The 57671-nt window shown below is 26.5% G+C and carries 55 protein-coding genes, 1 tRNA gene and 1 riboswitch (1 of these 57 running past the window's edge); of the genes, 23 read left to right on the top strand and 33 right to left on the bottom strand.

Annotated elements, in window-relative coordinates; genetic code table 11:
- Together X275_RS00265 and X275_RS00260 are read left to right on the top strand one after the other, a co-directional pair.
- Positions 1–235, top strand: partial view of a molybdopterin molybdotransferase MoeA gene (locus X275_RS00265; protein WP_047266990.1) — the final stretch only. 995 nt of this gene lie to the left of the window's left edge; only the last 235 of its 1230 coding nucleotides appear in the window; the start codon falls outside the window, past its left edge; the stop codon is at positions 233–235.
- 14 nt (positions 236–249) lie between these two features.
- Positions 250–1338, top strand: coding sequence for a tungsten cofactor oxidoreductase radical SAM maturase (locus X275_RS00260; RefSeq protein WP_047266989.1), 1089 nt, complete (start codon positions 250–252; stop codon positions 1336–1338).
- Between the two features lie 42 nt (positions 1339–1380).
- Here the strand turns inward: X275_RS00260 and X275_RS00255 are convergent, their stop codons facing one another.
- Complete coding sequence (locus X275_RS00255; RefSeq protein ID WP_047266988.1) at positions 1381–2145, bottom strand: transposase; 765 nt, start codon at positions 2143–2145, stop codon at positions 1381–1383.
- A 164-nt stretch (positions 2146–2309) separates the two neighbouring features.
- Here X275_RS00255 and X275_RS00250 point away from each other — a divergent pair, with 164 nt between their 5' ends.
- From X275_RS00250 to X275_RS00225, 7 genes are all read left to right on the top strand, one after another.
- Positions 2310–5024 carry an efflux RND transporter permease subunit gene (locus X275_RS00250; protein WP_084825043.1) on the top strand — a complete coding sequence of 905 codons (2715 nt, stop codon included), beginning with the start codon at positions 2310–2312 and terminating at the stop codon, positions 5022–5024.
- Between the two features lie 13 nt (positions 5025–5037).
- Positions 5038–5796 (top strand): outer membrane lipoprotein-sorting protein, encoded by a 759-nt coding sequence (locus X275_RS00245; RefSeq protein ID WP_047266986.1) that lies wholly within the window; start codon positions 5038–5040, stop codon positions 5794–5796.
- Positions 5797–5812: 16 nt separating this feature from the next.
- On the top strand, positions 5813–7387 hold the full coding sequence (locus X275_RS00240; RefSeq protein ID WP_047266985.1) for a hypothetical protein: 1575 nt from the start codon (positions 5813–5815) through the stop codon (positions 7385–7387).
- Between the two features lie 138 nt (positions 7388–7525).
- On the top strand, positions 7526–8920 hold the full coding sequence (locus tag X275_RS00235; protein ID WP_047266984.1) for an ATP-binding protein: 1395 nt from the start codon (positions 7526–7528) through the stop codon (positions 8918–8920).
- Positions 8921–9292: 372 nt separating this feature from the next.
- A complete protein-coding gene (locus X275_RS11445) occupies positions 9293–9454 on the top strand; it encodes a hypothetical protein (protein WP_156168611.1) in 162 nt (53 codons plus the stop codon).
- Positions 9441–9722 carry a hypothetical protein gene (locus X275_RS00230; protein ID WP_047266983.1) on the top strand — a complete coding sequence of 94 codons (282 nt, stop codon included), beginning with the start codon at positions 9441–9443 and terminating at the stop codon, positions 9720–9722. The genes X275_RS11445 and X275_RS00230 overlap by 14 nt, the downstream gene beginning before the upstream one ends.
- Before the next feature lie 94 nt (positions 9723–9816).
- The gene (locus tag X275_RS00225) at positions 9817–10122 is read left to right on the top strand and encodes a hypothetical protein (protein WP_156168609.1); all 306 of its coding nucleotides are present in this window, start codon (positions 9817–9819) and stop codon (positions 10120–10122) included.
- A 762-nt stretch (positions 10123–10884) separates the two neighbouring features.
- Here the strand turns inward: X275_RS00225 and X275_RS00220 are convergent.
- The 5 genes from X275_RS00220 to X275_RS00205 all read right to left on the bottom strand — a co-directional run bounded on the left by X275_RS00220 (position 10885) and on the right by X275_RS00205 (position 14713).
- The gene (locus X275_RS00220) at positions 10885–11436 is read right to left on the bottom strand and encodes a DUF998 domain-containing protein (protein ID WP_047266982.1); all 552 of its coding nucleotides are present in this window, start codon (positions 11434–11436) and stop codon (positions 10885–10887) included.
- Between the two features lie 57 nt (positions 11437–11493).
- Complete coding sequence (locus tag X275_RS00215) at positions 11494–12291, bottom strand: AAA-like domain-containing protein (RefSeq protein WP_052913444.1); 798 nt, start codon at positions 12289–12291, stop codon at positions 11494–11496.
- Positions 12263–12523 (bottom strand): hypothetical protein, encoded by a 261-nt coding sequence (locus X275_RS11770; RefSeq protein WP_052913442.1) that lies wholly within the window; start codon positions 12521–12523, stop codon positions 12263–12265. Before X275_RS11770 ends, X275_RS00215 begins: the two co-directional genes overlap by 29 nt.
- 196 nt (positions 12524–12719) lie before the next feature.
- A complete protein-coding gene (locus X275_RS00210) occupies positions 12720–13628 on the bottom strand; it encodes a pseudouridine-5'-phosphate glycosidase (RefSeq protein WP_047266981.1) in 909 nt (302 codons plus the stop codon).
- Complete coding sequence (locus X275_RS00205) at positions 13622–14713, bottom strand: PfkB family carbohydrate kinase (protein ID WP_047266980.1); 1092 nt, start codon at positions 14711–14713, stop codon at positions 13622–13624. The genes X275_RS00210 and X275_RS00205 overlap by 7 nt, the downstream gene beginning before the upstream one ends.
- A gap of 166 nt (positions 14714–14879) precedes the next feature.
- On the opposite strand from X275_RS00205, the gene X275_RS00200 reads away from it, so the two are divergent.
- Together X275_RS00200 and X275_RS00195 are read left to right on the top strand one after the other, a co-directional pair.
- Positions 14880–15161, top strand: coding sequence for an SHOCT domain-containing protein (locus tag X275_RS00200; RefSeq protein ID WP_047266979.1), 282 nt, complete (start codon positions 14880–14882; stop codon positions 15159–15161).
- A 100-nt stretch (positions 15162–15261) separates the two neighbouring features.
- Complete coding sequence (locus X275_RS00195; protein ID WP_047266978.1) at positions 15262–16077, top strand: DMT family transporter; 816 nt, start codon at positions 15262–15264, stop codon at positions 16075–16077.
- Between the two features lie 122 nt (positions 16078–16199).
- On the opposite strand, the gene X275_RS00190 is transcribed toward X275_RS00195, so the two are convergent.
- Positions 16200–17132 (bottom strand): radical SAM protein, encoded by a 933-nt coding sequence (locus tag X275_RS00190; RefSeq protein ID WP_047266977.1) that lies wholly within the window; start codon positions 17130–17132, stop codon positions 16200–16202.
- Positions 17133–17298: 166 nt separating this feature from the next.
- Between X275_RS00190 and X275_RS00185 the strand changes: the two genes are divergently transcribed.
- Positions 17299–18141: a DUF4382 domain-containing protein gene (locus X275_RS00185; RefSeq protein ID WP_047266976.1), complete on the top strand. Its 843-nt coding sequence runs from the start codon at positions 17299–17301 to the stop codon at positions 18139–18141.
- Positions 18142–18274: 133 nt separating this feature from the next.
- Here X275_RS00185 and X275_RS00180 read toward each other — a convergent pair whose 3' ends face one another.
- The 12 genes from X275_RS00180 to X275_RS00125 form a co-directional block, all read right to left on the bottom strand.
- Complete coding sequence (locus X275_RS00180) at positions 18275–19381, bottom strand: amidohydrolase (RefSeq protein WP_047266975.1); 1107 nt, start codon at positions 19379–19381, stop codon at positions 18275–18277.
- Entirely contained in the window at positions 19378–20514 is a 1137-nt protein-coding gene (locus X275_RS00175) for an aspartate aminotransferase family protein (protein WP_047266974.1), read from the bottom strand. The genes X275_RS00180 and X275_RS00175 overlap by 4 nt, the downstream gene beginning before the upstream one ends.
- Complete coding sequence (locus X275_RS00170; protein ID WP_047266973.1) at positions 20511–21701, bottom strand: aspartate kinase; 1191 nt, start codon at positions 21699–21701, stop codon at positions 20511–20513. The genes X275_RS00175 and X275_RS00170 overlap by 4 nt, the downstream gene beginning before the upstream one ends.
- A gap of 8 nt (positions 21702–21709) precedes the next feature.
- Positions 21710–22402, bottom strand: a complete 693-nt coding sequence (dapD, locus tag X275_RS00165) for a 2,3,4,5-tetrahydropyridine-2,6-dicarboxylate N-acetyltransferase (RefSeq protein WP_047265485.1) — start codon at positions 22400–22402, stop codon at positions 21710–21712.
- A 1-nt stretch (position 22403) separates the two neighbouring features.
- Positions 22404–23063 carry a 4-hydroxy-tetrahydrodipicolinate reductase gene (locus tag X275_RS00160; protein WP_047265484.1) on the bottom strand — a complete coding sequence of 220 codons (660 nt, stop codon included), beginning with the start codon at positions 23061–23063 and terminating at the stop codon, positions 22404–22406.
- On the bottom strand, positions 23060–23935 hold the full coding sequence (gene dapA, locus X275_RS00155; RefSeq protein WP_047266972.1) for a 4-hydroxy-tetrahydrodipicolinate synthase: 876 nt from the start codon (positions 23933–23935) through the stop codon (positions 23060–23062). Before dapA ends, X275_RS00160 begins: the two co-directional genes overlap by 4 nt.
- A gap of 34 nt (positions 23936–23969) precedes the next feature.
- Positions 23970–25172, bottom strand: a complete 1203-nt coding sequence (locus X275_RS00150; RefSeq protein ID WP_047266999.1) for a diaminopimelate decarboxylase family protein — start codon at positions 25170–25172, stop codon at positions 23970–23972.
- A gap of 4 nt (positions 25173–25176) precedes the next feature.
- Complete coding sequence (locus tag X275_RS00145) at positions 25177–26145, bottom strand: aspartate-semialdehyde dehydrogenase (protein ID WP_047265482.1); 969 nt, start codon at positions 26143–26145, stop codon at positions 25177–25179.
- Between the two features lie 71 nt (positions 26146–26216).
- A riboswitch (Lysine riboswitch) is annotated at positions 26217–26392 on the bottom strand.
- Positions 26393–26699: 307 nt separating this feature from the next.
- Positions 26700–26790 (bottom strand) — tRNA-Ser (locus X275_RS00140).
- A gap of 117 nt (positions 26791–26907) precedes the next feature.
- Entirely contained in the window at positions 26908–27462 is a 555-nt protein-coding gene (locus X275_RS00135; protein ID WP_047266971.1) for a thymidine kinase, read from the bottom strand.
- 178 nt (positions 27463–27640) lie between these two features.
- Positions 27641–28852 carry a ComEC/Rec2 family competence protein gene (locus tag X275_RS00130; RefSeq protein WP_231588267.1) on the bottom strand — a complete coding sequence of 404 codons (1212 nt, stop codon included), beginning with the start codon at positions 28850–28852 and terminating at the stop codon, positions 27641–27643.
- 62 nt (positions 28853–28914) lie between these two features.
- A complete protein-coding gene (locus tag X275_RS00125) occupies positions 28915–30123 on the bottom strand; it encodes a 2,3-bisphosphoglycerate-independent phosphoglycerate mutase (RefSeq protein ID WP_047265517.1) in 1209 nt (402 codons plus the stop codon).
- A gap of 167 nt (positions 30124–30290) precedes the next feature.
- Here X275_RS00125 and X275_RS00120 point away from each other — a divergent pair, with 167 nt between their 5' ends.
- Positions 30291–30950: an HAD family hydrolase gene (locus X275_RS00120; RefSeq protein WP_047266970.1), complete on the top strand. Its 660-nt coding sequence runs from the start codon at positions 30291–30293 to the stop codon at positions 30948–30950.
- On the opposite strand, the gene X275_RS00115 is transcribed toward X275_RS00120, so the two are convergent.
- Complete coding sequence (locus tag X275_RS00115; protein ID WP_047266969.1) at positions 30939–31706, bottom strand: Rossmann-like domain-containing protein; 768 nt, start codon at positions 31704–31706, stop codon at positions 30939–30941. The two genes, X275_RS00120 and X275_RS00115, sit on opposite strands and share 12 nt — an antisense overlap.
- Positions 31707–31839: 133 nt before the next feature.
- Between X275_RS00115 and X275_RS11440 the strand changes: the two genes are divergently transcribed.
- The 3 genes from X275_RS11440 (at position 31840) to X275_RS00100 (ending at position 35674) form a co-directional block, all read left to right on the top strand.
- Positions 31840–32778 (top strand): GAF domain-containing protein, encoded by a 939-nt coding sequence (locus tag X275_RS11440; RefSeq protein WP_047266968.1) that lies wholly within the window; start codon positions 31840–31842, stop codon positions 32776–32778.
- 308 nt (positions 32779–33086) lie between these two features.
- A complete protein-coding gene (dnaA, locus tag X275_RS00105; protein WP_052913439.1) occupies positions 33087–34454 on the top strand; it encodes a chromosomal replication initiator protein DnaA in 1368 nt (455 codons plus the stop codon).
- A gap of 317 nt (positions 34455–34771) precedes the next feature.
- Positions 34772–35674: an MBL fold metallo-hydrolase gene (locus X275_RS00100; protein ID WP_047266967.1), complete on the top strand. Its 903-nt coding sequence runs from the start codon at positions 34772–34774 to the stop codon at positions 35672–35674.
- A 27-nt stretch (positions 35675–35701) separates the two neighbouring features.
- Here X275_RS00100 and X275_RS00095 read toward each other — a convergent pair whose 3' ends face one another.
- The 3 genes from X275_RS00095 to X275_RS00085 all read right to left on the bottom strand — a co-directional run bounded on the left by X275_RS00095 (position 35702) and on the right by X275_RS00085 (position 37661).
- A complete protein-coding gene (locus X275_RS00095) occupies positions 35702–35914 on the bottom strand; it encodes a hypothetical protein (RefSeq protein ID WP_047266966.1) in 213 nt (70 codons plus the stop codon).
- Positions 35915–36031: 117 nt separating this feature from the next.
- Entirely contained in the window at positions 36032–36745 is a 714-nt protein-coding gene (locus X275_RS00090) for a class I SAM-dependent methyltransferase (protein ID WP_047266965.1), read from the bottom strand.
- Between the two features lie 256 nt (positions 36746–37001).
- Entirely contained in the window at positions 37002–37661 is a 660-nt protein-coding gene (locus X275_RS00085; protein ID WP_047266964.1) for a 4Fe-4S binding protein, read from the bottom strand.
- Between the two features lie 215 nt (positions 37662–37876).
- Here X275_RS00085 and X275_RS00080 point away from each other — a divergent pair, with 215 nt between their 5' ends.
- Positions 37877–39070, top strand: a complete 1194-nt coding sequence (locus X275_RS00080) for an FprA family A-type flavoprotein (RefSeq protein WP_047266963.1) — start codon at positions 37877–37879, stop codon at positions 39068–39070.
- Between the two features lie 69 nt (positions 39071–39139).
- Here X275_RS00080 and X275_RS00075 read toward each other — a convergent pair whose 3' ends face one another.
- The 9 genes from X275_RS00075 to X275_RS00035 all read right to left on the bottom strand — a co-directional run bounded on the left by X275_RS00075 (position 39140) and on the right by X275_RS00035 (position 50270).
- Positions 39140–40228 (bottom strand): ABC transporter ATP-binding protein, encoded by a 1089-nt coding sequence (locus tag X275_RS00075; RefSeq protein ID WP_047266962.1) that lies wholly within the window; start codon positions 40226–40228, stop codon positions 39140–39142.
- 11 nt (positions 40229–40239) lie between these two features.
- A complete protein-coding gene (locus X275_RS00070; protein WP_047266961.1) occupies positions 40240–42438 on the bottom strand; it encodes an ABC transporter permease in 2199 nt (732 codons plus the stop codon).
- Between the two features lie 60 nt (positions 42439–42498).
- The gene (locus X275_RS00065; RefSeq protein WP_047266960.1) at positions 42499–43491 is read right to left on the bottom strand and encodes an ABC transporter substrate-binding protein; all 993 of its coding nucleotides are present in this window, start codon (positions 43489–43491) and stop codon (positions 42499–42501) included.
- Positions 43492–43522: 31 nt separating this feature from the next.
- Positions 43523–44599 (bottom strand): ABC transporter ATP-binding protein, encoded by a 1077-nt coding sequence (locus X275_RS00060; protein ID WP_047266959.1) that lies wholly within the window; start codon positions 44597–44599, stop codon positions 43523–43525.
- A gap of 13 nt (positions 44600–44612) precedes the next feature.
- Positions 44613–46304 (bottom strand): ABC transporter permease, encoded by a 1692-nt coding sequence (locus tag X275_RS00055; protein WP_047266958.1) that lies wholly within the window; start codon positions 46302–46304, stop codon positions 44613–44615.
- Between the two features lie 39 nt (positions 46305–46343).
- Positions 46344–47327, bottom strand: coding sequence for an ABC transporter substrate-binding protein (locus X275_RS00050; protein WP_047266957.1), 984 nt, complete (start codon positions 47325–47327; stop codon positions 46344–46346).
- 91 nt (positions 47328–47418) lie between these two features.
- On the bottom strand, positions 47419–48198 hold the full coding sequence (locus X275_RS00045) for a DUF3919 family protein (protein WP_047266956.1): 780 nt from the start codon (positions 48196–48198) through the stop codon (positions 47419–47421).
- On the bottom strand, positions 48191–49600 hold the full coding sequence (locus tag X275_RS00040; RefSeq protein WP_047266955.1) for a sensor histidine kinase: 1410 nt from the start codon (positions 49598–49600) through the stop codon (positions 48191–48193). Before X275_RS00040 ends, X275_RS00045 begins: the two co-directional genes overlap by 8 nt.
- On the bottom strand, positions 49590–50270 hold the full coding sequence (locus X275_RS00035) for a response regulator transcription factor (protein WP_047266954.1): 681 nt from the start codon (positions 50268–50270) through the stop codon (positions 49590–49592). The genes X275_RS00040 and X275_RS00035 overlap by 11 nt, the downstream gene beginning before the upstream one ends.
- A 170-nt stretch (positions 50271–50440) precedes the next feature.
- On the opposite strand from X275_RS00035, the gene X275_RS00030 reads away from it, so the two are divergent.
- Complete coding sequence (locus X275_RS00030) at positions 50441–51097, top strand: hypothetical protein (RefSeq protein ID WP_047266953.1); 657 nt, start codon at positions 50441–50443, stop codon at positions 51095–51097.
- 245 nt (positions 51098–51342) lie between these two features.
- Positions 51343–52878 (top strand): ATP-binding protein, encoded by a 1536-nt coding sequence (locus X275_RS00025; protein WP_047266952.1) that lies wholly within the window; start codon positions 51343–51345, stop codon positions 52876–52878.
- 47 nt (positions 52879–52925) lie between these two features.
- Here X275_RS00025 and X275_RS11630 read toward each other — a convergent pair whose 3' ends face one another.
- A complete protein-coding gene (locus X275_RS11630; protein ID WP_047266951.1) occupies positions 52926–54356 on the bottom strand; it encodes a hypothetical protein in 1431 nt (476 codons plus the stop codon).
- Positions 54357–54874: 518 nt separating this feature from the next.
- Here X275_RS11630 and X275_RS11870 point away from each other — a divergent pair.
- From X275_RS11870 to X275_RS00005, 4 genes are all read left to right on the top strand, one after another.
- On the top strand, positions 54875–54994 hold the full coding sequence (locus X275_RS11870; RefSeq protein ID WP_442914807.1) for a subclass IId bacteriocin thuricin17: 120 nt from the start codon (positions 54875–54877) through the stop codon (positions 54992–54994).
- Between the two features lie 49 nt (positions 54995–55043).
- Entirely contained in the window at positions 55044–56183 is a 1140-nt protein-coding gene (locus X275_RS00015) for a radical SAM/SPASM domain-containing protein (RefSeq protein WP_052913437.1), read from the top strand.
- A 5-nt stretch (positions 56184–56188) separates the two neighbouring features.
- Complete coding sequence (locus tag X275_RS00010) at positions 56189–57043, top strand: ABC transporter ATP-binding protein (protein ID WP_047266950.1); 855 nt, start codon at positions 56189–56191, stop codon at positions 57041–57043.
- A gap of 4 nt (positions 57044–57047) precedes the next feature.
- A partial coding sequence (locus X275_RS00005) for an ABC-2 transporter permease (RefSeq protein WP_052913435.1) occupies positions 57048–57671 on the top strand: 624 nt, incomplete at its 3' end.

Here is a 57671-nt window from a genome sequence, read left to right as displayed (position 1 = left end):
ACCGCAAATTTCAAATTATGTTAGAGTTTCTACGAATGTTCCATCTGTTCAAGGTAGAGAAAGATTTATTTTTGCGAAACTAGAAAACAGAGAAAACGAATTTATAGCTCATCCTATTCTTGGTGAATCTGGCATAGCTTCTCCTTTTAGAATGTCAGATGGAATTATAAGGATTCCCCTTGGCAAAGAAGGACTTTATAAAGATGAGATTTGTGAATTCTATAGTTTAAAATAGTGGGAGATGGAAAAGTGAAAAAAGAGTATATTTTTGAAATGAATTCTGCTCAATTAATTTTAAAACCAAAATTAAACTTGAAAAAAATATATTTAGAACTTTCATCTAGATGCAATCTTAATTGTCCTATGTGTTTTAAAAATACATTTACTGACTCAGAAGGGATTATGACAAAGGATATTTTTGAAAAAGTTATGAACGATTTAAAAGATTTTTCTGATGTTGATCATGTTGTTTTTGGAGGTATTGGGGAATGTACAATGAACCCACATTTTTTTTATATGGTGAAAAAGGTAAAAGATGCTGGATATATGTTAACAATAACAACCAATGGATATTTTTTGAATGATTGGCAGTTAGTGAAATTAATAAATTTAAAAGTAGATGAAATAATAATTTCTGTTGAAACGGGTGATGTAGGTCATCCGAGTTTTAAATACGTTAGAAAATTACTTGAAAAAATTGATAATATAAAAAAAATGCAGGGAACAGGAAAACCAGCATTATCAATAGAAACTGTATTAACCGAAAAAAATTATAATGATTTTAAAGATATCATTCAAGCGCTTTTGCCATATGGTATTAGAAAAGTGGTAATTTCAAACATACTTCCTGTATATGAACATTTTCTTGGCTTAGAATTGTATAAAGAGGATGATAAGGAAAAAGATATAAGGTTAAGAAAACAAATTTCAGATGCTGTAACAGCAAAAGTTAGTGCAATAATTCCTAATTTTAGATTAAAAACTGAAAGACATTGTAATTTTATAGAGAATAATTCAACTGTTATCAGATGGGACGGGGAAGTTGTACCTTGCTATAGATTTTTACATAATGGCATAGAATATGTATACGGTCAAAAAAAAGAAATAAAATCTTATTCTTTTGGAAATATTTTAAAGGAAAAACTTTCGAATATCTGGATATCAAAAGATTATTCCTGGTTTAGGTATAAAGTAAAAAATGCACTTTTCCCCTCTTGCACAGATTGTGATTTAAAAAACGGATGTCAATTTGTCGAATCAACAGAACAGGATTGCTGGGGAAATACACCATCCTGTGCAGATTGTGTATGGTGGAGAAATATAATATTATGTCCATAAATAATTTTTATATCATTTGAAGACTATATTTAAAGGTTCCAGTTATTCTGGAATCTCTTCATTTGATTTTAGTAATTCCATAAAAATCAAAAAAAGATTTTCACTTCCAGAAGTTTGAATGACATATGATTGAGCGAGGGTAAAAAGCAATGTGTGTCTATTAGAAATTTTTCCACGTAAAATTTTTTCTGAAAAATGCTTGATATAATTATGCAATTCTTTTCTCGCTTCTTTAAGATTTATTTTTTTTGATTTCTTTTCCAGACTTTTAATAACCTTTTCAGAGAAAACTATATATAAATCATATCCATGTATATTTTTGAATATATACAATCTTCCGAGTTTTTCATTGGTTATATTTTCTAATTCTTCTATATACAACTCTTCTATATATTTTAACTCAATATCATTATTTTTAAATCTTATACCAATTGAAAATTTTTCTTTGACTTTGTCTATCCCAAAAATTTTCTTTATAAACCTTTTTAAAAGCAGTTTCCTGATCTTTAAAACAGTATTATATGAAACTTTTAGATCTTCAGAGATTCTTTTTAGCATCTTCCCTTTAGCAAGTTCATGTATTATTTTTATAAATTTCAAAGGCTTTATTCTTATATCTTTAAAAATACTCTCATTATATTTAGACCATTCTCTTCTACATGATTTGCACTTAAAATGATTTCTTCTAATTGAATAAATTTCTTTGCAACCACAATATGGACATTCTTTTTTTAATTTTAAAACACCAATCTCCATTAAAAACTCTTCAGCTTTTTTATCATCTTTTATCTTATCTACTATTATCATTTCAATACTCCTTTCATCCCTTTCTATATATATTTTACCACATTAATTAAGTCTTAATTATTTGCCACCAAAAAATTCTTTATTTTTAAACACTAATGAAACAAATAAGGGGTATAAATACAAACGTAAAACTATTCAATATTTGCCACCAAATATAAGGAGGAATGAAAATGCAGTTAAACAGCAAAAAAGCTTCTGTTATAGTTGTCTCTATGTTAATATTAACAGCTTTTTTTAGTATCTATGCTTCAAAAGTTAGCGTAAGGGACAACATTTCAAGTTATGTACCAAAGAACGATCCAGACAAATTAATTTATGACGAAGTCGCAGATAGGTTTGGATTAAACGGTATGATTTTGACAGCAGTGAAATACGACGATGTTTATAAACATTTTGATGAAATTTATAGACTAACTGAAACATTAAAAAAACTAGATGTTGTGGATAATGTTATATCACCAGTAAATGCCCCAAGAATAAGTACCACAGAAGATGGAGACATTTCTGTTGGAAATCTTAAATCAACATATGATTTTTCAGATAAGAATTCATACGAACCTGAATTATTAAAAAAAGAGCTTAAAAATGATGAAATGATAAAAGGAAAATTTATTTCTGAAAATGGGAAAAGCGTATTATTTGCTATAGGATTAAAGAAAAATGTAGAAGAAAAATCAGCAGGCTTAAAAGTGGAAAATGTCTTTAAAAATGAAAATGTTGATTATTATATCTTTGGAACGGCTATTGCCAACAGAGAAATAGAAGAAATAGTAAAGGATAATCTTTTAAAACTTATACCTATTGTTTTAATTCTCGTTATGGGAGTACTTTATTTTAGTTACAAAAATATAGCTGGCGTTTTATTACCAATTATTTCTGTATTGCTTGCAGATATATGGACAGTTGGAATAATGGAATTACTTGGAATAGATTTTAATATAACAACATCAGCCGTGCCTATAGCGGTAGTTGGTATAGGAACTGCATATTCAATACATATAATAAGCAAATATTATGAAGAATTGCATAGAGGTATTTCTGCCGAAGAAGCAGTAAATGAAACATTAAAACATGTTGGAACTGCTGTTATTTTAAGTGCATTTACTACAATTGCTGGATTTTTATCTTTGTTGACTGCTGACCTAACACCAGTGTGGCAACTTGGTATCTTTACTTCTCTTGGTATAGCTTTGGCTTTATTAATGGCAACAGTATTTGTTCCATCAATGCTTATAATCTTTAAACCTAAATCAAAAATAAATCTCTCTGAAGACGGTGAAAGCCATATTTTAAAATATATAACAGAAAAACTGGTTCATCATAGATCTCTCACACTTTCATTGATTATAGGAGTTGTTTTAATTACAACATTCTTTATTCCAAAAATCAAATCAGATATGCAAATTGAAAATTTTATGAGCGAAAAAACAAAGATGGTTCAGAGTTCTAAATTTTTAAGAGAAAACTTTGGAGGTAATGATTATATATTTGTAGATTTTATTGCAAAAAATGAAAATAATTTTAGAGACTTTTATTTTAATAGAGCTATAAGAGATGTATCTGAATTCTCTAAAAATTATGAAATAATTTCACAGGTTACAAATATTGGAGATGTTGTTGCCAATTTAACAGAAGGATTTACCGGCATAAAATATATCCCAGGTTCTAATTCAGCCATGGAGCAAGATTATATGTTGATTGAAGGCAGCGAAGGTATAGATAAGATACTTTCTGAAGAAGCAAATGAATCAATTTCTCAAATGATGGTAAACACAAAAAGTTTTAGCAAGGTAAAAATATTTGAAAAAGAATTAAAGAACTATATTAATGAAAATATACTAACAGAATACACAATTAAAGAATTTGATATAGACAATACCGAACATGTAAAAGCATTTGAAAATGAAATAAAGGAATTTATTATTTCAAGAAAAGGCAAATATATATCACAGATAACAGATCTATTTATAAAAACAAAAAAAATAAATATAGAAAATATAATAAATGAACTTGATAAAAACTATATTTTAAAGTTATTTAACAAATATCTTGAAGAATATGGTGAAGAACCAATCAGCATAAAAACATTTGAAAATTACTTAAATGGAAAAGAAGTAGATGAATATATTTCAGAATATTATGAATACTTTATATATGATTACGAACCCACATTAAGAGCAAATTATGTAGAAACAAAATTGAAAAATATGGATTTAGGCATTTCAAATGCTCAAATAAAAGAACTTTCACAATATGTAAATGATGAAGAAGTTCCAATTCCTGGAGGAAAAAGAATTTTAAATGTTAGAATTACGGGAATTCCAGTTCTTACAAACAAAGTAAATGATATGGTATTTGAAAATCAAAAAGAAAGTATGATGCTTGCATATGTTCTTGTATTTATATTATTTGCTTTGCAAATGCATTCCATTATATTGGGATTACTCGCATTAATACCTATTACTTTAACAATAATTGTAAATTTTGGAATTATGGGAATTACCGGAATTTCGTTAAATGCTGCAACAGTAACAATTGCATCAATAACAATAGGAACAGGTATTGATTATACTATCCATTATCTTACAAGATTTAAAAAAGAGTATAGATTAAGTAAAGATAAATTTAAAGCTTCTGTAAGAACATCTGCAACATCTGGAAGAGCAATAGTTATAAATTCTCTTGCAGTAATCTTAGGTTTCGCAACATTTATCTTTTCTGAAATAGGAATGTTGAGTCAATTTGGAATTCTAACAGCTACAGCTATGCTTGTTGCCCCAATTTTAACATTAACAATATTCCCTATATTGATGACTATGCTAAATAATAATCTTTTAAATAAATTTTCAAAAGATTCTATTTTAAAACAAAAAAAGTGAGGAGGAGAAATTTATGAGAAAAAAGATTAGTATTGTAATTTTATTGACTTTTGTAATTTCGATTTTTTCAATGACAGGGCAGGATGTACTTGATAAAGTTAAAGATGCACATGATAACTTCAAAACAGAAAAATCACTTGTAATCATGCAATTAAAGAGTTCAAACGGTGAAATAAGAGAAAGAGAGTTTGATATGTATCTTATGCATGATGGAGAAGATACGTTAGCACTTGTAAGATTTAATAAACCTGCAGAAGTTAAAAGGATAACTTTATTAACACTTTCTGACGATGAAATATACCTTTATATGCCTGCATACAGAAAAACAAAGAGAATATCTGGTGGCGCAAAAAACGGAAAATTCGTGGGCTCTGACTTTAAATACAACGATATATCTTTACTTTATAACGAACAAAATGGTGATTATGACGCTAATTTGATCAATGAAACAGAAAAGAAATATATTGTGGAAATAATTCCGCACGAATCAGATAGCGATTATGGAAAGATAGTTGCTACTATTGTTAAAAAAGATCTTTTATTTGAAAAGATTGAATTTTATAACAAAGCTAATAAATTGATAAAAGTTATGAATTTTAGTGGCGTAAAAAATTTTTCTGGACATATTCTTGCAACAAAAATTGAATTGAATAATCTCGAAGAAAATCACTCAACCATATTGATTATTAAAAATGTAGAGTTCGATATTTCCATTACAAAAAGATTTTTCAACAAAAGGAATATTTCAAAACCTGTGTTGAAATATCAATAATCAGGAGGTTATAATTATGAAAAAATCAATTATTATAATAATGCTATTAATTTTTTCAATATTTGCAATTGCAGGTGATATAAATTATATATATGGATATAATTTTTCAAATGATGCATCAACTACGTTTAGTGGATTAAAAACAAACATTACAATTGAAAATGAACTCGATACTCTTTATTACAAATTGTCAATAGATTTCTTTAAAATAGATGGTTTTGATTATGAAATAGATCTTGGAGATACATATAAATCTTTAATTCCTTCTTATATAATAAAACCTTCACTTCCATGGGCATTATATATTTTAAATGAAGGATATGCAGATGTTTATCTAAATGATACAACGATAAGATTTGGAAGGTTTATTCAGGATAACGGAAGTGCAACATTATATAGCCCATCTGTTCTTTTAAATGCACATGATGGAATAAATATCTTTGAAGACTTAAAACCATTGCCTGTAGATGGAATAACAATAAATGGTTATATAAACGATTATGGATATGAATTAACCTTTACACCAAAAGTCTATGATGATATACCACAATTTATATTATACCCAAAAACAATCAACGAAAATATAATTGCAGAAAATGAGGCTACATTAACATATATCTTTAAAGCGAAACACGAAGAAGTAGAAAGTGCAACAGAAGAATTAATGAAAACACTTTTAAGTAAAGGATTTACTCAGGATCAAATCAATCAATTCCTTAATGATCCATCAACATTAAAGACAATAGGTTTTACTGATGAAAAGATAAACGAAATATATCTTGGTCAAACACTTTTATCATTATCAAATACATATAAAGTAAATACAATTACAGCAAATTCAACATCAACAGATGAATTGTCAATTTATAATTCAAATTTTGAATCAAAGATTTCAATGAATATTATGGATTATGACATAAAACTTGGATTTGTTCATGATCATTACCATTTTATGGTTCCAGAAAAAATTGATATTTCATACTCTGAAGATGGAACAGGTATATCAAAAACTGTATTTTACAGACCAAATAGAAATTCAGTAACAATAGATCTTCAGGGAGTTTCAAACTTCTTTGATTCTATAAGTTATCATGGTGAGGCAGCATTTATAATGCCTGAAAGAAATTATGTTATTGTAAATACATCTTATTATGTACCTAACACATCAAAACCAACTGAAACTGTTTTAACAACATCATCAACAAATGTTGAGATTTTTGAGAAATATTATGTAAAAGGGGTTTTTGGAATAGAATATACTTCAGGTGAAGAGTTTACTTTTGGGATTGAAGGATTTAATGGACTTCCAAGTGAAGAATTGAAGGATCATATTTCATTTGGTGGAGATACTTATATAAAAATGAAGATTAACAATTTTAATTTAGAAGGATTAGGTCTTATTGATTTTGCGAAAATTAATGATGCATATCTTCCAGGATATATGGCAAATGTTAAAATTTATTATTCTGGAATAGATAATTTTGAACCAGGAATTTCTTTTAAATATGCATATGCAGAAAATGAAAATCATCCGATGAAATCACTTGAAACAACAAACTCAATTTCTCTTAATATAAAAGCATATTTCTAAAAATTATTTCTAAAGCTTTCCATTTTTGGAAAGCTTTTATTTTTTGTATACAATATAGTAAAATTGATTTTTTTGTGATATAATTACATCGAAATTATACTAATTTAAATTATACTAATTTAGTTTAGTATAATTTAAATTGGAGGTGAAATTATTTTTATAGATAGATTTGAGGAAAGAGATTTTTTTGAAAAGATTTTGAATTCCAATAGAAAAGAAGTTTTTATATTATATGGCAGAAGAAGAATTGGGAAGAGTTTTTTATTAAAAGAAGTATCAAAAAACAAAAATGCATTATATTATACTGCAAGAAAAATTTCTCCAAAAGAACAGTTAAAAATTTTTTCAATGAAAGTAGGAGAATTTTTGAATTTTGGCAAAATTAATTTTGAAAACTGGGAAGATGCATTTAGAATTCTGTTTGAATTATCAAAAAAAGAAAATTTAATTTTAATTTTAGATGAATTTCAGTATATGGTTGAAAAGAATCAGGAAATGCTTTCAATACTTCAATTATTGATTGATGAATTTGAAAATTCTAAAATCAAACTAATCTTATGTGGATCAAGCATAAGTTTTATGGAAGGTATCTTGAGTTATAATAATCCATTATATGGAAGGAAAACAGGAAATTTAATGTTGAATCCTATTGCTTTTAAAGATATTAGTTTGTTTCTTCCGAATTATGATTATCATTTTTTAATGATTGTTTATTCAATTATAGGAGGCGTTCCATATTATTTACAATTATGGGATAATAATATCGATATTTTTGAGAATATAGAAAAGCTATTTTTAACGCTTGGCGCTCCATTGAAAGAAGAACCATATTTTATTTTAACTCAAGAATTAAGGGAAACTTCTGTATATCAATCTATTCTTGAAGCACTTGCTAACGGAAAGACAAGGATCAATGAGATAACAACATTCATTGGAGAAAAAGACTCCAGGAAAATACAACCATATTTAAAATCCCTTCAACTTTTAAAGATAGTAAAAAGAATATATCCAGCATTTACGAAAAATCCACATAGAATAAAAAATTTTTTGTATAAGATAGATGATCAGTTATTTAATTTCTGGTATAGATATATTTTTCCATATAAGGAAAATGTGGATTTAAATGATTACTCAAATGTTTTGGAAGTCATAAAAAGGGATTTGCCACAATATGTATCATTTGAATTTGAAAAACAGAGTATAAATTATTTAAAAGAAAAATTTAATTTAATTGAAGCAGGCAATTATTGGAATAAGGACATTGAAATAGATATGCTAGGAAAGGATTTTGAAAATAAAATTTATGCAGCGGAAATAAAATGGAGAAATAGAAAGATGAATGTAAAGGATTTTTATAATCTAAAACTTAAAACAGAAAGATTAAAGATGGAGATAGATAATTTTATTCTTGTTTCAAAAAGTGGATTTGAAGAAAATTTAATAAGGTTATTAGAAGAAGAAAAAATAATTCTTATTGAATTCACAGCTGAAAAAGGATGGAAAATTTTAAAGAGTAGTGATGGTATTTATTAAATTGTAAATAATTTGTACGTAACATTTTCTTAAAAAGAATTTTGCGACATAAAAGGTGTTTTATTAATCGGATGATAAAATTCATCCGATTTTTTTATCGAGTCTAAAATAGCCTGGTTTTAAAAAGGACATATCTGATTAATATTACTCATATTAAACGAAAATTTAACAATAATAATATATCAAACGATATAATAATTGTGTAAATTTATTAAATTTATGAAAAGAAAAATTTAGAAATAATTTACTTCAATGTTGTTGATTTTTTTTTTTTTTGATAAAATTATTATGAATTGAATAAGTGAAAATGATAACTTTAAAAATCCATTCTTTTTATTACACTTTTAGAAACTATCAAATAGGAGGGATAGAATGTATATTAACGATGGTATTTCTCACGAATCAAGTGATTACTGGAAGTTGTATAATATGGAATTGCATGATTATGCAACTGGTAAAACAAGGGAAGTGGCTGAGAGAACTGCGAATGGTGTTAATGGTGGAGTTCAAGGAGCTATAAGTGGCGCAGAATAAAATTTTAGTAAATTTAAAAATTAAAAAAATACTAAAAAGCGATAAATATTTACCTGTTTTTTGTGTATTAACAAAAGATGATATAATATATAATGCATATTATAATGTTATATCTCCAGATTTCACAAATCCAAATAAAAACATTACAGTAGTATTTAAACAAAATACACAAAAATTTTTAGGATTATATAACATTGATTTTTATATAGCAGGATACGAAATTTTTTCAACTAAAATAGAATTTAAAAAAGTATTATATACTTATTGAGGTGATTGATATAAAAAAAATATTTTTATTGGTTAAGAAAGATAAAGCTACAATATTATACACTATTTTTGAAATTTTTTTTTATTGGTATCTGATGCCAAGTTTTTTGACTACAAAATTTCCTTTTACATATAAATATCCTTCTATTATATCTCTTAAATTTTTATTAACCAGTATTATGATTATAATAATTGCAATAATCAGAGAAAAATATATGGGAACGAAAAAGAATAAGAGAAATTTTAAGAATTTTATAATTTCTGTTTTTTTATATGGAGTTGTATTTTATATTTATGGATATTTTTCACATTTCACATATAATCAAACCCGGCATATTTTGATTTTTAAATTTACAATGGATTATTTTGTTGTTAATATGGATATATCAGAAAAAAAATAATATTAATAATCTTATAAAAGTTCAAAAGAGAAAGTTGTTTATATGATTTTTACTCATTTTGTAGTAAAAATTATGTAATATTTTCTTAAAAAGAATTTTGCGATATAAAAGGCGTTTTATTAATCGGATGATAAAATAATCATCCGATTTTTTTATAGTGTCTAAAATCGGAGAATTTAAATAAATAAATTTTTTAGCAGTATTGATTGATAATCTCCTCCTTTTACTTCGGTAAATCAAAATTTACCGAAGTAAATAAAAAAGCTTTAATAAAGCATGAAATAGACATTATTAACTATTTTTATTGTTTATAAAAGTAGTGATTTTTAAAATAAATGATTTACTTTTTTGAAAATACACAGTTTTTTCAGAAGTAAATTTATACATTGTATATATTTTATAAATTGTATATCTTTCATATGTTATATTATAAATATAATTTATCTATATAAAATATATTATAATTTATATATAATATAAATATCAAATCTTCTATTTATAAAATCTTATTTATATTATTCATTGTTTTATATAAAATATATAATATATTTTATATAAAAGTAGAAAATTTCAAATAATATTTATTATATAATGTATATAATATTATATATTATACAACAAAACAAGAATTGTAATGGTGTTACCTTTCTTGTGCGGGACCATTTAGAAAGAAACCTCTAAATGTAGAAATAAAAAAATCAGGTATAAAAGCCTGATTTTTATTATTAATTAAAATATAATTATGATATAAGACAAAACATATTATTTTAAGGATAAAACAGGGTCTTTTTCATAGATAATTAGTATACATTCAATAACAACCAAAGATAAACCATAAATTTCAAGGATCCCGAGTGACGGCCATATTGGGAGTAAAAGTCCAACAATTGCGGCAATAAAAATGGTTATAAAGCAATTTCTAATCTTCTTGTCATAGCTTCCAAGACCGTATAATAGGTTTCCAGTATAGAAAAACAAGAATGTAGAAAGCGCTATAAAATCGTGTGATTTCGTCCCATCAGAGAAAACCCCAGAAAGAATCATAAAAATTCCTGATAGTATAACATAAGAGCCTCCAACAATCTTAAGTTTGTTTTCGGAGTGTGAAATAACAAGAAATCCATGGATACTCATAAAAATTCCACCGATTATGACTCCTACAGAAAAAATCCATGGCGATAAAGCGAGCGCTGGTTTTCCAAGTTTGCTGAAAGTATAGTTGAGAATATTCCACCAATTTTTATTAATGAAAATACTAACACTTGTAAAAATAAAAAATATTATTATGCTTAATAATCCGAAAGCTCGTCTCATTTAGACGCACCTCACAAAAATTATATAGATAATCACTATTATTTCAATCATCGTTAATCAACTATTATCAATATTTACTTTTGGTTTAAACCTTGCATATAATGCTTTATAGTATAATGGTACCCTTACACAGCACTTTCCATTACAATTGTCTATTAAACCATTTAAATATAAGAATTTTATGTTTTCGTCATATATATTAAATTCTACATTATTTGGTTCAAATAATATTTTCATTATTAAATCCTTTTCATTTTTTGCTTTGTTTATTATATTTGCTATGTTTTTGTCTATATAAACATACATGTAATCATATAACGTTTTTTCAAAATGTTTTTCTGTTATTATTTTTTCTCCTTTTGCTTTTTTCATTACTAAATCATATGCAAGACCATTGGTTAATCCTGGTTGTCCTGCTGCGTTGTGCCATATTAATTCTTTTACTTTTTCTTCGAATATTTGTCCTGTTTCTTTTTCATGTTGTGAAAGTAAATCATATACTTGTCCTTTCGTAAAGTAGGGTATTTCCATGTGTTCTGCTATGTTGTAAGGACTCCCTTTATCATCAGGCATTATAGGAATATATTTTGCACCTGAAAATATTACACTTCTCAATTTATATTCTTTTTTCATATGAAACATCGCTCTTATTGTATGCAAAAATTCATTTAATACTTCTAAAGTTTTTAATTTTTCAAAATCATCTACCATCAATATTATTTCTTTATTTTCTTTTTCTGCTATTTCAAAAATAATATTATTTATTCTTTTTAAATTTTTTATTTTTAATTCATCTGCTCCCATCTCTTTAAGGGACTTTCTAAAATCATTTATAAATTTTTTTTTTGAATTCATCATAACCTATTTTGCCATATCCATTTAATGATATATATATTGTTAAATATTTGTTTCTTAAATTTTCTATCAATGTTTTCAAAAATGTAGTTTTACCTGACTCTTCTGGAGATATAATATTAAAATATCTCCAATTTTCTATATGTTCAAGTGCTTCTTCCATTATATCTGGTCGCTCAATATAATAACATGTTTTTTTATCAACAGGTCCCGATGTACAAAAAATTCTCATGATATACCTCCGGTGTTACACGCTTACAGCGGGTTATAGGATAAAGATTTAAGATTTTAAAATAAAAACATTTTAATATTTGCTTCGCAAATATTAACACCTACGGTGGGTAAAAGGATAATCGCTGCCTGAGTGAATTTAACTTTTTAGACATCGTATTATACACTCTTGGATAATAGAGATTTGACAAATTCAATTATAAATCTTTCGCTATTTGAGCGGCTAATTTTGCATTATTATATACAAGCTGTATATTTGATTCTAAACTTTTCCCTCCAGTAATTTCTTTTACTTTAGAAAGTAAAAACGGTGTTGTTTCTTTTCCTTTTATTCCAAGTTTTTCCGCTTCTTTTATAGCATCATCTATAGCTTTTGTTATTATCTCATAATCCATCTGATATTTTTCCGGTATTGGATTTGCTATAACAGCCCCACCTTTTAAATCTAATTCCCATTTTACATTTAAAAATTCGGCTATTTCCTCAGGTGTATCGAGTTTAAAATTTACCTTATATCCACTCTTTCTTGTATAAAATGCCGGTAACTCTTCTGTTTTATAACCAATTACAGGAACACCAAATGTTTCAAGATATTCAAGCGTTAGTCCTAGATCTAATATAGATTTTGCCCCAGCACAAACAACTGCAACATCTGTATTTGCAAGTTCCTGGAGATCCGCAGAAATATCGAAAGTATCTTGAGCATTCCTATGAACTCCACCTATTCCTCCAGTTGCAAAGACTTTAATTCCTGTCATTGATGCAATGATCATTGTTCCTGCAACAGTTGTAGCTCCATCCATTTTTTTTGCAACTACATATGGAATATCCCTTCTACTAACCTTCATTACTTCTTGGCCTTTTTTGCCGAGATATTCTATTTCGTCATCAGTTAATCCTGCTTTTAATTTCCCATTTATAACAGCAATTGTAGCAGGTACAGCACCATTTTCTCTTACAATTCTTTCAACATTCAATGCTGTTTCAACGTTTTGTGGATACGGCATTCCATGAGATATTATTGTTGATTCTAAAGCTACAATTGGTTTCTGTTCTTTCAGTGCTTTTCTTACTTCATCAGATATAACAAGATACTTTTCTAACATAATCCCAACTCCTTTATTTTTAATTTTATATTTTCTACTGATAATTCATCTGAAATTGTGTCTTTTGAAGACAATGTAATAACAGATGCGCCTATCGCAAAAACAACAGATTCTCTTAAAGAATAGTTGTTTAAATAACTATATACCAAACCGGCTAAAAATGCATCACCAGCTCCTGTTGCATTTATAACCCTTATTTCTGGTATACTTATTTTAAATAATTCTTTTTTATTTGCACAAATTACACCATCTTTACCCAAAGTTAGAAAAACATTTTTTACTCCTTTTTCTAAAAGAATTTTACATGCTGTCTTCGCATCATTATCGTTTCTTATCTCGACACCAGTTAAAACTTCTGCTTCCAACCTATTTGGTTTAATTGTATGGAATTTTCCAACAATATCTTTAACCTTTTTTGCTTTTGAAGTCGAAACAGTATCCAGAAAAAAAGCAACATTAAAATTATTAACTAAATATTTTATGCTTTCTTCTGGAATATTCGTGTCAATTACGCACAACTTTGCTTTTTCTATTATTTTCTTTTTAGATTTTATAAAACCAATATCTATTTTATCACAAGCATCCATATCAGACAAAGCAACTGCCATATCACCATTTTCATCAATAATAGCCAAATATGTTGAAGTATTATAATCGTTTAAGACAATAGAATCTTTCATATCTATTCCTATATTTTTCGAATGTTCCAAAATCTTTTCCCCATACATATCTTTTCCAAGTGCTGTTATCATTTTTACATTTATATTCATTCTTGCAATATTTTCTGCAATATTCCTTCCAACTCCACCTAAAGATATATTTAATTTTCCAGGATTAGAATCTTTCATTTTTAAAATTCCTTTCGAAAATCCATTTATATCTATATTTGCGCCACCAATTACTACAACATAATCTTTTTCATTGATAATATATCCTCTTCCCAAAATATATCCCTTTTTTATTAAATTTGTTATATGTACTGCTACAGAAGATCTGGCAATATTGAGTATTCTGGCTATTTCTTCCTGAGTTATAAATGGATTTGATTTTACGAGTTCTAATATTTCCTTTTCTCTATTTGTCATAATATCACCTAAACTTTTGTTTATTATTTTAGTCATATGTTTATGATATCACATTTTTTTAGTTTTTTCAAGTAAAATATTAAGAAAACATCCATATATTCTAAGTTTTTTTTAAGGTTTATAAGTTATTATATAAATAACACAAAAAGAGTTGGAGGTTGATATTATGAGAGGTTATGCATATCCTGGATATCATACATTTGGAAATTTTTTTGGATTAGGTTATGGATGGTATGGGTTGTTGGAATTAATTATACTGGGTATGCTAATATTTGCAGTATTTTATTTTTTATTTAAAAATAACACTAGAAAATATCAAGATTATTATATTCCCAAAAAACAAATGTATGAAAAAAATGAAGCTCTAAAAATTTTAAATGAAAAATTTGTAAAAGGCGAAATTAACGAGGAAACATATATAAGAAAGAAAAAATTAATAGAAAATTGAGATATAAACAACTAATAAGAGCCCTCTTCAGAGGGTTTTTATGTTATAATATTATATAAATAGGTTATTCCAAAAGTAATAACAAACTTTGGAGGAAATTATGAAAAAATCTATTATATATATTTTATTAGCTGCTGTTTTAATGGGAAGTACCTTTCCAATACAAAAAATCGGGCTTGCAAATACAAACCCTTTAATTTATGTTACGTTAAGATTTTCAATAGCAACCATTATTTCTTTTTTTATTTTTAAAAGAGGAAAATTTTTTTATTCCTTCATCTTAGGATTAGTTTTATCTATTGGTTACATATCCCAAATAATTGGCATAAAATATACAACAGCAACAAAAGCAGGATTCATTACATCTCAATATATAATACTTATTCCATTGTTTTCTTATTTAATAGATAAAGAAAAAATTAATAAATATCAGGGATTGGGATTTTTATTTTCTATTATAGGTTCATATCTTTTATCTGGAGGTATAAATGGTTTTAATTTAGGGGATTTTTTAATGATATTATGTGCTATAAGTTTCGCATTACATATAGTTTTAATTACTAAATTCAGTAAAAAAATTAATGAAAAAGATTTATTAACCTTTCAATTTCTTACTGTAACTATAATTAGTTTTTTTACCATGCTCTTTTTCAAAATTGATTTTAAAATTTCAGTACTCTCTTTTTTAACAATTTTATATTCCGCAATTATCGGAAGTATTATAGTAATTTTTCTCCAATTGAAATATCAAAAAAAGATAGGAAGTAATTTGACTGCTATACTGTTTTTAGTTCAACCTATATTTTCAGCATTTTTGTCTTTTTTTATTTTAAAAGAACAAGTCACATTAAATCAATTTGCAGGTTCAGTAATATTATTATTTAGCATTTTAATTTCAAGTTTTAAAAGAATATAATTTCTCAAGTTTTTAAACGCAACAAAGAGTTTTATACGTTCTCAAAATCAGTTCTATCAATAAAATTCCTTAATGCTAAGCCTATTTTTTCAAGTAATAAATACATATTTCTATTAATGTATTTAATTCTTTTTAATCAAATATTTTTGATTATCATATTCAACTATTCTTATAAAATTAGCTAATGCATTTAAAACATCCTTTGTGTTTTCTTCAAAATGGGATATAATTTTTTCAACTTGTTCTAAACGCAAGGGATGTTTTTCTGTTATATCCAGAATTGCTTCTAAAGAATTTTTATACCTACTTACATCAAATTCTCCTTCTTCTCTATATGAAATAGATACAGCATTTGGAATAATTTTTTCAGCATAGTTCAAGGATTTTTTAGATGGAATTCCAACCCATTTTTCCACTGGTGGTCTTACTGGAGTATTTATAAAAACCTTATTTGGTAAAGGATCTATGCTTTTTATTATTTCAGCAATCTTTTCAATATCTTCTTTACTATCATTTATATCTTTCATCAACATAATTTCTATCCAAATTTCACCTTTAAATTCCTTAGCAAAAATTCTTAATCCTTCAATAATTTTTTCATATTCAATATTAAAAATAGGCCTGTTAATAAGTCTAAATTTTTTTTCATCTGATGCATCTATACTTGGAAGGATTAAATCTGCATTTAAAAGTTCATTTCTAACTTTTTTATCATACAGCAGAGAACCGTTGGTAACAACAGCAATTTTGAATTCATCTTTATAATTTTTCCTAATCCAGTTAATTATTTTGCCTATTCCATTATGTAAAGTAGGTTCTCCATCACCAACAAAAGTAATATAATCAATAGATAATTCAGAATGCTCTATAGAATGTTTTAACTCTTCAATAATTTCCTCTGTTGGAAAATATTCCATTCTTTTATTGGTAAAATTTGTAGTTTTTCCAAGTTGACAATAGATACACGAATAGTTACACGTTTTTAATGGGGTTAAATTTATCCCCAAAGAGTTTCCCAATCTTCTTGAAGGTACAGGGCCAAAAACATATGACATGTTATCATCTCCTAAAAATTATTATATATATAATACATATATCATAATAATTATATCACACTAAATTCAAATTTTTAAGAAATTTCTAAGGTTCATTATGTATAATAAAAATACATTTTATAACTATTCTAAAAACATATCAAAAATAATTTAAGGAGGGATTTGTATGAAGAAGATAGCATATATTTTACTAGTATTATTGATTTTGAGTTTTTCATTGATTAGTTGTGTAGCAAACGTAAACGAAGATGCAGATGTAGTAAATTCAACAGTAAAGGTTCTTTTAACAGATAGGCCAGTAAGTGAAGTTGATAGTTTATGGGTTTATATTAAAGATTTCACCTATACTTATGAAACTATAGACGGTGAAACTGTAACTTCAACCCCTATTTCTATTGAAAAAGAATATGATATTCTAAGTTTAGCAGGAACAGAAACAACCCTATTTAACTTTGAAATACCCGAAAACTCTACTCTCGTAAACTTAAAAATGACGGTTAAAGATGCAACAGTTACGATAGCAGGGGAAGATCATTCCGTTATTCTTATGAAATCAGATATCTTAATACCAAATGTGGATATAAATATTGGAGAAGGCGGAGAATTGGTATTGGATTTTGACGTTGTGAGATCTTTACACCAAATGGGTAATAACGATATATATAAACTTTCGCCCGTATTAAAACCAACTTTCAGAAGAGGAAATGCCAATGATCTATACTTAGTCAAAGGAAACATCACTGACAATTCAACCCCTGTTTCAAAAGCTATTGTTACTATAAGCGATGATTCAACATTATTAAGAATAACTTTTTCAGACAAAAATGGAAACTTTCATCTTGGAAAATATAAAAATGGAAATTATACGATAAATGTCTATACAAACATTAACTTACCAGATGAAGATGTTGATTTAGATTTCAGCTTATATACACCAGATGCAACAAAAATTATTACTATAGACAATTCTGATTTGGATTTAAATATTGATATAAGTAAGCAAAATTGATTTAAAAAAAGAGGTTGGTATTTGTACCAACCTCTTTTCATTTATAGTATAATTAAATTGTGCAACACAATTTAAAGAATGGGGGGATAAAATGAAAAATGGATACTTCAAGATATATAAACTCCATATATTTTTATTTTAAAATTTTTTTGAAGATTTCGATTCCTATGTTTATTATACTATCATCTGGCAAAAAATAAGGGGAATGTAACCCAAATTTTTTATCAACTTTCGTCCCCAGCCAAAACATTAATGATGGATATTTTTCAGCAATAAAACCAAAGTCTTCACCTGTCATTTTGTACCCACAATTAATAATTTGATATTCATTATTTATTTTTTCTATAAATTCATTATATAAATACTCATCATTAACTACTTCTTTATATCTAGATCCCATTGTAATTTCATATTTTACTTCTGTAAAATTCTCTATTGATTTTAATATTTTATTCAATTTATTAATATAACTTTCTGTATAATCAAGATTTAAAGATCTAATACTTCCTTCAATTTTTGCATATGATGGTATTACATTTCGAACTTCCCCTGATTGAATCTTGCCAATCCCGAATAGTAAAGGTGAAGTTGGATTTTTTGGAATTTTTTCTATAGAATCTAAAAATATTCTCATTGCATTTAATGCATTTTTTCCATCTTGTGGAAAGGCTATATGTGCATTTTTCCCAAAAAATTCTATATCTATTTCAACAGCAGAGGCAAACAAAACCCCTTTCGATGTAGCTATTGTTCCTTTTTCATATTCATCTGTAACATGGAGAGCATAAGCTTTGGAAATATTAAATTTATTGAAAATACCAGACTCCAATATTTTTTTTGCTCCTCCACCACCTTCTTCAGCAGGTTGGAATAAAAATAAAAGATTTTTTTGTATATTATTTTTTAAAACGTATTCTATAAGACCATATAAAATGGACATATGAATATCATGACCGCATGCATGCATAAAATTATTTTTTGATTTAAATTTAATTTCATTTTTTTCTTTTATTGGCAACGCATCGATATCTGCTCTGAATAAAATATAATTATTATTTTTTAAAGGTGTATATTTTACAACTAACCCTGTGCTTAGAGGTTTTAATATTTCAATTTTTGTATTATATTGTTTTGATAAATCTATTATATTTTTTTCTAAAATTTTTGTTGTTTCAAATTCTTCAAATCCTAATTCAGGATTTTGATGTAATATATGTCTTAATTCAACAGGAGATATCATAATAATTCCTCCAATATTTTAATAATTTCGTCTATTTCATTATAAGAAATGTTTAACGCTGGTAATAATCTAATTACTGTATTATTAGAAATAACATTTAGCAATAATCCTTTTTGAAAAGCTTTATCTCTTAAATTTGGATACGAATCATCTAATTCAATTCCAATCATTAACCCTTTCCCTCTTATATCAACTATTTTTAATGAATCAATATCTTCGATTTTTTTGATAATATATTGTCCTTTTTTAGATATATCTGTTAGTAACGTTGGAATATTTTCCAATATATATTTAGCTCCAGCTAAAGCTATTGGGTTAGGAGCAAATGTAGAACCATGATCACCAGGTTTTAAAATATCTATAGCTTCATTCAAAAATATTGTCGCTCCTAATGGTAATCCACCACCTAATGATTTTCCTACTGTAATTATATCAGGATTCAAATTAAAATGTTCATACGAAAAAATTTTTCCCGTTCTTCCAAGACCAGCCTGAATTTCATCACAAACAAGAATAAATTTTTTTTCTTTATGATGTTTATTTAATATTTCAGCAAATTCATCTGTTAAAGGAAGAACTCCTCCAGAACCCTGAATAGGTTCTACAAAAACCGCTACAACTTCATTGCCATGATATTTCATGTAATCATCAAAACCACCAATATCATTGAAAATAAATTCTTTACAATGAGGCAAAAGAGGTCTAAAAGGGGTTTTTAATTTTTCAAAGCCATTTATAGATAAAGCGCCTAATGTTCTTCCATGAAATCCATTTTTGAAATATATAATTTTATTTTTTTTATTTGTTGATATTTTTTTAATGGCTTTTAATGCTGCTTCAGTTGCTTCAGCACCAGAATTTGTAAAGAATACTGTTCCTTCCTTTCTAGTAAAATGAACTAATTTCCGAGCAACATATTCAGCATCTTCATCCAAAAAGAAATTGGATATATGCATATATCTTTCCATTTTTTTTTGCATTATATGAATTAAACTATCATTTGAATGACCAAAAGATAATACACCAATTCCTGCAAATGAATCCAAATATTTTTCACCTTTTTCTGAATAAATATATACACCCTTAGCATTAGCAATTTGTAAATTAAAATAATCATATAATTTTAAAATCATAATTCAAACTCCTTTATTAATGCTTTTGTCGCTTCATTTAAATATTTTTTATCAATAAGACAGGATATTTTTATTTCTGATGTAGTAACCATTCTTATTGGAATATCTTCAAGCGCTTTAAAAAATCTTGAAGCGACACCTTTTTCAGTCTTCATTCCAATACCAACTACAGAAATTTTTGCATATCCGTGTTCATACGTTATTTGAGATTCATTGAAAGTATTTAAAGCCTCTTTTAAATAATTATCAAAATGAGACATTTCTTCTTCAATAATTGTGAATGAGACATTTAGTTTTTCATTTATATTTATAATTGAAATCATATCTACATTAAAACCTTTTTGCGCTATACTTTCAAAAAGATTATATATAATGGCATGATTAAATGGCAAATTAGTTATTGTGACCTGAGTCTGATTTTCCATAACACTCATTCCTGTAACTACAGGATTCTCAATATTATCAGAAACCACATATGTTCCCTCCTCATTTGAAAAAGTACCTGCACAATAAATCTTAACATTAAATTTTTTGGCCACCTCCACAGCTCTATTATGTAAAACTTTTGCTCCTAATGACGCCATTTCAAGCATTTCATCATAAGTTATATAATCTATCTTTTTTGCATCAGGGTATCTTTGGGGATCAAAAGTGAAAATCCCTGGAAAATCACTATATATTTCACAATTACAATTTAAAGCAGCAGCAAAGGCGACTGCCGACGTATCGGAACCACCTCTTCCTAACGTTGTATAATCTCCATCTTCTGTTATACCCTGAAACCCTGTAATTACAAGAACATCATAATATTCCAATAATTTTATTATTTCTGATATTTTAAATTTTTGGATTCTGGCATTATTAAAATCAGATGTGGTAAATATACCTGCTTGAAAAGCATTCAATGATTTTGTACTTATTTTCATATCATTTAAAGCCATAGAAAGCAAAGAAACAGAAACCTGCTCTCCCGTTGCTAAAAGCATATCCAATTCTCTTGGATGAGGATTAATAGAAACTTCCTTTGCTAATTTTATTAAATTGTCAGTAGTTTTTCCCATTGCAGAAACTATAACAATTATTTTATAACCGTCTCTAACTTTATTTTTAATTTTATTTGCTACAAATCTTATTTTATCCGGAGTTGCCACAGATGAACCGCCATATTTTTGTACAACTATATTCATTTTATCACCTACAAATTTCTTAATTCATCTAATAGTCTAGTTTTATCTTTTGTTTTTTCATCAACTTTTTTTATAACTCTTGCTGGAATTCCTGCAACTACTGTATACGGATCCACATTTTTTGTTACTACAGATCCAGCTGCAACAACACTTCCTTTCCCTACTTTAACACCCTCCAATATAACTGCATTGGCACCTATTAAGACATTATCTTCAATAATTACAGGGTCTGCACTTGGTGGTTCTATAACACCAGCAATAATGGAACCTGCTCCTATATGGCAATTATTACCAATTTGTGCTCTTCCTCCTATAACAACATTCATATCTATCATCGTTTTTTTTCCTATTTTTGCTCCTATATTTATTACTGCACCCATCATAATTACAGCATTATCTCCTATCTCAACTAGATCACGTATTACTGCACCAGGTTCTATTCTTGCATTGATTTTTTTTAAATCTAATAAAGGTATTGCCGAATTTCTTCTATCCATTTCTATTCTATACTTTTCAATTATATTTTTATTGCTATTTAAAAATTTTTCAAATTCTTCTAATTCACAAAATAATATACCTACTTTTTCGTTCCCATAATATTCTTCAAATGGTATATCTTTTAAATTTCCACGCAGATATACCTTTATAGGTGTTGATTTTTTAGATCTGGCAATATATTCAATTATTTCATAAGAATTCATATTAATCCTCCTTCATAGTAAGTTCAAAGATATCCTGAAATGTATAAAAACCAGCTACAACTTTCAAAGAAAATTCAGCAGCCTTTAAAACTCCTGCAGCAAATGTTCTTCTTGATAATGCTCTATGTGAAATTGTAATAACTTCACCTAAGTTTCCAAAATATATTGAATGATCACCAGAAACATTTCCCAATCGTAGAGAAGATATATTAACCTCTTTATTCAACACTTCCTTAATCATTTTAGCTGTTCCAGAAGGTTTATCTTTTTTAAATCTATGATGTACTTCAAAAATTTCAATATCAGCATCATCTAATAACTTATCAACTAATTTTACTAACTTTAGTAATACCTGAATGCCAATAGAAAAATTATAGCTCTGAATTATTGGTATTTCATGTGATAAGGTTTTTAATTCATTTATCTGTTCATTACTTAAACCAGTAGTTCCTATTATTAAAGGACATTTGAATTTTTTTGTGTATTCTATTACCTTATTAAAAACTTCAGGTAAGGAAAAATCTATTAATATATCAGGATTTTCTATAAAATTCTCTCCATTCTTATCATACGAAAATACCAATTTATGCCCTTTTTCAGAAAAAAGATTATAAATTTCGTTTCCCATCCTTCCATTTCTTCCAATTATTCCATATTTCATAATATGCTCAACTCCTCAAACAATTTATCAATTAATATTTTTCCATTTTCACTAAGTTCTACCAAAGGCAATCGTACAATATTTTTACAGTATCCAAGTTTAGAAACAGCATATTTTACAGGTATTGGATTTACTTCAACAAATAGTTTTCTCATTAAAATATTATATTTATTATTAATTTCCTGAGCTTTTTTAAAATTCCCATTTAATATTGCATCAGTTAATTCTTTCATTTGTTTTGGCAAAACATTTGAGAAAACTGATATTACGCCATTTCCACCTAATGCCATTAAAGGTAATGCTTGATCGTCATTTCCTGAATAAACTAACATCTCATTGGGTTTATTTGATATTAATTCTGCTATTTGTGAAATGTTTCCGCTTGCTTCTTTTATACCAATAACATTTTTATTTTTATCGAAAATCTCAATAGCAGTATCAGGTAAAATATTTCCTCCTGTTCTTGATGGAACATTGTATAAGATTATAGGTAATTCAGTTCTTTCAGCAATATAGGTAAAGTATTTGACTAAACCTTTTTGGGTTGATTTATTATAATAAGGATTTACTATAAGCAATCCATCAGCACCATTCTTTTCCGCAAGTTTATTGTTATTCAATACATGCTCTGGATTATTGGATCCAGTTCCTACAATAACAGGTATCTTTTTATTTACAATCTCAACTACTTTTGAAACTATTTTTTCTCGTTCTTTTTCATTTATTGTTGGAGCTTCTCCAGTCGTTCCTAAAACTATTAATGCATCAACAAATTCTAATTGGAAATTCACAAATTCTTCTAATGCATTATAATCAACTTCAAAGTTTTCATTAAACGGAGTAATCATAGCAGTGCCAACACCGTTAAACATAAATATCCCCTCCTTGACGAATCTTTTGATTCGCTTAAAATATTATTGTTGAGAAATAATCATCCAATATTTCAGCTCTTCTAATCATTTTAAATTTTTCACCATCATAAATAAATTCAGCAGATTTTAATTTTCCGTTATAATTGAATCCCATCGAATGTCCATGAGCTCCAACATCGTGGATTATTAAAATATCTTCCTCTTCGATTTTAGGTAATTTTCTATTAATGGCAAATTTATCGTTATTTTCGCATAATGACCCAACGACATCATATGTTTCATATTCTCCAAATTTATTTAATACCGTAATATGATGATATGCTCCATAAATAGCTGGTCTCATTAAATTTGCCATATTCGCATCAACCCCAACGTACATTTTATAACTACTTTTGATATGTAATACTTTTGTTATTAAATAACCATGTGGTCCTGTAATATATCTTCCATTTTCTGTGTATAATTTTGGTTTAAAATCATTAAAATAATAATTGTATAGATCTTTTATATTTTTACTCAGTAAATTAATATCCAACTCTTTTTCTTCAGGCTTGTAAGGGATACCAAAGCCACCCCCTATATCTATAAACTCAAATTCTATATTTAATTTTTCTGAAATATTTTTGACTGCTTCAAAAATGATTTGAGTATTTCTGGTAATCATATCTGTACTTAATGTATTGGAAACAAGCATAGCATGAAATCCAAATCTTTTTATACCAGAATCTATCATAATCTTATAACCTTCTAAAACCTTTTTATAAGGCATACCAAATTTTGAATTCTTTGGATTACCTATAACTTCAGTGCCATATGCGTTTTTAGGAGTATATCTTATTGAAGCTATATCTGGTTTGCCTATTTTACTTAAAAATTTTTTTATATGATCTGTATCGTCAAAATTGATTATAGCCCCTAAATCATATGCTTTTTTATATTCCTCAATAGGTGTATTGTTTGATGTAAAAAGTATGTCTTCTCCATTAATTCCTGATTTTTCCGATAAGATAAGTTCAGCCATAGAGCTACAATCAGTTCCAGCACCATTTTCTCCTAAAATTCTTAATATGTAGGGTGTAGGTGTTGCTTTTACAGCAAAATATTCTTTAAAGTCACACCAATTAAATGAATTTTGTAATTTTTTTAAAGAATTCAAAATTCCTCTTTCATCATAAACATAAAATGGTGTTGGAAAATTTCTTAGTAAATAATTAATATCAAATGGTATTTTTTTCATATTATCATCCATTCAACTCATAATGTTTTAATAATATTCTCACGGCATTTGTAGCGGCACCAACTCTAACATTATCAGCTACAATCCATAACAGAAAAGTATCTTCTTCAATTTGTCTTAATCTGGAAACATAAGTAATATTACTTCCAGCTACATTTAAAGGGGTTATTAATTCTTCGGTATATACAACATTTTCTACATTTGATATAAGTTTTTTTAATTCTTTTACTGAACTTTTTCCATTTATTTTAAATGCTACGCTTTCGGAATGTCCGTATAAAACAGGAACTCTTACTGCTGTTGGATATATTTTTATTTTATTATTATTAAAAATTTTTCTTGTTTCATTCACCATTTTCATTTCTTCTTCTGTAAAACCATTTTGCATTATATTTCCTATCAATGGAATTACATTGTGATGTATTAAATCGGGAAAATAGTTAATGTTATTATTCCCATTTTCTTGATCCAAAAGTTCTTTCATTCCTTTATTTCCAGCACCAGAAACTGCCTGATACGTACTTACAAATATTTCAGAAATACCAATTTCTTTTTGTATATTTGATAAAGCTAAAACCATTTGAATCGTAGAACAATTTGGATTTGCTATAATTCCTTTATAATTTTTTATAATATCCCCATTAATTTCAGGAACAATTAATGGTATATCTTTTTCCATTCTAAATGCTGATGAATTATCTATAACAGTATTCCCATTTTTACTAGCTATAATAGCAAATTTTTTTGAAATCGTGCTCCCTGCAGAAAAAAGTAGATAATCATAATGTTCTTTCATTTTTTCTTCAGTTAATTCTTCAACAAAATAATTTTTATTTTTGAATTTTATTTCTTTTCCTTGTGATTTTTTTGATGCAAACAATCTTAACTCTGTAATATCCAAATCAAACTCCTCTAAAACCTTTATCATTGTTCTACCAACTTCTCCAGTAGCACCAACAATTCCAATTTTCACATTATCCCTCCTAATAAAAATGGCCTTCCACAACGGAAGGCCAAATTGAAATAATATTATCAATAAATATTATCCCAAACGGCTCTCCGCATGTTTTTCATGCGACAGTTGCATAGGTATTCCCTATACAACCAGGCATGTAAGACGGGTATATCTTACATCCTTCGGCAACCTCGCCTTTCATCTACCCCAAGCCTACCCAAGCGATAGGTAGATTACTCTTCTCGGTTGCGCCTCCGTTTGTTCGTTTTACATATTAACTTTTGCAGTAGTTTAACAAATTAAAATTAATAAAAAATTACGATAATATTACATTTCGAACAACGAAATTCACTTAAAAATTTTTCAGAATTCACTTTGTTATTTAATTTTTCCTATTTTTACTTTTATTTTTTTCATTCTTAAGCGTTCAATGAATCTTATAATAGGGCATCGCATTTTCCATTTTTGAAAAAAACTCATAACAAATACCTCCAAAGATTTCTTATATTATATCATAAAATATAACAAAATGTAAATAGTAATAAAAAAACAGAGCACATCGCTCTGTTTTATGGCGGAGAGGGTGGGATTTGAACCCACGGACGGGTTTTGCCCGTCACACGCTCTCCAGGCGTGCGCCTTCGACCGCTCGGCCACCTCTCCAAATTTATTAACTTTCCAAGATATTTTATCATATCTTTGAGTTTTAGTCAACTACTGTAGATAAATAAATTTGAAACTTTTTATTAATTTTTGCATTAATAATATAATTTCATAGTTTTATTTTTCTGAATTCAATTTTTCATAACAATCTCTACAAACTGCTATATATTTTTCAAATCCACCTACATCTATCTCAGAACCATTACCAACAATTTTAAATGAGATTGTTCCATTATATTCACCACATTCATGGCAAACAGCTTTTTTCTTAATTATTTCATCGGCATAAGCGGAAAGTAGAATTGTTGTTTTAAATGGATTATTTTTATAGGTTAAATCCAATCCGGAGCAATATACATTTATTCCTTTTTTAATCAAATCAAGAATAACGTCTTTCAATTCTTCATCAAAGAATTGAACTTCATCTACAAAAACAGCTTTTTCATCATAATCCAAGTGTTCATACATCTCTTTCGAGTGTTTTATTGGTATAGCTTTAATTTTTGTTCCTGTATGAGAAACAACGTATTCAGAAGAATATCTATCATCTATAACAGGTTTAAATACTTTTATTTTTTTTCTACCCAATGTATAAATCTCAACAAAAGATATAAGTTCTGACGTTTTTCCAGAATACATAGGACCTACAATTAATATAAATTTTCCAGACATTTCTATTCCTCCTCTGAATATCTTTTTTCTCTTAGATTTTTTAGGTATAAAAAATCTAAGCGTAAAATGAAGCCGGTCAATTTTGCACGGATGCAAAATACCGAACATGGATGTGAGTCTGATACGACCGGCGAGAATGAGCTATTTTTGAGGATTAACAATCAAGGTTTGAGCGACTTTACTTTTTGGACATCGTATATCTTTTATAAATAACTATATGGAAAAAAATTAATAATATTATGGATATAAAATATAAAAATATATAAGAATTATCTTTTAATGTAATATATGGTATATATCTATTTATATATTGCAAAAGACTCTTTATAATGGATATGTAATAATTTACAAAATTGGATACAAAATCTGGCAAATGTACAATTATATACAATCCAGATAAAATCATTAGCGAATATATTATTGGTGTAAAAAAAACACTTAAAAATATTCCTACAAAAGAAAAACCTTTGAAAAACAAAATACTCCAAGGTAGCACAGCTAAAAATGCAGATAATGTGACTAAAAATGGATTATTTGTATATTCTATAATTATTAATATTGAAAGTGCTGCAAAATAACTCATTAAAAATCCTGCAGAAAAAAGCACATTAGGATTATACAATAAATTTATTACACCAATTAGACCAAGAATATTTTTTGAATTAACATTCCATCCTATTAATTTATTTAATTCAATTATAGAGAGCAAAAAAGTTGCCCTCATTGCTGAATCTGAAAATCCAGATGCTGATAAATATATAAATAATATTATTATAGTAATTAATCTTCTAATATTAATGGGAAAAAGTGTAAAAGAATATAGAAAATATAACAAGGAATAAATTATATAGACATGGAACCCTGATACAGCAAACAAATGCAGGAGTCCTGTATTTTTAAAGATTTCCGCATTTTTTCCTTTTAATCCACCAAAAACTACCGAAAAAAGTATTTCTCTATTATCATATTGAAAATTCCTGTATATCCTTTTTTTAAAAAAATTCCTTACAGAATATATACTTTTTTCTGAAGAGTTAGCCATATAAATTGGATCGAATTTACCATTAGTTTTTTTACCTACAATGTATATATTATTACCTATTTCAAAAGGATCAGTAGTAAATTTATTATACGAAAAATACAATTTTCCTTTTATACTTTTCCAAGAATCATCATAATAAACTTCATTAGTTTTTACTATATAATAGTTATTTGATTTATCAATAATTGTTCCTAAAATCCCTAGTTCTTTATTTGTCGGAATTGAATATGAAGTAATTGTTTTAATTAACACTAAAGACAATATTAGTATAAAAAATACTTTTGTTTTTAATGAGTAATTAAATAGAAAAAAGACTACAGCCATAAAAATTATGGCTGTAGTTATCATTTTCAATTTTACAAAAAGTATTAAAACAATTACACTAAAAAATAGATTTATAAAAAATGGCATTATGCTCCAAATTTTTCAAGTTTTCTTGCATTTGCCATTAACAATCCCATTAAATCAACAGCATAAATTGTTCCCATAGAACCTCTTGCTGCTTCAAATTCATCAAACGATTTTGATAATCCTGCTCTTGTATAAGGAGATTTAATCATAAAAGGAACTGGGTGCCAACTATGCCCGCTAATAGCTACAGGTGTAGAATGGTCGCCAGTAACAACTAATACATCAGGGTTTAATTCTAATAATTCAGGTAATGCTTCGTCTACCATTTCTATTACATGAACTTTTGCATCAAAATTCCCATCTTCACCATATGAATCTGTTTTCTTTATATGTATATAGAAAAAGTCATAGTCATTCCAGTATTTTTTTAAAGTCTTAAACTCATCTGAAGGTGTTTCTCCGTCGACATTTAAAATATCCATTCCAACTAATTTTGCTAATCCTTTATACATAGGATATACAGCAATAGCAGCTGCTCTCATTTTATATACTTCTGGAAATTGCGGAATATTTGGATATTTAGAAAAACCTCTAATTAAAGCAAAATTTATCTTTGGTTCATCTTTTAAAACATCTCTAATTTTTTTCATTAATTTTGTAAATATTTCAGCAGTTTTTTCTGCATCTGGATGAGTTGCATGAGCCCATTTTATAGGCAACCCTTCCTTTTGCGGATCAGCATCTTCAATTCTATCATCAAGACCTTCACCTGTTAATTTAACTACAAATCTATGTTCTTTCCCTGCATAAAATTGAATCTTAACCCCATCAATTTCTTTAATATTTTCTTTTAATTTTTCAACTATCTTTGCAGATTCTTCTGATTTTGGCCTTCCAGCTCTTCTATCAACTACAGTATCACCATCTATTGTAGCAAAATTTCCCCTTGCAACAACATCTTTTTCTCCAACCTCAACATCTATACCTAATGCTTCTAAAATTCCTCTTCCAATTTGGTATCTTATAGGATCATATCCAAAAATACCCAAATGTCCTGGTCCTGAACCTGGTGTAATTCCTGGTAAAACTGGTATTGTTTGACCTAAATCTGACTCTGTTGCAATTTTGTCTAAATTTGGTGTATTAGCTGCCTGTAAAGGTGTTTTTCCATTAACTACTGTATCTCCAATACCATCCATTACTAACATCACAATTTTTGAATTAGTTTTTGTAATTAGAGGTTGTAAAAATTCCTGTCTATCTACCATCATATAGTTCCCTCCCCAAGATTAATTTTCATTACAATTATAACATACTTTAATTCTAAGTATATAATATTTTAGTAAATTTTTAGATAATTAATCATTGACTATATACAATTATGATATAATTGAACTGTCAAATAATAATAAATGAAAAATAAGGAGTGATTGATTTGATAAAAGGTATTATTTTCGATTTGTATGGTACATTGATAAATGCCAATCATCTTTTTCTTCCAATAGCTGAAATTATTTCTAAAGAGATTAATATTCCCGCAATAGATTTAGAAAAAACAATCAGAAACGTATATAATAAGTATTTTAATTCATATCATTTAAAACCATTTAAACCCGAAAGAGAATATTACAATTTGATGTTTAAAGAATTAAAAAAGTTTTATAAATTAGAAAATTCAGAAGAATGGTATATTAACCAAATGTATAAAACCTTTATTGAATTAAAACCATATGATGATGTTGAATTTTTAAAAACAATAAAAAAGGCAAAAATAAAAATAGCAATACTATCTAATGCTGATGATGATTTTGTAATTCCTGCATTGAAAAATAAACCTTTTCCTTTTGATTTTTTAATTACATCATATTCAGTTAAAATGTATAAACCTGATCCGAAAATTTTTGAATATACATTAAATAAAATGAATTTACAAAAAAATGAAGTAATTTTTGTTGGAGATAATTATAACGTTGATATAGTCGGCGGAAACAATTTTGGTATAAAATCAATATTAATAAAAAGATGGAACCAAAATATAACATATTCTGATTCCATCTATGTATTGAAAGAATTATATAAATATTTAAAATATTAAATTTACTTTGCGTGCAGCACCACTTCTAAATAACGTCCTGGTGCCAGCACCTTTCTTTACTAAATCAAATAATTTATCTGAATCTTCTATAAATGAACCAGACAAAATCTTTACAGGAAATACATTCTCAACCATTATAGTCGAAGGGCCTGCAATAGCTACTCTTTCAGTATTTATATAATTTAATATATAATCGATTGTACCATTTACAATAGTCGTTCCTGTAATAATAACAGCTGTACATTTAGGCAACATTTCTATTATTGCCCAGTCAGGTAAAATCTGGTCATGTCTTCGCTGTCTGTCAAAAACAAGAACATCCCACACTTTTGGCCTTAAAGCATCAACAAACGGTGTAATTTCTCCAACAATTCCTACTATATCTTTTTTATTAAATTCCATCAATTTCAACGTATCGCCTTCAATAAATCTTTCTGGATCTTTATTAAAAATCGCATTTACCGCAGCATAAGATACAGATCTCAAAAGAGGATCGCCAGAAAACAAGCCTACTTTTAATAAATCTTTTACTTTCATACCAACTTCAGCTTTACTTTCAGGCATTCCATCTAACCCCATACATTTGTAAAATTCTTCACATTTCCCGAGAGTGTCTTCTTTATTTGTAGCGACAAATCCTGTTCTACCATCACTTAATTTAACCGCAGTTTCTCCAATACCAATCACAAAATCTTCAATAATTTCATCATCAATGTTTTTCAAAGCCATATCATATAGTTTTTTTGCTATTGTCATTCTATCCCTCCATATTTTTATATTCTATATTATTATACAATTTTTAACATCATTATTCAAATATAATTTAAAAAAATCTGTAAGAAATAAATGGTAAAATAAAAAAAATAACTAAAATCAGGAGGTGTTTTTTATGAGAAGCATATTACAGGACTTTACACCAGAATTTTTGAAAATATTAAATAAAGACAAAATTTTTTGGTTTGATGGTTGGAGAGAATACAAACAGAATAAACCAAAAATTATAAGAGAATATGAAAAATTAGAAAATCTAAATAATGAAAAAATTAAAAAGTATCTTGGTGAAATTAAACGAAAAGATCTTGATATGTTCAAACAATACTGGGAGAATAACTTTTTGCAAATAAAAAAAGATATTGTTATGAAACTTTCAAGAAATTCTGAATATTTCCAACTTAAAAGAGGTGACTTTGTTGTCTATGTAACAGGACTACTCGGACTAAAACCTTTTTATTATATTGAGACATACTATGGCACTGTAATATTAATAGATGCATTCTACCATTTTTTAAATAATATTGATATCAGAAAAACCGTTGAAAATGCAATATTAAAATTTATAAATGAAAATCCTGTCAATTCAAAAAAAGCTTTATTTGCCAAATTATTATCTCAAATAGAGAAATACATATATGACAATAACAATATATATAAAGTAATGGAAAAAATTGTCAAAATTTTATATGAAAATGTTGATTATTATAATTGGGTTGGATTTTATTTAACTGATGATAAAGATAAAAATTTATTGATACTTGGTAGCTACCTTGGAGAACCTACTGAACATATTAAAATACCTTTTGGTAGTGGAATATGCGGTCAGGCAGCATCTACAAAAAATACATTTGTAGTTCAAGACGTAACAAAGGAAACAAATTATTTATCCTGTAGCGATAAAACAAAGTCCGAAATTGTCGTTCCAATAATTGATAAAAACGGAAATGTTTTTGGAGAGCTGGATATAGACAGTCATAAATTAGAACCATTTACAGTAGAGGATACCCAATTTTTAGAAGAAATTATTAGTTTATTTGTTAAAAAATTTCTTTAATTTTATGAATTTTTTCTTTTTTAACCTATTCACAAAAATGAGAAAAAAAGCTTATTTAATAGACATATTTCTTAATGAAAGTAAAAAAATATTAAAATGATTAAATTTAGGAATTTTCTAAAATACACTTTTATAGCATATTATGTTAATTAAATCCCTTTATTCACTAAGTTTCAAATCTCAACAAAGTTCATAAAATTTTTTCTTGATTATATATGTTAAATCTGATATCCTATATAATGCTAAACATTTTTTAAGATAAAATTTTTCTATACATTCTTTTTAATTTTGGTCAGGGGGTAATTGATGTGACAAACGAAGAATTATTAGAAATGCTAAAATCCAAGATAAATCATGATACCTGGGAACAATGGTTTACCTCTGCCCAAATATTGGAAATACAGGATAAAAAAGTAATTATAGGAATAGGAAACCTGTTTGTTAAAGATTTTGTAGCAAGAAAGTATGGAACTTTAGTTTCCAACACTTTATCTGATATTCTTTCAAGAAAAATATCAGCTGAATTTACATTTATCCCAGCTGATAAATCAACTAAGAAAAAATCCGGTCCATTAATAAAAAATAGACCATTAAAACTCTCTGATTTTAATTCCGAATATACTTTCGATAATTTTGTTATAGGAGAGGCAAATCGTGTAGCTTATTATTCTGCATTAGAGGTTGCCAATAATCCAGGAAAATACAATCCTCTGTTTATATACGGAGATGTTGCATTAGGAAAAACACATCTTTTACATGCAATTGGTAATCACTTAATGGAAACATCGCCTGACTTAAAAGTAATGTATGTAACAGCTGAAGAATTTATGAATGATTTAATGAAATCTTTAAGAGATGAAAAAATGGATGATTTTAGAGAGAGATATAGGAAAAAGATTGATATATTATTAATTGACGATGTTCAATTCTTAATTGGCAAAGATATGGCACAAGGTGAACTTTTTCATACTTTTAACACTCTTTTTAATCTTGGAAAACAAATAATTATCTGTTCTGATAGAACACCTGAAGAGTTGGCGACATTTCACCCACGATTAATAAGCAGGTTTGAAATGGGACTAGTTGTAAATGTTGACGAACCTGACAAAAAAACTAAACTAAAAATAGCTAAAAAAATGGCAGAGATGAGTTCGGTTTATTTAACAGATGATGTTGTTACATATTTAGTTGAAAATATAGACAATAACCTTAGAAGGTTGAGAGGATTAATTTTAAATCTTTTTTTCCACAGTAAAGTTACAGGAGAAAAAGTAAATATTGAAACAGTGAAAAAATTATACAGTTCTTTAAAGGCTCATAAAAAAAGTATTCCTCAAACAAAAGAAACTTTAAAAGTTTTAAAGAAAAATCTTATTTTAGAAGCTGTTATCAAGGAATATAATTTAACTCGAGAAAAATTATTCAGCTCTACAAGAAAAAAGGAAATATCTGAAGCAAGACAAATTCTCGCATTTATGCTTAAGAATTATGGAAAAATGAAAGTAAAGGATATTTCAAGTTTTATAGGAAAAAATCATTCTACAATAAGTCAGTCAATAAAAAAGATTGAAAAGGAATTAACCAGCGGAAACCTAATATTAAAACGAAGGATAGATGAGATAAGAAAATTATTTGAGGAAGCAGAAAAAATACAGGTTACAGAAAATGTAAGCTAATTAAAGTAAGTTAATTAAAACCGACATCTGTTATAACTGAAGATGTCGGTTTTTTATAATTTTTAGTATAAAATTTATAGATTATAGAATTTTTTACAACAATAAAAAACACATTATTATATTAATGTTCTCCACTAACCGGAAGTTCATAAACGGGATAAGTTAATGAATAACCTAACAAAAATATACATTTTCACTTTTAACTAACTTTTCTTTTTATTAACATAAAAACACTTTTCATTAATATTAATAGATTAGAATAGTATATAGTGAGTTTCCAATAAATAGAACAAAAAGAATTATGGGATGGTGAAAATATGAAATTACAAAAAATTACAGAAAATGTATATTATATCAATGATACTACAAATATTGGAGTTATAAGAGTTAATAAAGAAAACGATGTATTAATAGTTGATTCTGGAAGTGATGATTCAAAAGGAAGAAGAATAATAAAAATTTTGAAAGAAAATGGCTTTAATCTAAAATATATTATTAATACTCATATTCATGCAGATCATATTGGAGGAAATCATTATATTCAGAAGCATATTCCAGAAGTAAAAATATTTTCAACAAGAGCTGAGATAAGTATGATAGAAAATCCTATATATATGCCCTATTTCCTATATTCAGGAGCATATCCTATTAAAGAACTCAGAAATAAATTTTTATTAGCTAAACCTTCAAAGGTTACTAATATTATTGATGAACTTCTTTCAGATATTATTATAGAAAATAATAAAATTTCTTTATTACCTCTTGATGGACACACAGAATTCCAAAAAGGTATTGCTTTTGAAAATGTACTTTTTTGTGGAGATGCTTTAATTTCTGAAGAATTATTAGAAAAACACAAGATACCTGTTAATGTAAATATAAAAAATGCTAAGCAAACTCTCTTAAATTTGCAGAATATGAATTATGATTATTATATTCCATCTCATGGCACTTTACTTAATAACATTTCCACTTTAGCAAAGGAAAATTATAAAAGAATTGAAGAAATAGAAGAAAAGATACTGAATTTTTTAAATACGGAAAAAAGTACTGAAAAAATTATATCTTATATGTTATATTCTTACGGATTAAATATAAACAATGCAACTCTATACTATTTATATAATACAACAATTATGAGTTTTTTAAGTTATTTAAAAGAAGAAAAAAAGATAACAAATATTATAAAAAATAATACTGTTTATTGGAAGATGCTATAAACATATAAGAGCTGTTTTTAACAGCTCTTATATATCTTCTATATTATCAATAATATAATAAACACTGTCAAAATAAATATAGATTTTCCCATCTTTTGATGCATAATATGATACGTTATTCTTATCAGCAAAAATTACAATATCGTTTGAAATAGAGTCTGCTTTTTTCATTTTTTTCAATTTTAAATCTTCAATATTTTTTTGAAAAACAAAATTAAACTTTTTTCTTATTTCTTCCATATTCCCATCCCCTTTATTTTTACCTCCTTTTTAATATTTTTTACTAAATATTTTTATAGTAATTTATAAAATTATCACAACAATTATATCATATTTTTTGTTAAATATAAAATTAAATTATTTTGTAACATTACTTTTTATAGCTTTAATAATCAGAAAATTTGGTTTTTTCATAAGTTTTTTATAATTTTTCTCATCCAGTTTTAAAAAATCTTTTGTTGGTTTTGGCTCATACATATTTACAACAAAAAAATTATTATTATATAATGCATCAAAAATTGTATTAAATGATCTATGATAAAAATAAACAGGAACTTTATTTATTAAATCTTCCAATAGAATTTCCTCAAAATAATTCTCTAAAGAAAAATATAAATATGTCATAATTGGATGATTAATTGAAAATATAAGTACTCCATTTTCTTTCAAAACTCTTTTAAATTCGCTTAATGTAAAATTTAAATCTTTAACATAATGCAAAGTTAGAGAAGAAACAATCATATCGAAATAATTATTATTAAAAGGTAATTTGGTATTCAAATCTAATTCAAGTACATGTGCTTTATTTTCCACTTTTCTTTTTGTGGCCTCTACCATTTTTTTTGAAAAATCTATTGCTACTACTTCTTTAGCATTATTATCAATCAACCATTTAGTATAATAACCAGCTCCACAACCTGCATCTAAAACTCTTAAATTTTTAATTTTTCCTATAGCTTTTATCATTGCAGGACGTTCATAATATGCATTAAATGTTTTTGTATCAACATCAAATTCATAATGTTTGGATAATATATCGTATGATTTTTTTAATTTTTCATGTATTTTCATTATACACACTCCTATTCTAAATATATAATATAGGGTGTCCAATTAGTAAAGCAAGCGAAAACTCGCAGATTGTCCGAAAAAATAGCGAATGAAGCCGGTCAATTTTGCACGGATGCAAAATTGAGTGAAGCCGAACACGGATGTGAGTCTGATACGACCGGCAAGAATGAGCTATTTTTGAGGATTAACAATCAAGGTTTGAGCGACTTTACTTTTTGGACATCGTATATAATATTATATAACAAAAAAGTCCATGTTATTTAACATGGACTTTAATAGTATTTTTTAATGTTATTGCATTTGTGGGACATATCTTCTGGCATTCAAAACACATCAAACATTCACTGGATAATATTTTTCTTTTTTTACTATCAAGTGTAATTATAGTATTAGTAGGACATATTTTTTGACACATTCCACAACCTATACATTTTTTTTCATCAATATTCAATCTTTTTAATGATTTTTTCGAAGCAATACTCAGCATTGAGCCATATGGACAAAGATGTTTATGCCATAATTCTTCTTCAAAAAAAAGAGTTATCAGTGTAGCTAATCCTATGACATATAACAAAATATTTAATTTAATCTTTAGTATTTTAGTAATAATAAATAGTAGTATAAATGAAAATAAAAATATGAATCTAATTATTTTTGACTTTAAAAAAGACGGTGTTCGTAATCTATCAATTTTCATTTTTCTATAAACAAAATCTATAGGTTTAAATATAGTATTTATAGGACATATCCAACCACAATAAAATCTACCAAATAGCGGAGATAATAAAAAACCTGCAAGAAAAATAAAAATCCATTTTATTAATACCTGATTTTTCAATAATATTAAAAATATTATGAAAAATATTATTTCAGAAATATACACTATAAACCTTATTATATTATTTTTATTTTTCATAATCAACCTCCTCTTATGATCTTTCAATAATTTAATTATATTACCAGATTTTCAAAATTTTCGTGTCTAAAATCACAAGTATATAAAAATTTTTTATATGGTATAATATGATATATACTAAAATTTTCACTTAAAATTAAACTTTTTTTTCTTAATATATAGTATAATTATATGAAGAATAAAATTAAAATAATTTCAAATCAGGAGGGATTAATATGGATAATATTTTGAATATTACGGATTCAATTTTTTACGTTGGATTAAATGATAGAGATACTCATTTATTTGAAAACATGTGGCCTTTACCAAAAGGTGTTACGTATAACTCATATATTATAAAAGATGAAAAAAATGTTTTATTTGATACTGTAAAAGCTACAAAAACGCATTTGTTTATTGAAAAAATTAATAATATTCTAGAAGGTAAAAAGTTAGATTATTTGGTTATCAATCATATGGAACCAGACCACTCAGGTTCTATCTCCGATATTTTAAGAGCATATCCAGATATAAAAATTGTTGGTAATAAAAAAACTTTTGAATTTTTAAAAGCTTTATATGGTATTGAATCAAATTTATATGAAGTTAAAGATGGTGATGAAATAGATCTTGGAAAGCATAAATTAAAATTTTATATGACTCCGATGGTTCACTGGCCAGAAACCATGATGACATATGAAGAAACAGAAAAAATATTATTTGCTGGCGACGCTTTTGGAGGTTTTGGAACTTTAGATGGTGGCGTTTTTGATGATGAGGTTGATATAGAGTATTATGAAAATGAAATAAGAAGATATTATTCTAATATAGTTGGAAAATTTGGCCCTATGGTTCAAAGAGCTATGAAAAAATTATCAGGATTAGAGGTAAAGATTATCGCTTCTACTCACGGCCCTGTATGGAGAACAAATCCAGGAAGAATTATATCTTTATATGATAAATGGAGCAAATACGAAACAGAAGAAGGTGTTGTTATTGCATATGGATCGATGTATGGAAATACAGAAAAAATGGCTGATTATATAGCTAGATGTTTGTCTGATGAAGGTATTAAAAATATAAGGGTAATGAATTCTTCTGAAGTACATGAATCATTTATAATCAATGAAATATGGAGATTTAAAGGTGTTTTATTTGGAACTAATACATATAATAATGGTATTTTTCCAAGAATGGAAAACTTATTAATTAATTTAGAACATAAGGGAATTAAAAATAGGGTATTTGGAGTGTTTGGTACATACGGTTGGAGTGGTGGTGGAGTAAAAGGTATAGTTGAATATATAAAGAAAAACAAATGGGAAATGGTATGCGACCCTGTCGAAGTACAATTCTCTGCACATGAGGAACATTATGAAAAATTAAGAACTCTAGCCAAAGAAATGGCCAAAAGAGTCAAAGAAAATTAAACTCAAAAAATTAAGCCTCGCAATAAGCGAGGCTTTTTTTATAAACTATATATATCAAGGAAGGGATATTTAATTTTTTAACACTTTACACAACTTTGGAACAATATCAATATATACGGATTCTCCTTCTGCATATATTTTTTTTAAGGACGGATTATCTATTTGAACCATTATTTCACCGAATTCTGTATCTATAAATGATTCAACTGTATTTCCCAAATATACATTTATTTTTACTCTTCCTTTTATTAAACCATCATTATCTTTCAAAATTAGAGATTCTGGTCTTGCCATTAATATCGCTTTTTCTCCAACAGAAACATTTTTTTCATATTTAGGAATTTCTAAAATTTTATTTTTAAATTTTACTATACACTTTTCTCTTTCTATATTTTCAATTTTTACTTCAAAAAAAGCAACTTTTCCAACAAAACCTGCAACAAATTTAGAATTAGGGTTTTCATATATTTCATTAGGTGTTCCTATTTGGATTATTTTACCTTCTTTCATAACAATTATTTTATCTGATAAACTCATAGCTTCAACTCTATCATGTGTAACATATATTGCCGTAATTCCAAGTTTTTTTTGAATTTTTCTAATTTCTATTCTCATTTGTTCTCTTAGTAAAGCATCAAGATTTGATAATGGTTCATCTAAAAGTAATATTGATGGTTCAACTATAATTGAACGCGCTAGAGCAACTCTTTGTTGTTGACCTCCTGATAATTTTGAGGGGGCTCTATTAGCAAGTTCTTTTAATCCAACCATTTCCAATGTATCTATTACTTTCTTTTTTATTTCTTCTTTATTCATTTTTTTTAGTTTTAATCCATAGGCCACATTATCAAAAACTGTCATATGTGGAAAAAGTCCATAACTTTGAAAAACAGTTGCAGTATCTCTTTTGTTTGGGGGCAAAAAAGTTATATCCTCATTTCCTATATATATTTTCCCATTTGTTGGAAGCTCAAAACCTGCAACCATTCTTAATGTTGTTGTTTTTCCACATCCAGATGGTCCTAACAATGTAACCAATTCTCCTGGTTTTATTTCAAATGAAGAATTATTTACCGCTATTACTTTTGTATTATATTTTTTATCATAAAATATTTTAGTAACCTTTTCTAATTTTAGGGATACTTGTTTTTTAGTCATTGTTTCACCTCTCATTGAGAAACTGTTTTTTCCAGCGTTTCACTCTCTTTAACCAATAATCTCATAATTCCAAAAGCTGCTAATACTATTATTATTAAAGTAGTAGCCAATACGCTTGCCAGACCAAATCTTAAATTTTCTGAGAAATTATAAATCAAAACAGTAATATGATACCATTTTGCTGAAATCAGGAAAATAACAGCACTTACAGCTGTCATAGATCTTACAAAAGTATACGATAAACTAGATATAAATGCTGGTCTTAATAATGGTAATACTATAGTTTTAAAAACTGTAGGAACATCTGCACCCAAATCCTGTGCTGCTTCTTCTATTGATGGATCAATTTGTCTTAACGCTGCAATTCCTCCTTCAACTCCCACAGGAAGTTCTCTTATAATATAATTTATCACTATAATAGCACCAGTTCCAACCAAAATTATAGGTGGTTTATTAAAAGCTAAAATATAACTAATACCTATTAATGTTCCTGGAATTGCAAATGGTGCCATTATTAAAATTTCAAATATTCTTTTCCCAATAAATTTTTTTCTTACTAAAATTAATGCTGTCATCATTGCTATAATACCAGCAAACGGGGTTGCTATTGAAGCTAAAGTAACCGTATCTGTTATTGCATCTTTTCCTCTTTGTAATGCTTCTTTTATATTTTCTAATGTGAAGGTATAGTCAATACCCCAATTTTTCACAAAACAGCCTGCTACTATTGTTCCATATAAAGAAATCAAAAATATTATTATAAATATAATCAAACTTATCAGTATTATTTTTACCGGTTTTGATACCAATTCAGTAATTCTTGGTGATGGTTTTCCCGTTATGGTTACAAAAGATTTTTTTGAAACCCAGAATCTTTGAACTAAAAAGGCTGTTATTGTTGGTAATAATAATAAAATTGATAATGCCGCTCCATTCCCTAATCTATTCATCCCTGTAACTTCCAAATAAGCTTCAACTGATAAAACTCTATAATTTCCAGAAAGAATTAAAGGATTAGCAAAATCTGCCAATGAATTGGTAAAAACCAATAACCATGCGCTTAATATACCAGGCATTGATAAAGGCAGTGTTACACTTAAAAATGTTTTCAATTTAGAAGCATTTAAATCTAAAGAAGCATCTTCAAGAGTTGAATCTATTGAGTGCAAAATACCTACCATTGTTAGATAAGCAATTGGAAACATTCCCATTGTTTGAACCAGAGTTAATCCTAATAAACCATATATACTAAAATTCTGAAGATGTAAAATTTTTTTAGTTATCAAGCCATTATTTCCAAATAATAATAGAATAGATAAAGTTAAAGAAAAAGGTGGTGAAATCACTGGTAACGTTGCCATAGTACTGAAAAACTTTTTTCCTTTTATTGTTGTTCTTGTTAATACAAATGCAAATAAGAATCCTATTAATGTTGAAAGTGTTGCTGTAGATATACCAAGTTTAATACTTCCCCAAAAAGCTTTTAAATACTGATTTGTAGTTAATATCTTTTTCCATATTTCAAGTGAGAATTCACCATTTTTTATAAAAGTTAATCTAAAAGCCTCAAATAATGGATAAGCTGTAAATACAGCAACTATTATAAAAATAGCAAGTATAATAAAATTCATTATTGGATCTCTTGAAAAGTTTATTATTCCATAAATTAAGATAAAAATTATTATTATTGAAATCATAAATATATTAGCTAAACTATAAAATTTTAAATATTCATCAATTTCAAAAAATAATATTCCTATTCCCAAAACATCATAATCATTACTCAGAATAGGTGAAAATATTATTCTATATTTAGAATTATTATATTCATAATCTTTTTTAGTAATATAAAATTCGCTATACTCGGCACTTTCTATACCTTTTTTAAATTCATCAGTTTCTATCAAATTTTTATAAAAATTATAAATATTTTTATCTATATAATATTCTGTACTTTCGAAAAAATCCGGAAGTCCATCTATATATATAATTTTCAATGTCTCATTTTCTTTTTCATACTTTTCAATCCAGTCGTTATAATCTTTTTCATCTTCACTTATAGCCTTTGATATAATGTGCCCTGTTTTTAAAAGAGTATCATTTAACATTTTATTATAAGATGATTTTATATTAGAAAATATCCAAAAATCTATTACAGATATTAGCAATAGCAAAATTATAAAATATAAAATCTTTTTATAAGTAAACATATATTCCAACCCCTATATGAGTTTTAATTTAGGCGGCTAATGCCGCCCTAATGTATTATATTACTTTGCTCCAATTTCTTTATTCCATCTTTCTACTAATCTTTCTCTATTTGCTGCATCCCAGACAAAATTTTGATTTACTATTCTTAGTTCTTCAATATTTAATGGTGCTTTATCTTTTGGAGCTAATTTTGAAACAGGTAATACAAACCATTTTGATATCATTTCTTGAGCTTCTTTTTTTAACATCCAATTGTATAATTTTTTTGCTGTAACTGGATTTGGTCCATTTTTTATCAAAGACATTGAAGCTAATTCAAAACCTGTACCCTCCATAGGAACGGTAACTTTTAATGGAGCTCCATTAGCAATTAATTTAAATAAATCATGAGCATAACCAATAGCAAAAGGTATTTCCCCAATTGCTGCTTGTTTCCCACCAGCAGAACCAGATTTGGTATATTGGTCTATACTATCATCTAATTGATGTAAAAACATAAAAGTTAATTCTTCATCTTCATGGAACATGTGTAAAATTGTAGTTATAACATTATAAGCTGTTCCAGATGTATTTGGATTTGCTACTCTAACTAGTCCTTTATATTTAGAATCAATAATGTCAAACCAGCCTTTTGGAGCTTCTAATCCTAATTCTTTTGCCCTTTCAGTATTTGTTGCAAATGCTAATACACCTATGTATAGCCCAATCCAATAATTTTCTGGATCTCTAAATTGTGCAGGAGTATATTGTGCCAAAGGTGACTTATACGGCGTGGTTAAACCTTTTTGCTTTGCTTCAACATGCCCTAAACCTACTCCACCAACCCAAATTGAAGCCTGTGGGTTTTCCCTTTCTGCTTCAAGCCTTGCAACTGTTTCTCCGGTTGAAAGTCTAACCCATTCAACTTTAATGCCTGTTTCTTCTTCAAATTTATCAAATAATTCTTTAGCAAGTGGTTCTTCTAATGTTGTATATGCTTTTACAACATCACCAGCTGAAAAAATCATGACACTTAATACTAAAACAATAACCAAACCAAATAACTTCTTCATTTTTACACCCCCATATTAAAGATATTAATTTTTATTCATCTCCTATTATCCAGGAAGCTATATTACTAAAATAAAGATTAATGTTTTCACCTATCTTCGGTATTTTATTTTCAATAGGATTAAACAGAACACAACTTACTATTTTATTTTTTCCAGTTATAATTTCATATTCAACATATGAACCAAGATAAGTTACTTTTTTTACAACACCAGAAATAGAATTTTCTTTTTTCCTATAACTTAATGATTCTGGCCTTAATACTATTAAAACTTTTTCATCTTCTTTCAATTCGTTACTTCCTGTACAATAGAATTCTTTTTCTATTTCTTCACTATAAACATGATATACATCTTTTTCTTTTTTTATTATTTTTCCTTTAATAAAATTAACTTTACCTATAAAATCAGCAACAAATTTATTCATTGGTCTGGAATATATTTCAAAAGGAGTTCCTACTTGCATTATTTTTCCTTTATTCATAACAACTATTACATCTGATATACTCATTGCTTCTATCTGATCATGGGTTACATAAACACTTGTTATTTTTAATGCTTTTTGTATTTTTCTGATTTCAGATCTCATGGATTCTCTAAGTTTAGCATCTAAATTTGATAATGGCTCATCAAATAATAAAACTTTCGGTTCCATCACAAGACTTCTTGCAAGTGCAACACGTTGTTGTTGTCCACCAGATATTTGATCTGGACGTCTATTTTCCATACCTTCGAGACCTATTAACTGTATTATTCTTTTCGTTTTTTCTTCTATTTCATTTTTAGATAATTTTTTTAATTTTAACCCAAATTCTATATTTTCTTTAATTGTCATATGAGGAAATAAAGCATAACTTTGAAACATCATGGAAACATCTCTTTTATTGGGAGGAATATTAGTAATATCTTTTTCATCAAGAAATATCTTCCCATTTGTCGGAGTTTCAAACCCAGCTATCATTCTTAATGTAGTAGTTTTACCACATCCGGAAGGTCCAAGAAATGTTACAAACTGTCCTTTATCAATTTTAAGAGAAAAATTATTAACAGCTATTGTTTCACTCTCTTTACTTTTAAAAATTTTATATATATTTTTTAATTCCAGACTCATACTTGACACCTACCTATTCAGACACAAAATCGTTATTTACTATAGAAATTTTATTCTTTAAAAGAACTTTCATTAATAGCATAAATGATAAGATAATAAGTATTAATACAACTGAAAAAGCACAAGCTTCAGACAACCTTCCTGAATCTGTTTGACTTAATATTTGAACTGTCATTAAATTCCAATCTGCAGATACCAGAAATATTGCAGCACTAATTGCTGTCATTGCCCTTACAAAAGAATAAACAAGTGCAGAAAAAAATGCTGGAACAATCAATGGCAATGTTATTTTAGAAAAAACTACTTTATCATTTGCACCGAGTGTATATGCTGCTTCTTCAATTGCAGGATCTATCTGATTTAACAGCGAAACTCCAGTTTGAATTCCTACAGGAATATACCTAAATATAAAATTTAATACTAATATAGCAAATGTCCCTGTTAACAATAATGGCTTTGAATTAAATGCAAGTATATATCCTATACCAACAACTGTACCAGGAACTGCAAAATTAAGTAATGATACAAATTCCAGTGTTTTTTTCCCTGGAAAAGTTTTTCTAACAATCAAAAATGCTATTATCATACCTAAAACTGCTGATATAGGTGTAGAAGTTAAAGCTATTGCTAATGTATCTTTTATCGCTTCTCTACCAACATCAAATACATACTTAAAATTCTCCAGTGTAAATTCATTATTCATTCCCCAAATCTTCGTAAATGCACCCCAGAAAATAGTAACATATATTAATAAAATAAATAATGAAATAATTAAGCACAAGGAAAACAAAAACCATTTTGCAAATTTATTAACACTTTTTAATTGCGATGTAGTTGGTTTGCCAGTAACTGTTATATATTTCTTTTTTCCTATCCAATATTTTTGTAAAATAAAGGCTATTAATGATGGTAACAATAACCATACAGCTAATGCTGCACCACTACTCAAATCGAACATTCCTGTTATTTGTAGATAAGCCTGTACTGATAAAATTGGGAATCTCGAACCAGCTAATATTAAAGGGTTTCCAAAATCCGCCAGTGATTCTATAAATAAAATTAACATTGTACTTGCAATACCTGGAACAGATAAGGGTAAAATTATTTTTGTAAAAACCTGCCATCTGGAAGCTTTTAAATTAAATGCCGCATCTTCCAGAGTTGGTGAAATTGTAGATATAACCCCATCAAGTGTTATAAAAGCTACAGGAAAGAAAGTTACTGTTTGAGCTATCATTAATCCCCAAATTCCGTAAACAGGAAATGTTCTTATACCAAAAATTTTTGCTGTTATAATACCATTAAAACCGAACAACATTATTATAGCCATAGCACCTATAAACGGTGGAAACACCATAGGAATAATCGCTATAGTTTTGAAAAATTTCTTTAATGGTATATCAGCTCTATTTATAGTATAAGCATAGAGAAAACCTATTAAGGTTCCAATGACAGCAGTTAATGTTGCTATTAAAATGCTGTTTTTAAATCCCTGTTTCATATAATCATTAGAAAGAATAGAATTGTATATTTCCAATGACAATCTTCCATCTTCATTGGTAAAACTGACTATAAAAACCTTAAATAATGGAAAAATTATAAATATAAATAACGAAATAAATATCAAAACAATTAAAATTAATAAAGATGGATTATTTAGCATACTTTTTATTTTATTATAAAATTCCTTATTTCTTATTTTCATAAATCCATCCCTCCAAAAAAAAGGGGGAGTCCCCCTTTATTATTTAACTGGTAAAACTTCTTTTATCCATCTTTCGACAATTCTTTTCTTGTTTTGTGCTGCCCAAATTTCATCAACAGTAATTAATTTTATTGTTGATAATGGCTGTAATGTACCAAAATTAACATCAGACCTTACAGGATAGAAAAATGTTTTTTCATCAACAATTGTTTGTTGGCCTTTTTTCGATAATAACCAATCGACTAAAACTTTTGCTTCATATTTATGTTTTGCACCTTTTACAATAGATACACATGCTGCTTCATAAGGAACACCTTCTTTTGGAAATACTACTTCAATAGGATATCCCTGTTCTTTAAACTGGAAAAATGCTGGAGTGAATTGAATTCCCAATCCCGCCTGGCCAACACCTACTGACTTTGAAGGTCCTGTTCCACTTTGCGTATAGGATTGAACATTTTTAGCTAATTTTTTTAAATAATCTATCATTCCATCTTCACCATAAATTGATATTAGTCCAGTAATAAATGCATAAGCTGTACCAGAAGTTTGAGGACTTGGATATTGAATCATATTTCTATATTCAGTTTTTAATAAATCCATCCAACTCTTTGGGAGGTCTGCTTTTATCTGCTCTAAAACTTTCAAATTAACTCCTATACCCAGCGGGTTCATATAAAAAGCATGATAATAACCTTCCACATCATAAAAATTAGGAGCAATGCCATATACACTTGTAGTTTTATATGAAGTGGTTAATCCTCTTTCTTTTGCAATAATATGATTTGGCATCGGAGCTCCGAACCACACATCAGCCTGCGGATTCTCTTTTTCAGCTTCAAGTCTTGCTAATGCTGGACCAGAAGAAAGGAAAATATACTTTACCTCTATACCCGTCTGCTTTGAAAATGCATTTAAAATCTTTCTCGCATTTGCTTCGTCAACACTGCTATAAATAATTAATTCGGAAAATGATAATACAAATAGAGACAAAATCAATATAAACAATATGCCTTTTTTCATTTCAATTCCCCCCTTAAATTTTTATACAATAATATAATAATAAAAAAATGCTTTAATATACGCTCAAAAATGTATTAAAAATGTAACTATATTAAAATAAATTCTTTAGGAAAGTTAATATATTTCCTTTCATCATATATAGAAAAGTATTTAGGTAGTATATTGTGAAGTAATCATTATTTAAGACATTAATTTGAAGAAATTCTTTATTATTATTTAGAATCTTTATTTTAAATAATGGTATATTATTATCCTCTAAAATTTTACCGATTATTTTAGCAGAAACTACTTTTTCTGAGGTAGTTAAAATTTTATACAATCTCTTTTTATTTTTATAATCTTCAATATATACTCCCTTTTCATGATTAAAAGCTATTACTTTATTATTTTCATTTACAACTTCACTTGCCAGGTTAATTGGTAAAAATAATTTCTCCTTAAGCTTTTCTTTGATATACTGTAAATCTTCATTGTTTTCAATTCCATATATCTTGTCATTTATTTTTATATTTTTTTCAATTTCAAAATATTTTATACTTCCATCTAAAAAATAGATTTTCCCAAAAATACCCTTGTAGTTTTCTTTTTCTGATGAAGGAGATATATAATTATAAACTGGTAATTTATTAATTCTTTCCCATATATCGAAAATAAAATCGGGATCTTTTATTTCATAGAAAGATAAATATTTCATTGAAACTATCATTTTTATCGGCGTTGACGAATTATATCTTCTTATCATTTCATTTTTATCATTTATAAAAAACACTCTATTAAAATCTTTATTTAAGATATATGATTCAAAATATATTATTATTATCACTAGAAACAAAAAAATAAATATATATCTCTTTATCTTTTTATCATCCATTTTCTATCCACTCCATTGAAAATTTCAAAGTTACTATAGTTCCATTGTTTCCTTCAATCGTTATATCTCCATTATGTTTTTTCATTATTTCTTTTGTTATACACAATCCAAGTCCATAACTTGTTTTTCCACTTTTTGAAAAAAAAGGATTAAAAATATTTTCTAAAATTTCTTTTTTTATACCAATACCATTATCTTTCAAAACAATATAATATTCTTCATTTATTAAAAAGGATTCTATCGTTATCTTAGAACATTTACTATGTTTTATTGAATTGTCAAGAATATTTAAAATTACTTCTTTTATCTTTTCATAATCAAATAATAGAATTCTATTTTCGATATTATTTTCAACTATTATAGAAAATTTCTTTAACCTTGGATTTAATATACCTACGCATTCATCAATAACCTTTTTTATATTATGTTTTTTAAAATTAAATTCAAAATCATTTTTATTCATTTTAGATATGTAAAGTAATTCCTCAACCAACTTTAATAATCTATTACCTTCTTTTGTAATATAATTTATAGAAATGTTTTTATCTTTTTCATCTTTTAATCTTAAAAGAAGATTTGCATGACCTAATATTGAAGTTATAGGTGTTTTTAATTCATGAGTTATATTATCTATAAAAACTTTTTGTTTTTCTTTTTCTTCTTTTAATGACTTTATATAATGTTCCAATTTTTCAATCATAATATTAAATGATTTTACAAGAGAATTTATTTCATCATTACTTTTAATAGATATACGTTCATTAAAATTTCCATTAGCTATTTTCTCTGTTTCTTCCTGTAATTTTCTTATTGGTGTTGTAATTGAATTAGAAAAAAAGAAATTCAAAATAACAACAGCAAGTATCGAAAGTAGGCTAATTATAATTAAAGTAATTTTTATATTGTCTATTAATCCAAATTCTAACTCCATTGGATAAATAAACCTTATAACTCCAATAACTTCGTTTTCAAAAAATATTGGACTTGAAAAAAACAAAGTAATTTCATTTCCATCCTTTTTTAATATATAATTTTTCATACTATTAGCAGCATAATGAATATCCTGATATACATATAATTTTTTTGTAATCACACTATCAGCAAGCAAATTTTTTCTATTATCATATATTTCGATATGGAAATGATATTTTCTAAATAAATAGTCGGCAATAAATGGTGAAAGTTCATTTAATTTAGTATAAATATTTTCATCCCTATATTTTTTTAATGTATTTATAATATATATCTGACTTTCCTGACTATACTCTGTCATTCTCTTTATAACATTTGATATAATATTTTTTTGAAATGTGTTTAATGTTATAAAAAAAATTACTATTAAAATAATAATAGTGGAAGATATATTTAAAAATAATATTTCATTTTTTATGCTATTTTTCATCATCCACCTCTAATTTATATCCAACGCCATAAATTGATTTTATATATTTATTATATTTTCCCATCTTTTTTCTTAATCTTTGAATTGCCATATCAACAGCTCTCGTATCAACATCATTTTCGTATCCCCAAACTCTTTCTAGCAAAAAATCTCTTGATAAAACCTGATTATAATTACTCATAAATAAATTCATCAATTCAAATTCATTTTTTGTTAAATATATTTTTTCTTTATTTATATAAAAATCACGGGATTTATTTTTTATTTCTAATTTCCCTATAGAAAATCCACTTGGTTCTATTTCTGCTTTTTTTATCCTTTTTAAAATATTTCTAATCCTCAAAATCAATTCTTTGCTGTCAAACGGTTTTGTAATATAATCATCTGCCCCTAATTCTAATCCTAATAACTTATCATTTTGATTATTTTTAGCAGTTAATATTATTATAGGAATTTTATAATTGGTAAATTGCATTTGTTTCAACAATTCAAAACCATCATAATCTGGAAGCATTAAATCCAAAACAACAAGATCTGGATACTCTTTTTTAAATAAAAGCAACCCTTTATCTCCATTTTCTGCAGTTATAACTTCAAAATTTTCAAGAATTAAGTTCATTTTTATAAGATCCAAAATACTTTTTTCATCTTCAATTATCAATATTTTCATAGAATCCTCCTTTCGTTTCTCTAATATTATTATACCATTAATATTTTCTATTCACCTACAATTTTCTAAGCTTTTTCTAAGCAAATACTAAGTTTCTTTTAAGGTAAGTAAGTTATTATATAGTTGTCGAAGGACAAATAAAAAAACAAAAATACTATGGAGGTGTTATTATGAAAAAGTTTTTAACAGTATTATTAATTGGTGGAATGATGGCAGGTTCTATTTTTGCATTTAACGCAAATGCTCCAAGGGTATATCATGATTCAGATGTTGCACCAATGTATGAGAATTATTCAGGAATTCGTGGCGGTTATATGTTCTCAGATGAAGAGTTAATTACTGCAAATGGAACTATTGAATCTATTGAAGAAAATGAAAATTATCCAGGAATGTTAGAAATTAAGGTTAAATTTGACAACGGTGAAATTGTTGAATTACATGCAAATTCTTATTTTGTAAAAGATTTAGAAGTAGGAAAAAATATAGAATTAAAAGGTTGGATAATTAAATTAAATGATGAAACAATATTTAAACCAATTGAAAGCAAAATAGATGGTAAAGAAGTAGTGTTAAATGGTTTTAAAGGTATGGCAATGAGAGGTTCTGGATATACAACAATGCAAGGTTATATTCCAAACAGAAGACCTGTTAATAATTTTAGAGGAATGAGAAATTCTCACAACTTAAATTACAACAATTGGAATCACAAACCTATGATGAATAATTACTACAATAATTATAATTTTAGAAATCCTGCACCATACAATCAAATGCCTGGGTATTCACCTATGAGAAATCCTGCACCAATGCCACGAGGAAGAAGATAATAAATATAAACACTAAACCTATTCAGCAAAAAACTTTAAGTTAATTTTTTCGTGCATTTCACCATATATTATTATAAATAAAACGGGATCAAAAATCCCGTTTTATTTATTTTTATATACTTTTTATAAACCAATTTTTATACAACTGAATTATATCACATTTCACTAATATAAATAATATTTCGAATTTTTATATAATATTAATTATGATATAATTAAATAGATACGCTACGGAGGTGGAAATGATGAAAAAATTACCAATAGGTGTACAGGACTATAAAAAAATAATAACAGGAGATTTTATATATATAGATAAAACTAAATACATTTATGATTTAGTATCATCTGAAGTACCAATATTTCTTTCAAGACCACGGAGATTTGGGAAGAGTTTAACAGTATCAACATTATATTATTTATTCAAAGGAGAAAAGGTATTATTTAAAGATACATATATATATGATAAATGGGAATTTAAAGAATATCCAATAATAAGGATAAATCTACTTTTAGCAGCAACTGATGATGAAGAAAGATTTAAAAAGAGTTTGACAAAAATAATAAAAAGAGAAGGATTAATGAATAATATAAAAATAGAAGAAACAGATTATAAATTTGCATTTGATGAATTAATAATGAAATTATCAGAAAAAGGAAAAATAGTGATACTGGTAGATGAATATGAAAAGCCAATATTAGACAATATAAATAATAAAGAAAAAGCAGAAAGATACAGACAAATATTAAGAGACTTTTATACTAACATAAAGGCGAATGATGAATATATAAAATTTGTTTTCATAACAGGAATCACAAAATTCACAAAAACAGGTGTATTTTCAGCACTTAATAATTTAAATGATATATCTTTAGATACAGATTATTCTCAGATGCTTGGATATACTCAAGAAGAATTGGAATATTATTTTGAAGATTATATAAAAGAAACAGCAGAGAAGTTTAAAATAACAACAGAAGAATTGCTAAAAGAAATGAAAAAATATTATAATGGATTCTCATTTGACGGAGAACATTATGTATATAATCCATTTTCAATATTAAAATTCTTTCAAAAAAAGAAATTTCAAAATTACTGGTTTGAAAGTGGATCACCATCATTTCTATCAAAATATATAGAGGACAAAAAAGTAACCTATGAGGATTTAGTAAAAAACACAGTAAGTGCAATGGATTTCTCAACAAGAGAAATAGAAGATGCCAATGCAAATATATTCTTTACACAAGCTGGATATCTAACATTTAAAGGAATAAAAAGATATGGATTAACAGAAAAATACATATTAGATTATCCAAATCTCGAAGTAAAGAACAGTTTTTCAAAATTAATATTAGAATCAAATTACAAACCAAAAGAAGAAGCATATGAAAGGGTATATGAAATATATGAAAAAATAGAAAAAAATGACATAAAAGGATTAATAGAAGAAATAAAAAAAATAATAAGTGCAATACCGTATAACTTACACAAAAAAGAAGAAAAGTATTATCACTCATTAATATTCACAATAATAGCATCAGCAGGAATAGATGTAAAAGCAGAAGAATTAACAAACTTAGGACGAAGTGACCTTGTAATAGATTTTGATGAAAGGATATATCTTTTTGAAATAAAAGTGGATAAAAGTGCAATTGATGCAATAAACCAAATAAAAGAAAAGAAATATTATGAAAAATATAGTGGAAAAGAAATATATATAATAGGGATAAATATCAATTCAGAAAAAAGGAATATTGATGATTATATAATTGAAAAGATATAACTGCATACAATCTCAAATTAACAAAATCCCCGAAAACGGGGATTTTGTTATAAGAATTTATCAATAATCTCATCAATCGAAATTCTATCATCATCCTCAAAAGAAAAATAACCAAGAGCAACGCGTTTATAACCAAAACCATATTTAATGGCAAAATCAAGGATTTTTCCTTTTGGATAAGGAGTAATAGGCCATTTGATATCATAACGAACACAATTTCTCAAAAACACATCAAAGATTTTCATTTCTTCATCACTGAGATCAAAATAGTGAAGAATAAACTCCTTAAAATTCTTCATATTTTTTAAAAGCTCAGTGATGAGTTTTTTTCTTGCTATGAAAAATGGAGAAACATCATATCCTCTTTCTTCAAAATTTTCAGAATTTGTCAATCTTTTTTCAGCTTCTTTCACATCAAAATCTGATAACATTATATTAAAAAAATGCATCTTCTCATAATCCCTTGAGAAGTATTTAATGATTTTATCTTTATCTCCTTCAAAAATCAATTTTAAAATATGACTCTTTGTAAAATATGGTTTTTCTATTAATACGCTATATATTGCGAAAAATAATATTTGAATTTCTTTTTTCGATTTATTTAGTTTTTCAAAATTTATTTTATATGATTCCCTTATCTTCTTTTTCATCTTTTTCAATTCAATCTTTTTATCAAATTTATCTTCTACATTTATTTCAGGATAATACTTTTTTAATTGATTTACAATATTTATTATTTCTAAAATTCCTAAGTCATTATTAATTCTTTTCACTTCAAAAATAGTATCAAACCAATTGTAAGTTTTTGACAAATCCTCAAAATAATAACCAATATAATATTCAAGCAATTCAACTGCAACTAATGCTTTCTTTTTATCTTCATTCCTGATCCACCACGCAGCAGAATTCAATCCTGCACATATCATTGTAGGATGCGGAAACTCCTTTGCGTGAAAAAAACCTTCTACAAATAAATCAAAAGCTTTATTAAAATTTTTTGTATTTAAAGATTGCCTAGCTTCAGAGTATTTTAATAAAGATAATTGTGCTTCACTTTTTTCATATTCTTTACTCCAATATCTAATACCAGAATTATTTATAAAGTTAGAAAATCTTGATTCTATATATCTTATAGCAGGTATTATTATTTTACGACATTTATTATTGATGTATGGGATTTCACTCTTTATTTTGTTCAATTCCAAATTTGCTTTTTTTATCTTTTTATTATTAAATAAAATGCTTATTTTTTCAAGAGTTGCAAGTTCTTTTAAAATAGTACTAGTAGTAGTAGTAATGGTTAAATCAGCGTATTTATATGCTTTTCTATAATCAAATCTCCATATATTTTTTAAACATAATAAATAATATTCAATAGCTTTATCCGAAGAGTCAATTAAAATATAATTTACAATTGGTTTTGAAAATGCGCCATATTCAATAATATCAATTAAATCATTTAGTGATATTTTATTCATAAAACACCTCTTAAAAATATTGTATTAAAAATGAAAAAAACATTTAAAAATAGCGTTTTATTAAGTTTATATTTCGAAATATTACAAATTGTAACATTAGAAGATGAAAAATATGAATAATAAAGAATTTTATAACATGAACAAAAGATTTCTAAGTGGAAACAAAAATCATGTTATTTTGCCCTTTTATAAAACACACTAATAATCATACATACATAAGATGAAAAAACACTTGAAAGTCATATGGAAACTGGTAAAATAAGATTCGAGGGGGTGGAAAAATGAAAAAAATAATTATATAATATACAAATTCAACTACTCATTCGTTTAATCCAAAAATTCAACAGGAAATTAATAATTTAATTAAACCATTTTCACATTAATTATATTATAACAAACTTTGATAATTGTAACAAAAAGCCGGCTATTAATATCTAGTACTAGTAAAACACATCTGAGTTGCTTGATTCTGACGTCAGAATAACTTAATAAAAAATTTTATAGAAAGGAGGTATTTTATGCCAACGCCAGAAATGGTTACAAGCGATATAACTTGTTGGAGCTGTTTAGCTTGTGCTTTTTGTGGGCTATCTTTTACAGTTATTTCGGCTTTATCAGGATTAAGCACAGCCTCTTAATAGTATTATAGGGAATGTTTAAGAAGACTATAATATAATAGAGAATAAGGTGAAAAATTTTATTGCAAATATAAATAATACTTATGGTATTTATATTAATTTTCAAAAATCACCAAAATATCGTTCTTTAATTATAAAAGATAATTACAATATTTATCCTAAAGTAGCTTCAATTGAACTAACAAATAAATGTAATATAAAATGTTTACATTGTTATGGCGATTTTAATAGTAGTTTGAATAATTTTATTAGTTTAAATGATGCAAAAAAAATTCTATATGAGCTAAAAAATTTAGGGGTAAATATTATTGAACTAACCGGAGGAGAAATAACAACATATCCATTTTTAAAAAAAATTATAACCTATGCTCTTGAACTAGAATTTAAACAGATAGGATTATTAACAAATGGAATATATATTTCTGAAGAAATTATGAATACTATTATTTTAAATAAGTCAAAAATATTTATTCAAATAGACTTACATAGTTTAAATGATGAATATTTAAAATGGTTTACTAAAACTTCTAATTCTTTAAATGAAATAAAAAACAACATATATATACTTGCAAAAAATAAAGTTAATATGAGAGTTGCAACAATTGTTACTCCAAAAAATTTAGATGAGATTGAAGAGATTGCAGATTGGGTATATAATTTAGGGATTAAATCTTTTGGTATCAGCCCGGTTATAGAATTAGGAAGAGCAAAAAACATGAACAAAAATTTATATTTAAACGATAATGAATATATTCAGTTGGATATATTATTGGATAAAATAAACAAAAAATATCCAAAATTTCTATCCCTTATAGAATTCGGACAATTAAAAAATTCTAATTGTGGATGTATTTCATCTCATGTTGTAATCTCAGCTACAGGTGAAATAAAAATGTGTACAATGGATAACATGAAATACTTTAATAGTAATTTAGGTAATGCCATAAAACAAAATATAAAGAATATTTATGATATCAACTCAAAATATATAAATGATATTTTCAATTTAGAATCTCCAAAATTAAATTCTGAAGAATGTAAAGAATGCAAATATAGATATTTCTGTAATGGTTGTTTGCTTAGAGGGTTTATAAAAGCAAAAGAATTAAAAAATAATTGTAAATGGTATAAAAACAAAGTTTCTCAAATCATAAAAGAACAGTTAAGGATAGAAGAATTTCAGAGGTGATTTAAATGGGAAATATATTAGAAGTAATTAATTTAAGAAAAACATATACTCTTTTTAAATTAAATGCAACATTCAACGTAAAAAAAGGAAAAATTACAGGATTTATTGGTATAAACGGTTCTGGGAAAACAACCACAATAAAATCAATTCTTGGCCTTGCATTAAAGGAAAGTGGAATTATAAAAATATTTGGAAAAGAATTAAATAAAAAGACTGAAAAAGAAATAAAAAATCGTATAGGGATAGTATTTGATGAAGGTTATTTTTATGAGGAATTAACTTTAAAAGAAATGAAAAAAATAATATCTTCCGCCTATTCGAATTGGGATGAAGAATTATTTAAAAAGTATATAAAAAGATTCAACTTACCTTTAAATCAAAAGATATGTAATTTATCTAAAGGGATGAAAATGAAATATGCAATTTCTTTAGCCCTTTCACATGATCCAGAGCTTTTGATTATGGATGAACCAACAAGTGGGTTAGATCCTTTAGTTAGACATGAATTAATGAATATATTATTGGAATTTATGAAGGATGAAAATAAAAGTGTATTTTTTTCAACTCACATAACATCGGACTTAGATAAAATTGCAGATGATTTAATATTAATCAACAACGGAAAAATTATTTTTTGTGAAGATAAAAAAGAACTACTAAATAAATATGTAATAATTAAAGGTTCAAAAGAACTTGTTAATGATGAAATAAAAGAGTTATTTTTAAATTTAAAAATTTCAGAAGATTATTTTGAAGGTTTAACTGATAAGAAAAACGAATTAAGTAGTTTATTTAGAAAAGATGTAGTAATTGAAAAACCTACTATAGAAAATATAATGCTTTATCATGTTGAGAGGTGAAAAAATGAAATTAATACTAAATCTTATAAAAAAAGAATTTTTTCTTGCAAAAAATTATTTATTGATAACCCTTGCTACTGCAATATTTATTCCATTGTTTGTAAATAGTAAAATAGGTAATATTGGAGGAAGTTTTATAATTTTTTTCATTACAGTTATTTATACAGAATATCTTTTATATAATTCAATTTCAATAGTGGAACATAAGTACAAAGGTTCTTATTTACTCAGTGCAACACCATATTCTAGAAATACACAAGTAAAGGCAAAATATATATTTATTTTGATAATTTTTTTCATATGTTTTCTTCTTTATAGTGCGGTTTCTATAATTTTTGCTATTCCAAAATTAAATCTATTTTCAACTGGATTAACGTTGTTAATAACAAGTATTTTTTTTGGCCTTATTATTCCAATCCAATATAAATTTGGATATGAAAAAACAAAATATATTTCTGCAACTTTGATTTTTTTAACCCCTTTTTTATTACCTAAATTTTTGCAAAATTTAGCTTCAAAAAATTACACTTTTAAAATTTCAGATCAAATTTTAATTCTATTATTTTATTTATGTGCATTAATATTGGTTCTCCCACGAAAAGAGTGGGTAATTAAGAAAAAGACAATT

Origin of the sequence: Marinitoga sp. 1197 (genome assembly GCF_001021165.1) — a bacterium.
Classification (GTDB): Bacteria; Thermotogota; Thermotogae; order Petrotogales; family Petrotogaceae; genus Marinitoga.
The sequence above is the reverse complement of the archived record's forward strand: the minus strand, read 5'-3'. Positions and strand labels throughout refer to the sequence as shown.

What these genes read in the sequence shown, in the direction of transcription:
- X275_RS00255 (WP_047266988.1), bottom strand. Translation starts at nt 2,145, where the DNA reads ATGATAATAGTAGATAAGATAAAAGATGATAAAAAAGCTGAAGAGTTT.
- X275_RS00250 (WP_084825043.1), top strand. Translation starts at nt 2,310, where the DNA reads ATGAAAATGCAGTTAAACAGCAAAAAAGCTTCTGTTATAGTTGTCTCT.
- X275_RS00245 (WP_047266986.1), top strand. Translation starts at nt 5,038, where the DNA reads ATGAGAAAAAAGATTAGTATTGTAATTTTATTGACTTTTGTAATTTCG.
- X275_RS00240 (WP_047266985.1), top strand. Translation starts at nt 5,813, where the DNA reads ATGAAAAAATCAATTATTATAATAATGCTATTAATTTTTTCAATATTT.
- X275_RS11445 (WP_156168611.1), top strand. Translation starts at nt 9,293, where the DNA reads ATGTATATTAACGATGGTATTTCTCACGAATCAAGTGATTACTGGAAG.
- X275_RS00225 (WP_156168609.1), top strand. Translation starts at nt 9,817, where the DNA reads ATGCCAAGTTTTTTGACTACAAAATTTCCTTTTACATATAAATATCCT.
- X275_RS00220 (WP_047266982.1), bottom strand. Translation starts at nt 11,436, where the DNA reads ATGAGACGAGCTTTCGGATTATTAAGCATAATAATATTTTTTATTTTT.
- X275_RS00215 (WP_052913444.1), bottom strand. Translation starts at nt 12,291, where the DNA reads ATGAATTCAAAAAAAAAATTTATAAATGATTTTAGAAAGTCCCTTAAA.
- X275_RS11770 (WP_052913442.1), bottom strand. Translation starts at nt 12,523, where the DNA reads ATGAGAATTTTTTGTACATCGGGACCTGTTGATAAAAAAACATGTTAT.
- X275_RS00210 (WP_047266981.1), bottom strand. Translation starts at nt 13,628, where the DNA reads ATGTTAGAAAAGTATCTTGTTATATCTGATGAAGTAAGAAAAGCACTG.
- X275_RS00205 (WP_047266980.1), bottom strand. Translation starts at nt 14,713, where the DNA reads ATGACAAATAGAGAAAAGGAAATATTAGAACTCGTAAAATCAAATCCA.
- X275_RS00200 (WP_047266979.1), top strand. Translation starts at nt 14,880, where the DNA reads ATGAGAGGTTATGCATATCCTGGATATCATACATTTGGAAATTTTTTT.
- X275_RS00195 (WP_047266978.1), top strand. Translation starts at nt 15,262, where the DNA reads ATGAAAAAATCTATTATATATATTTTATTAGCTGCTGTTTTAATGGGA.
- X275_RS00190 (WP_047266977.1), bottom strand. Translation starts at nt 17,132, where the DNA reads ATGTCATATGTTTTTGGCCCTGTACCTTCAAGAAGATTGGGAAACTCT.
- X275_RS00185 (WP_047266976.1), top strand. Translation starts at nt 17,299, where the DNA reads ATGAAGAAGATAGCATATATTTTACTAGTATTATTGATTTTGAGTTTT.
- X275_RS00180 (WP_047266975.1), bottom strand. Translation starts at nt 19,381, where the DNA reads ATGATATCTCCTGTTGAATTAAGACATATATTACATCAAAATCCTGAA.
- X275_RS00175 (WP_047266974.1), bottom strand. Translation starts at nt 20,514, where the DNA reads ATGATTTTAAAATTATATGATTATTTTAATTTACAAATTGCTAATGCT.
- X275_RS00170 (WP_047266973.1), bottom strand. Translation starts at nt 21,701, where the DNA reads ATGAATATAGTTGTACAAAAATATGGCGGTTCATCTGTGGCAACTCCG.
- dapD (WP_047265485.1), bottom strand. Translation starts at nt 22,402, where the DNA reads ATGAATTCTTATGAAATAATTGAATATATTGCCAGATCTAAAAAATCA.
- X275_RS00160 (WP_047265484.1), bottom strand. Translation starts at nt 23,063, where the DNA reads ATGAAATATGGAATAATTGGAAGAAATGGAAGGATGGGAAACGAAATT.
- dapA (WP_047266972.1), bottom strand. Translation starts at nt 23,935, where the DNA reads ATGTTTAACGGTGTTGGCACTGCTATGATTACTCCGTTTAATGAAAAC.
- X275_RS00150 (WP_047266999.1), bottom strand. Translation starts at nt 25,172, where the DNA reads ATGAAAAAAATACCATTTGATATTAATTATTTACTAAGAAATTTTCCA.
- X275_RS00135 (WP_047266971.1), bottom strand. Translation starts at nt 27,462, where the DNA reads ATGTCTGGAAAATTTATATTAATTGTAGGTCCTATGTATTCTGGAAAA.
- X275_RS00130 (WP_231588267.1), bottom strand. Translation starts at nt 28,852, where the DNA reads ATGATAACTACAGCCATAATTTTTATGGCTGTAGTCTTTTTTCTATTT.
- X275_RS00125 (WP_047265517.1), bottom strand. Translation starts at nt 30,123, where the DNA reads ATGGTAGATAGACAGGAATTTTTACAACCTCTAATTACAAAAACTAAT.
- X275_RS00115 (WP_047266969.1), bottom strand. Translation starts at nt 31,706, where the DNA reads ATGACAATAGCAAAAAAACTATATGATATGGCTTTGAAAAACATTGAT.
- X275_RS11440 (WP_047266968.1), top strand. Translation starts at nt 31,840, where the DNA reads ATGAGAAGCATATTACAGGACTTTACACCAGAATTTTTGAAAATATTA.
- X275_RS00100 (WP_047266967.1), top strand. Translation starts at nt 34,772, where the DNA reads ATGAAATTACAAAAAATTACAGAAAATGTATATTATATCAATGATACT.
- X275_RS00095 (WP_047266966.1), bottom strand. Translation starts at nt 35,914, where the DNA reads ATGGAAGAAATAAGAAAAAAGTTTAATTTTGTTTTTCAAAAAAATATT.
- X275_RS00090 (WP_047266965.1), bottom strand. Translation starts at nt 36,745, where the DNA reads ATGAAAATACATGAAAAATTAAAAAAATCATACGATATATTATCCAAA.
- X275_RS00085 (WP_047266964.1), bottom strand. Translation starts at nt 37,661, where the DNA reads ATGAAAAATAAAAATAATATAATAAGGTTTATAGTGTATATTTCTGAA.
- X275_RS00080 (WP_047266963.1), top strand. Translation starts at nt 37,877, where the DNA reads ATGGATAATATTTTGAATATTACGGATTCAATTTTTTACGTTGGATTA.
- X275_RS00075 (WP_047266962.1), bottom strand. Translation starts at nt 40,228, where the DNA reads ATGACTAAAAAACAAGTATCCCTAAAATTAGAAAAGGTTACTAAAATA.
- X275_RS00070 (WP_047266961.1), bottom strand. Translation starts at nt 42,438, where the DNA reads ATGTTTACTTATAAAAAGATTTTATATTTTATAATTTTGCTATTGCTA.
- X275_RS00065 (WP_047266960.1), bottom strand. Translation starts at nt 43,491, where the DNA reads ATGAAGAAGTTATTTGGTTTGGTTATTGTTTTAGTATTAAGTGTCATG.
- X275_RS00060 (WP_047266959.1), bottom strand. Translation starts at nt 44,599, where the DNA reads ATGAGTCTGGAATTAAAAAATATATATAAAATTTTTAAAAGTAAAGAG.
- X275_RS00055 (WP_047266958.1), bottom strand. Translation starts at nt 46,304, where the DNA reads ATGAAAATAAGAAATAAGGAATTTTATAATAAAATAAAAAGTATGCTA.
- X275_RS00050 (WP_047266957.1), bottom strand. Translation starts at nt 47,327, where the DNA reads ATGAAAAAAGGCATATTGTTTATATTGATTTTGTCTCTATTTGTATTA.
- X275_RS00045 (WP_047266956.1), bottom strand. Translation starts at nt 48,198, where the DNA reads ATGGATGATAAAAAGATAAAGAGATATATATTTATTTTTTTGTTTCTA.
- X275_RS00040 (WP_047266955.1), bottom strand. Translation starts at nt 49,600, where the DNA reads ATGAAAAATAGCATAAAAAATGAAATATTATTTTTAAATATATCTTCC.
- X275_RS00035 (WP_047266954.1), bottom strand. Translation starts at nt 50,270, where the DNA reads ATGAAAATATTGATAATTGAAGATGAAAAAAGTATTTTGGATCTTATA.
- X275_RS00030 (WP_047266953.1), top strand. Translation starts at nt 50,441, where the DNA reads ATGAAAAAGTTTTTAACAGTATTATTAATTGGTGGAATGATGGCAGGT.
- X275_RS00025 (WP_047266952.1), top strand. Translation starts at nt 51,343, where the DNA reads ATGAAAAAATTACCAATAGGTGTACAGGACTATAAAAAAATAATAACA.
- X275_RS11630 (WP_047266951.1), bottom strand. Translation starts at nt 54,356, where the DNA reads ATGAATAAAATATCACTAAATGATTTAATTGATATTATTGAATATGGC.
- X275_RS11870 (WP_442914807.1), top strand. Translation starts at nt 54,875, where the DNA reads ATGCCAACGCCAGAAATGGTTACAAGCGATATAACTTGTTGGAGCTGT.
- X275_RS00010 (WP_047266950.1), top strand. Translation starts at nt 56,189, where the DNA reads ATGGGAAATATATTAGAAGTAATTAATTTAAGAAAAACATATACTCTT.